Source organism: Leptospira vanthielii serovar Holland str. Waz Holland = ATCC 700522 (assembly GCF_000332455.1).
Classification (GTDB): Bacteria; Spirochaetota; Leptospiria; order Leptospirales; family Leptospiraceae; genus Leptospira_A; species Leptospira_A vanthielii.
Map to the genome: position 1 here is coordinate 1 of NZ_AOGY02000027.1, position 57,671 is coordinate 57,671.

54 protein-coding genes, 2 tRNA genes and 1 pseudogene (1 of these 57 running past the window's edge) are annotated in these 57,671 nt (G+C 39.6%); 27 read left to right on the forward strand and 30 right to left on the reverse strand.

What is annotated here, in order from left to right; translation table 11 throughout:
* Positions 1 to 206: hypothetical protein (locus tag LEP1GSC199_RS21670; protein WP_039926183.1), on the forward strand; the 206-nt coding region annotated here is incomplete at its 5' end.
* 25 nt (positions 207 to 231) lie between these two features.
* On the opposite strand, the pseudogene LEP1GSC199_RS22265 reads toward LEP1GSC199_RS21670, so the two are convergent.
* From LEP1GSC199_RS22265 to LEP1GSC199_RS05510, 4 genes and pseudogenes are all read right to left on the reverse strand, one after another.
* Positions 232 to 1,409: pseudogene (locus tag LEP1GSC199_RS22265) on the reverse strand (IS481 family transposase).
* Between the two features lie 59 nt (positions 1,410 to 1,468).
* The gene (locus tag LEP1GSC199_RS05500; protein WP_232420659.1) at positions 1,469 to 1,777 is read right to left on the reverse strand and encodes a hypothetical protein; all 309 of its coding nucleotides are present in this window, start codon (positions 1,775 to 1,777) and stop codon (positions 1,469 to 1,471) included.
* 49 nt (positions 1,778 to 1,826) lie between these two features.
* Complete coding sequence (locus tag LEP1GSC199_RS05505) at positions 1,827 to 2,825, reverse strand: SPL family radical SAM protein (RefSeq protein ID WP_002978901.1); 999 nt, start codon at positions 2,823 to 2,825, stop codon at positions 1,827 to 1,829.
* Positions 2,818 to 3,684: a hypothetical protein gene (locus LEP1GSC199_RS05510; protein WP_002979031.1), complete on the reverse strand. Its 867-nt coding sequence runs from the start codon at positions 3,682 to 3,684 to the stop codon at positions 2,818 to 2,820. Before LEP1GSC199_RS05510 ends, LEP1GSC199_RS05505 begins: the two co-directional genes overlap by 8 nt.
* Positions 3,685 to 3,693: 9 nt before the next feature.
* Here LEP1GSC199_RS05510 and LEP1GSC199_RS05515 point away from each other — a divergent pair, with 9 nt between their 5' ends.
* From LEP1GSC199_RS05515 to rsgA, 6 genes are all read left to right on the forward strand, one after another.
* The gene (locus tag LEP1GSC199_RS05515; RefSeq protein ID WP_002978881.1) at positions 3,694 to 4,263 is read left to right on the forward strand and encodes a glutathione peroxidase; all 570 of its coding nucleotides are present in this window, start codon (positions 3,694 to 3,696) and stop codon (positions 4,261 to 4,263) included.
* Complete coding sequence (locus LEP1GSC199_RS05520) at positions 4,238 to 5,113, forward strand: ChaN family lipoprotein (protein ID WP_002979017.1); 876 nt, start codon at positions 4,238 to 4,240, stop codon at positions 5,111 to 5,113. Before LEP1GSC199_RS05515 ends, LEP1GSC199_RS05520 begins: the two co-directional genes overlap by 26 nt.
* 15 nt (positions 5,114 to 5,128) lie before the next feature.
* Positions 5,129 to 7,723, forward strand: a complete 2,595-nt coding sequence (locus tag LEP1GSC199_RS05525) for a transglycosylase domain-containing protein (RefSeq protein ID WP_002978845.1) — start codon at positions 5,129 to 5,131, stop codon at positions 7,721 to 7,723.
* On the forward strand, positions 7,724 to 8,692 hold the full coding sequence (locus tag LEP1GSC199_RS05530) for a hypothetical protein (protein ID WP_002979042.1): 969 nt from the start codon (positions 7,724 to 7,726) through the stop codon (positions 8,690 to 8,692).
* Entirely contained in the window at positions 8,692 to 9,165 is a 474-nt protein-coding gene (locus LEP1GSC199_RS05535) for a hypothetical protein (RefSeq protein ID WP_002978958.1), read from the forward strand. Before LEP1GSC199_RS05530 ends, LEP1GSC199_RS05535 begins: the two co-directional genes overlap by 1 nt.
* Before the next feature lie 146 nt (positions 9,166 to 9,311).
* Entirely contained in the window at positions 9,312 to 10,379 is a 1,068-nt protein-coding gene (gene rsgA, locus LEP1GSC199_RS05540; protein ID WP_002979046.1) for a ribosome small subunit-dependent GTPase A, read from the forward strand.
* Positions 10,380 to 11,042: 663 nt separating this feature from the next.
* Here rsgA and LEP1GSC199_RS05555 read toward each other — a convergent pair.
* Together LEP1GSC199_RS05555 and LEP1GSC199_RS05560 are read right to left on the reverse strand one after the other, a co-directional pair.
* Positions 11,043 to 11,124, reverse strand: a tRNA-Tyr gene (locus LEP1GSC199_RS05555).
* A gap of 14 nt (positions 11,125 to 11,138) precedes the next feature.
* Positions 11,139 to 11,210 (reverse strand) — tRNA-Thr (locus tag LEP1GSC199_RS05560).
* Between the two features lie 84 nt (positions 11,211 to 11,294).
* Here LEP1GSC199_RS05560 and LEP1GSC199_RS05565 point away from each other — a divergent pair.
* Genes LEP1GSC199_RS05565 through LEP1GSC199_RS05580 form a run of 4 tightly spaced genes read left to right on the forward strand, consistent with a single transcriptional unit; the run spans position 11,295 to position 14,405 of the window.
* On the forward strand, positions 11,295 to 11,684 hold the full coding sequence (locus LEP1GSC199_RS05565; RefSeq protein ID WP_002978790.1) for a hypothetical protein: 390 nt from the start codon (positions 11,295 to 11,297) through the stop codon (positions 11,682 to 11,684).
* Positions 11,685 to 11,693: 9 nt separating this feature from the next.
* Positions 11,694 to 12,506 (forward strand): transketolase, encoded by an 813-nt coding sequence (locus LEP1GSC199_RS05570; RefSeq protein ID WP_002978807.1) that lies wholly within the window; start codon positions 11,694 to 11,696, stop codon positions 12,504 to 12,506.
* Between the two features lie 48 nt (positions 12,507 to 12,554).
* Complete coding sequence (locus LEP1GSC199_RS05575; protein WP_002979022.1) at positions 12,555 to 13,448, forward strand: transglutaminase-like domain-containing protein; 894 nt, start codon at positions 12,555 to 12,557, stop codon at positions 13,446 to 13,448.
* Positions 13,449 to 13,451: 3 nt separating this feature from the next.
* On the forward strand, positions 13,452 to 14,405 hold the full coding sequence (locus LEP1GSC199_RS05580; RefSeq protein WP_002978903.1) for a polyprenyl synthetase family protein: 954 nt from the start codon (positions 13,452 to 13,454) through the stop codon (positions 14,403 to 14,405).
* On the opposite strand, the gene LEP1GSC199_RS05585 is transcribed toward LEP1GSC199_RS05580, so the two are convergent.
* The gene (locus tag LEP1GSC199_RS05585; protein ID WP_002979027.1) at positions 14,406 to 16,607 is read right to left on the reverse strand and encodes an ATP-binding protein; all 2,202 of its coding nucleotides are present in this window, start codon (positions 16,605 to 16,607) and stop codon (positions 14,406 to 14,408) included. It lies immediately after the preceding gene.
* Positions 16,608 to 16,630: 23 nt separating this feature from the next.
* Positions 16,631 to 17,347: an LIC10920 family plasminogen-binding lipoprotein gene (locus tag LEP1GSC199_RS05590; protein ID WP_002978818.1), complete on the reverse strand. Its 717-nt coding sequence runs from the start codon at positions 17,345 to 17,347 to the stop codon at positions 16,631 to 16,633.
* 88 nt (positions 17,348 to 17,435) lie between these two features.
* Here LEP1GSC199_RS05590 and LEP1GSC199_RS05595 point away from each other — a divergent pair, with 88 nt between their 5' ends.
* Genes LEP1GSC199_RS05595 through LEP1GSC199_RS05610 form a run of 4 tightly spaced genes read left to right on the forward strand, consistent with a single transcriptional unit; the run spans position 17,436 to position 22,366 of the window.
* On the forward strand, positions 17,436 to 19,244 hold the full coding sequence (locus LEP1GSC199_RS05595) for a chloride channel protein (RefSeq protein WP_039926188.1): 1,809 nt from the start codon (positions 17,436 to 17,438) through the stop codon (positions 19,242 to 19,244).
* A gap of 38 nt (positions 19,245 to 19,282) precedes the next feature.
* Positions 19,283 to 19,831, forward strand: a complete 549-nt coding sequence (locus tag LEP1GSC199_RS05600; RefSeq protein ID WP_002978930.1) for an ATP-dependent zinc protease family protein — start codon at positions 19,283 to 19,285, stop codon at positions 19,829 to 19,831.
* Position 19,832: 1 nt separating this feature from the next.
* Complete coding sequence (locus tag LEP1GSC199_RS05605) at positions 19,833 to 21,419, forward strand: 7TM domain-containing protein (RefSeq protein WP_002978784.1); 1,587 nt, start codon at positions 19,833 to 19,835, stop codon at positions 21,417 to 21,419.
* Positions 21,416 to 22,366: an alpha-L-glutamate ligase-like protein gene (locus LEP1GSC199_RS05610; RefSeq protein ID WP_002978842.1), complete on the forward strand. Its 951-nt coding sequence runs from the start codon at positions 21,416 to 21,418 to the stop codon at positions 22,364 to 22,366. The genes LEP1GSC199_RS05605 and LEP1GSC199_RS05610 overlap by 4 nt, the downstream gene beginning before the upstream one ends.
* A 15-nt stretch (positions 22,367 to 22,381) precedes the next feature.
* Here LEP1GSC199_RS05610 and LEP1GSC199_RS05615 read toward each other — a convergent pair whose 3' ends face one another.
* Complete coding sequence (locus LEP1GSC199_RS05615; protein ID WP_002978868.1) at positions 22,382 to 22,894, reverse strand: DUF6580 family putative transport protein; 513 nt, start codon at positions 22,892 to 22,894, stop codon at positions 22,382 to 22,384.
* A gap of 83 nt (positions 22,895 to 22,977) precedes the next feature.
* Here LEP1GSC199_RS05615 and mazG point away from each other — a divergent pair, with 83 nt between their 5' ends.
* Positions 22,978 to 23,901, forward strand: coding sequence for a nucleoside triphosphate pyrophosphohydrolase (mazG, locus tag LEP1GSC199_RS05620; RefSeq protein ID WP_002978860.1), 924 nt, complete (start codon positions 22,978 to 22,980; stop codon positions 23,899 to 23,901).
* Positions 23,902 to 23,908: 7 nt separating this feature from the next.
* Positions 23,909 to 24,328 (forward strand): LIC_13241 domain-containing protein, encoded by a 420-nt coding sequence (locus LEP1GSC199_RS05625; protein ID WP_002978801.1) that lies wholly within the window; start codon positions 23,909 to 23,911, stop codon positions 24,326 to 24,328.
* Here the strand turns inward: LEP1GSC199_RS05625 and lpxD are convergent.
* The 4 genes from lpxD to LEP1GSC199_RS20740 form a co-directional block, all read right to left on the reverse strand.
* Positions 24,325 to 25,383, reverse strand: coding sequence for a UDP-3-O-(3-hydroxymyristoyl)glucosamine N-acyltransferase (gene lpxD / locus LEP1GSC199_RS05630; RefSeq protein ID WP_002979015.1), 1,059 nt, complete (start codon positions 25,381 to 25,383; stop codon positions 24,325 to 24,327). The genes LEP1GSC199_RS05625 and lpxD overlap by 4 nt on opposite strands.
* A gap of 92 nt (positions 25,384 to 25,475) precedes the next feature.
* Positions 25,476 to 25,913 (reverse strand): DoxX family protein, encoded by a 438-nt coding sequence (locus LEP1GSC199_RS05635; protein WP_002978981.1) that lies wholly within the window; start codon positions 25,911 to 25,913, stop codon positions 25,476 to 25,478.
* 79 nt (positions 25,914 to 25,992) lie between these two features.
* Entirely contained in the window at positions 25,993 to 26,634 is a 642-nt protein-coding gene (locus LEP1GSC199_RS05640; RefSeq protein ID WP_002978922.1) for a RibD family protein, read from the reverse strand.
* Complete coding sequence (locus LEP1GSC199_RS20740; RefSeq protein WP_322113120.1) at positions 26,631 to 26,870, reverse strand: (2Fe-2S)-binding protein; 240 nt, start codon at positions 26,868 to 26,870, stop codon at positions 26,631 to 26,633. Before LEP1GSC199_RS20740 ends, LEP1GSC199_RS05640 begins: the two co-directional genes overlap by 4 nt.
* Before the next feature lie 69 nt (positions 26,871 to 26,939).
* Here LEP1GSC199_RS20740 and LEP1GSC199_RS05645 point away from each other — a divergent pair, with 69 nt between their 5' ends.
* Complete coding sequence (locus LEP1GSC199_RS05645) at positions 26,940 to 28,295, forward strand: MFS transporter (RefSeq protein WP_039926209.1); 1,356 nt, start codon at positions 26,940 to 26,942, stop codon at positions 28,293 to 28,295.
* A complete protein-coding gene (locus tag LEP1GSC199_RS05650) occupies positions 28,292 to 28,519 on the forward strand; it encodes a hypothetical protein (RefSeq protein ID WP_002978805.1) in 228 nt (75 codons plus the stop codon). The genes LEP1GSC199_RS05645 and LEP1GSC199_RS05650 overlap by 4 nt, the downstream gene beginning before the upstream one ends.
* 18 nt (positions 28,520 to 28,537) lie before the next feature.
* Here LEP1GSC199_RS05650 and LEP1GSC199_RS05655 read toward each other — a convergent pair whose 3' ends face one another.
* The 4 genes from LEP1GSC199_RS05655 to LEP1GSC199_RS05670 form a co-directional block, all read right to left on the reverse strand.
* Entirely contained in the window at positions 28,538 to 29,347 is an 810-nt protein-coding gene (locus LEP1GSC199_RS05655) for an LIC13212 family protein (protein WP_002978966.1), read from the reverse strand.
* A 69-nt stretch (positions 29,348 to 29,416) separates the two neighbouring features.
* Positions 29,417 to 30,463, reverse strand: a complete 1,047-nt coding sequence (locus LEP1GSC199_RS05660; RefSeq protein ID WP_039926189.1) for an alpha/beta hydrolase — start codon at positions 30,461 to 30,463, stop codon at positions 29,417 to 29,419.
* A complete protein-coding gene (locus LEP1GSC199_RS05665) occupies positions 30,463 to 31,968 on the reverse strand; it encodes a DUF2779 domain-containing protein (RefSeq protein ID WP_039926190.1) in 1,506 nt (501 codons plus the stop codon). Before LEP1GSC199_RS05665 ends, LEP1GSC199_RS05660 begins: the two co-directional genes overlap by 1 nt.
* Positions 31,961 to 32,953: a helix-turn-helix transcriptional regulator gene (locus LEP1GSC199_RS05670; protein ID WP_002978831.1), complete on the reverse strand. Its 993-nt coding sequence runs from the start codon at positions 32,951 to 32,953 to the stop codon at positions 31,961 to 31,963. The genes LEP1GSC199_RS05665 and LEP1GSC199_RS05670 overlap by 8 nt, the downstream gene beginning before the upstream one ends.
* Before the next feature lie 63 nt (positions 32,954 to 33,016).
* Between LEP1GSC199_RS05670 and LEP1GSC199_RS05675 the strand changes: the two genes are divergently transcribed.
* Positions 33,017 to 33,781, forward strand: a complete 765-nt coding sequence (locus LEP1GSC199_RS05675; protein WP_002978927.1) for an LIC13411 family adhesin — start codon at positions 33,017 to 33,019, stop codon at positions 33,779 to 33,781.
* A 2-nt stretch (positions 33,782 to 33,783) separates the two neighbouring features.
* Here LEP1GSC199_RS05675 and LEP1GSC199_RS05680 read toward each other — a convergent pair whose 3' ends face one another.
* From LEP1GSC199_RS05680 to LEP1GSC199_RS05730, 11 genes are all read right to left on the reverse strand, one after another.
* Complete coding sequence (locus LEP1GSC199_RS05680; protein ID WP_002978821.1) at positions 33,784 to 34,146, reverse strand: LIC13410 family lipoprotein; 363 nt, start codon at positions 34,144 to 34,146, stop codon at positions 33,784 to 33,786.
* A 34-nt stretch (positions 34,147 to 34,180) separates the two neighbouring features.
* Positions 34,181 to 35,434, reverse strand: a complete 1,254-nt coding sequence (locus LEP1GSC199_RS05685) for an MFS transporter (RefSeq protein WP_039926192.1) — start codon at positions 35,432 to 35,434, stop codon at positions 34,181 to 34,183.
* A gap of 3 nt (positions 35,435 to 35,437) precedes the next feature.
* The gene (locus LEP1GSC199_RS05690; RefSeq protein ID WP_002978971.1) at positions 35,438 to 36,118 is read right to left on the reverse strand and encodes a biliverdin-producing heme oxygenase; all 681 of its coding nucleotides are present in this window, start codon (positions 36,116 to 36,118) and stop codon (positions 35,438 to 35,440) included.
* Positions 36,119 to 36,198: 80 nt separating this feature from the next.
* The gene (locus LEP1GSC199_RS05695; RefSeq protein ID WP_002978949.1) at positions 36,199 to 37,329 is read right to left on the reverse strand and encodes a hypothetical protein; all 1,131 of its coding nucleotides are present in this window, start codon (positions 37,327 to 37,329) and stop codon (positions 36,199 to 36,201) included.
* Positions 37,326 to 38,102: a GNAT family N-acetyltransferase gene (locus LEP1GSC199_RS05700; protein WP_002971868.1), complete on the reverse strand. Its 777-nt coding sequence runs from the start codon at positions 38,100 to 38,102 to the stop codon at positions 37,326 to 37,328. The genes LEP1GSC199_RS05695 and LEP1GSC199_RS05700 overlap by 4 nt, the downstream gene beginning before the upstream one ends.
* 76 nt (positions 38,103 to 38,178) lie before the next feature.
* On the reverse strand, positions 38,179 to 39,897 hold the full coding sequence (locus LEP1GSC199_RS05705) for a hypothetical protein (protein WP_002978989.1): 1,719 nt from the start codon (positions 39,895 to 39,897) through the stop codon (positions 38,179 to 38,181).
* On the reverse strand, positions 39,884 to 42,703 hold the full coding sequence (polA, locus tag LEP1GSC199_RS05710) for a DNA polymerase I (RefSeq protein ID WP_002978867.1): 2,820 nt from the start codon (positions 42,701 to 42,703) through the stop codon (positions 39,884 to 39,886). The genes LEP1GSC199_RS05705 and polA overlap by 14 nt, the downstream gene beginning before the upstream one ends.
* Positions 42,700 to 43,806, reverse strand: a complete 1,107-nt coding sequence (locus LEP1GSC199_RS05715; RefSeq protein WP_002978932.1) for a glycosyltransferase — start codon at positions 43,804 to 43,806, stop codon at positions 42,700 to 42,702. Before LEP1GSC199_RS05715 ends, polA begins: the two co-directional genes overlap by 4 nt.
* A 1-nt stretch (position 43,807) precedes the next feature.
* A complete protein-coding gene (locus tag LEP1GSC199_RS05720) occupies positions 43,808 to 44,350 on the reverse strand; it encodes an ATP-binding protein (protein WP_002978816.1) in 543 nt (180 codons plus the stop codon).
* 159 nt (positions 44,351 to 44,509) lie between these two features.
* Positions 44,510 to 46,060, reverse strand: a complete 1,551-nt coding sequence (gene gltX, locus LEP1GSC199_RS05725) for a glutamate--tRNA ligase (protein ID WP_002978833.1) — start codon at positions 46,058 to 46,060, stop codon at positions 44,510 to 44,512.
* Complete coding sequence (locus LEP1GSC199_RS05730; protein ID WP_002978974.1) at positions 46,057 to 46,770, reverse strand: hypothetical protein; 714 nt, start codon at positions 46,768 to 46,770, stop codon at positions 46,057 to 46,059. The genes gltX and LEP1GSC199_RS05730 overlap by 4 nt, the downstream gene beginning before the upstream one ends.
* A gap of 239 nt (positions 46,771 to 47,009) precedes the next feature.
* Here LEP1GSC199_RS05730 and LEP1GSC199_RS05735 point away from each other — a divergent pair, with 239 nt between their 5' ends.
* The 7 genes from LEP1GSC199_RS05735 to LEP1GSC199_RS05765 all read left to right on the forward strand — a co-directional run bounded on the left by LEP1GSC199_RS05735 (position 47,010) and on the right by LEP1GSC199_RS05765 (position 56,625).
* A complete protein-coding gene (locus tag LEP1GSC199_RS05735; RefSeq protein ID WP_039926211.1) occupies positions 47,010 to 48,380 on the forward strand; it encodes a DNA gyrase subunit A in 1,371 nt (456 codons plus the stop codon).
* Positions 48,381 to 48,386: 6 nt separating this feature from the next.
* Positions 48,387 to 50,513 (forward strand): toprim domain-containing protein, encoded by a 2,127-nt coding sequence (locus tag LEP1GSC199_RS05740; protein ID WP_002978878.1) that lies wholly within the window; start codon positions 48,387 to 48,389, stop codon positions 50,511 to 50,513.
* Positions 50,514 to 50,660: 147 nt separating this feature from the next.
* Complete coding sequence (locus LEP1GSC199_RS05745) at positions 50,661 to 52,550, forward strand: serine hydrolase domain-containing protein (RefSeq protein ID WP_002978983.1); 1,890 nt, start codon at positions 50,661 to 50,663, stop codon at positions 52,548 to 52,550.
* Positions 52,551 to 52,785: 235 nt separating this feature from the next.
* Positions 52,786 to 53,289 (forward strand): DUF3015 domain-containing protein, encoded by a 504-nt coding sequence (locus LEP1GSC199_RS05750; protein WP_002978887.1) that lies wholly within the window; start codon positions 52,786 to 52,788, stop codon positions 53,287 to 53,289.
* Between the two features lie 16 nt (positions 53,290 to 53,305).
* Positions 53,306 to 53,791, forward strand: a complete 486-nt coding sequence (locus tag LEP1GSC199_RS05755) for a DUF3015 family protein (protein ID WP_002979040.1) — start codon at positions 53,306 to 53,308, stop codon at positions 53,789 to 53,791.
* A gap of 43 nt (positions 53,792 to 53,834) precedes the next feature.
* Positions 53,835 to 55,820 (forward strand): Lnb N-terminal periplasmic domain-containing protein, encoded by a 1,986-nt coding sequence (locus tag LEP1GSC199_RS05760; protein WP_002978797.1) that lies wholly within the window; start codon positions 53,835 to 53,837, stop codon positions 55,818 to 55,820.
* Positions 55,783 to 56,625 carry an alpha/beta hydrolase gene (locus tag LEP1GSC199_RS05765; protein WP_002978999.1) on the forward strand — a complete coding sequence of 281 codons (843 nt, stop codon included), beginning with the start codon at positions 55,783 to 55,785 and terminating at the stop codon, positions 56,623 to 56,625. Before LEP1GSC199_RS05760 ends, LEP1GSC199_RS05765 begins: the two co-directional genes overlap by 38 nt.
* Here LEP1GSC199_RS05765 and LEP1GSC199_RS05770 read toward each other — a convergent pair.
* Complete coding sequence (locus LEP1GSC199_RS05770; protein ID WP_002978889.1) at positions 56,602 to 57,120, reverse strand: hypothetical protein; 519 nt, start codon at positions 57,118 to 57,120, stop codon at positions 56,602 to 56,604. The two genes, LEP1GSC199_RS05765 and LEP1GSC199_RS05770, sit on opposite strands and share 24 nt — an antisense overlap.
* Positions 57,117 to 57,671, reverse strand: the final stretch of a protein-coding gene (locus tag LEP1GSC199_RS05775; protein WP_002978908.1) for a DUF445 family protein. The gene runs 789 nt beyond the window's last position; 555 of the gene's 1,344 nt are visible here — the last part of the coding sequence; its start codon lies beyond the right edge, outside the window; its stop codon occupies positions 57,117 to 57,119. The genes LEP1GSC199_RS05770 and LEP1GSC199_RS05775 overlap by 4 nt, the downstream gene beginning before the upstream one ends.

Genomic DNA, 57,671 nt, shown 5'->3' on the forward strand with positions numbered 1-57,671 from the left:
TTGTCCATTTGATTCCCAAACTAGGGTTAGAATGGAGTTCTAGTCAGAATTTGTTTAATTTATTGAATTTATTTCTGTTAAAACAGACGATAGTTGTAAGGAACTTAACCGATTTTGAAATCTACAATGGAATCTATGCAATTGAATCATTATGTCCCTTTACTCCAGCCCATCTTTGTATGGAAACGCCACGTATAACACTTTAGATCACTCACATGGGTTACACTTTTACTAGTCAATTCTATACAATAGCCTCTGGTATTTCAACACTTTACTCGTATACAAATCCAAAATTCCAAGAATTGCATCCGCAAAGTAAAGACGACAATGCCGATCAGATATCTCTTCAAAGCCAACTACCTCTCCAATGAAAGGATTCCCAAAGAACACTCGATGGGGCCCGTACTGCGCAAAACCACTTTCATGGACTTTATCGGTAACAATATGTGTGGGATAAGCTACCTCTAGAATCTTTTTTGGGAATGTCCTTTTCGAAGATTTATAAACTTTTGCAGGTGTCAGAAAACCCAAAGCTTCATGTGGTCTTACCTTATTAAATTCTTCACGGAATGAATCAAAGGCGGTCTGTTGTGCATCCAAACTAGATCTTGGAGGTAATGCAGTTTCTTCTTTGAGTGTTCTGTGCATTCTCTCATGACGACCGTTCTGAGATGGTTTCCCTGGTTCAATGCGTTCCGGTCGGATCCCTAATTTCAACCACCATATAGAAAGACTAGTTAAGCCGCCAATGGCCTTACTTGCAAAAGGTGATCCATTATCTGATTTGATTGCCTGTGGTAGTCCATATTCTTTAAAAACCCTTTCAAATACCGCTTTTGTTTGCTCTGCATTCGTTTTATTCAGGATTTCACATGCTAGAAGGTAGCGACTATATGCATCTGTAATTGTTAGTGGATCGCAGCGATTGCCATTTCCTACTGTAAAATGGCCTTTAAAATCAACACACCATACATCATTGGGAGCGACTACATTAGGAAAAAGGATAGAGACTGTGGAACTCTTGGTTCTTTTTTTCTTAGGTTGACTAGGCCTTTTTTGCGAAGAATGTTTCCAATTGTAGTTTCACTTGGAATCTGTTTCATGCGATGAAACTTTGCTTTGAGTATGGGACGGAGTTTTTTGGGACCCCAAGATGGATGGTCTTCACGTAAAGATACAATTAGGTGAACGATTTTCTCAGGAGTTTCATTGGACTGAGTGATTCTTTTTCTAGATTTATCTTTGAGTCCGTCGATACCTTCCGACTCATAATTCTTTAGATATTTATAGCCAGTCTTTCTCGATATATTAAAGTCTCGGCAAAGATCGGCAAAACACCACTGACCACTTTTAACAGCTGCTATGAACTTGATTCTTTCTTCTATCACTTTGGTTTCCTTCCAAGGCATCGGATTGTCCTCCGATACACAATGTAGGTGTTACCCATGTGAGTTGTCTCTTTTGTTACCTATCTGACCTCCTCATACCCGAGGGGTTCACCAAACCAATCGATACCTTTCCAATTAGAAGGTACAGTTTGGTAGATGTACTTAGGTTCTCTGCCGAGTTCGGCGTCAATTTGAATTCCCTTCTCCGTTTGGTTCCAATAAAACTCCCATTCCCCATCCAGAGTGATATTTCCATCTTTTGTGAAGTCCCATGAAGATAAATCCAACTTACCTTCCTTAGCGATAGGTTTGTTGCGATTAACTTCCGCACAGCCGGATAACGCAAAGAACATGCTGAATAGGAACAGTAAAATGACTCTTTTCTTCATAGGTAGGCACTAAGGTTAAGGAGTAGTGACAGAAAAGAAAAGGAAAAATTCAGGAATAACTTACTTTTATTTGAGAAGGAGAGAAATGGTTGTTCAGAGACGCCGACATTAGTTCTAAAATTTCTTCTGTTTCTAATTTTGAATAAGAAACTATTTTATCTTTTTTTTCAAAAGCATGAAATAAAATGGAAGAGTCCTTTCTTACTTCTACCATTCTCTTCAGAAAATCAATATTCATTCTAAAACCACCAAAACTAATGTCTGTAATGCCCTCAATCTTTAGTTCTTTCCCTAGTTTGTCGGCTAACGATTGGTAATGGGTTTGCCAGTTGGGGACTCGTAGGATCGGATCAATACAGATACGAACATTCCAGCCATCAGAGACTGCTTGGTTGACGGCTTTCAATCTTGCTTGCAGCGACGGGGTTCCATGTTCAATGGTTTCAATGATGGTTTGAGGGCTCAAAGTCCAGGCTAAAATGACATTGGGGTTGGGAGCAAATTTGGCAATTTGACTGTAGTTAGTTGACTTGGTTCGGATCTCTAAACTCAAGTTTGGCTGCGATTCGGCAAACTTAAGCCATGCTTTCGTTGCAGGGAAAAATGATTCTAAGGCCAACAGATCCGTGTCGTAGGACAAAGCAAGATAGAGAGATTTGTTCTCCTCCAAAAAATCTTTGGTAGAAGAAAAAAAATCTTCCCAATTCACAAATAACACGAGATTTGCGGAGGGAAACATCCCTTGTAAATAACAGTATTCGCAGTCATAAATACAATTGAGTGCTAGCGTATTATAGTAAAAATGTGGATGTGAGAAGTTAGGTGAAAAATCGCTTCCCGGATAAAGAAAGTGGTCTTTTTTTTCAGCCAAAATCAGTTTTGGACTTTCTTTTTGGATTCGAAAGTTTTGAGAATTGCGATTGAAACTATCTTTATAATGTCGAATCGAAATGGGTATTATATTGGGAAATTTAGCTAAAATCTCTTTCGTTCGAAAGTGGTCCTTAATCCCTTCTTCAATATAAATATGAGAAAATGATTTAAACATGAAGGGAATTTCTCCATGTTTCAAAGTAAGTTTTTAAATCGGTTTTGGATTTTAAATTGGCTTTTGTTGGTTCATCAGGAAAGGGAAGTTGCGAATTGGGATTTCGTAATCGAAAAAACCGAACGGATTTTTTTAGATCATGTTTCATTGTTTCTGTTAGGCGGAGATTTCCAATGAAATTTTCAACCTTGGGCCAGTCAATGGTTTCGATTTCGTCAATACGTGCCCAAGGCAATGGAGAAATCCATTCTTCGAATAAAGTTCCCGCAGTTTTTGCCATCATCGCCTCTATATCTTCTGTTTGGCAAAATTTTCCCTCGAGGTGATCTGACACTACTTTTCCTACGGTTATGTTTTCTAAAGGAAAATAAAGGGACGCCGCTTCCAAAAACCCAGAGCCTTCCATATCTACTAGACTGACTCCAGCTAACTCATCTTCCGTGAGAGATAGAAACCGATCTATTTTTTTTTCTTTTGTGATGGGTCTGTCAAATGTTGTGAGATTTGTTTCTTTTGTGAATTGTGAATTTGAAATTCGATCGGGATAAAAATCTCTTTTTGTCGAGGCATCTGTAATTTTGTGAATCCAAAAAAAATCACCTAATGATAGTTCGGATGCATTGGCACCGGCAATTCCCAGATTCCAAACTTTTATTTGTTTTCGTTCTTCTTTCGACAAGGTATGAGCAAATTCGGAAACAGCCAAGGCCATAGAAATTTTGCCTGTGCCAGAAATGATAATAGAATGAGATCCGTTTTGGAAGATTCGAAATTTACCGGAATGGACCAAGGGTTTCGCTTGTAAAAGTTCCAACCATGGTTTGGCCTCGGAAAGAACAGCGAAAAACAATGCAGACATAGTCTAAACATGAAACAGGGGGGTTCCATGCAAAGAAAAGTTTTGTTTGCCATTTTTCTCTTTATGGGTTTTCATATCTATGCTGGAGCAAAAAAGATGTCATTCCATGATTTCAAAACAGTTTCAATCCAAGGGAAAGAAGTTTCCCTTTCCGAATACAAAGGACATCCTGTCCTAGTAGTCAACGTAGCATCTAAATGTGGTTATACGCCACAATATGAAGGACTTGAAAAAATCCATCAGTCTTATAAAGACAAAGGCTTAAAAGTAGTTGGGTTTCCATCCAATGACTTTGGTGGACAAGAACCCGGAACAGAATCGCAAATTGCTGAGTTTTGCAAACTAAACTTTGGGGTCACTTTTGATCTGATGAAAAAAACCAAAGTTCTTGGAAATGATAAAGATCCCGTTTATCAATTTCTAACAGAGAATGCAAAAGAAAAAGGGGATGTGAAGTGGAACTTTGAAAAATTCCTAATCGATAAAGATGGGAAGGTGGTTCATCGGTTTCCTTCTGGAACTAAACCGGAAAGTGCGGAGTTAAAACAAGCGATTGAAAGCCTTTTGTGGTCAGTTTAGATCTTCGATTTTTTTCGTTCCACTGCTGGCCTTTGGAATTTCTGCTGAGGAAGTTACTTTACCCGGACAAATTGTTCGGACTTCCACGGCAGAAACTGTTTCCATCACAGAGATTATAAAAGAATCTTCCAGGTATGATGTCATCGTTTTGGGAGAAGAACATGACAACGGGGATCTTCATCGTTTTTATGAAACTCTGTTTAAAAGTATATCTGAGGTAGAATCCACCTCTTTATCTTTGGAAATGTTGGAACAAGACCAACAAAACATCGTCAACGAATTTTTAAAAGGAACCATTTCAGAGTCACATTTTCTTTCTTCGATAACCCATTGGAAAAATTTTAAATCCGATTATTTACCGTTAGTTGTGATTGCCAAAGAAAAAAAATTCAATGTGGTTGCTGCCAATCCGCCCAGACGTTATGTAAATGTAATTTCAAGAAAAGGTCTGTCCGCCTATCGGGAGTTCTCTGATTTAGCAATTCAGTATCTACCGCCTGCTTATAGTTTGGAAAAGTATCTCACCGAAGATTACAAACAAAGGTTAACGGCTCTTTTTGCGGATGCGCATGGCGGAGGCCACGGACCGACAAACCAATACTTGGTTCTTGGACAAGCCACTTGGGACCAAGGGATGGCCGAGTCCATTTCTCGGGAATTGTACAAATCGGGAAAGAAGGTGGTTCATTTAAACGGCCGATTTCATTCGGACAGGAGTGGTGGTGTTGTCCACAGATTACGAGAAATGGGGCATTCTGTCTTAGTTATCTCTGGATTTGTCAAAGATCGGGAAGTGAGCGCGGAATTTGTGAAAATCGCTGATTTTGTAATTTTAACAAACGGCCGATAAGATTAGGGAGAACCTATGTCGGCACCTTCTCCCAAATACCTTTGTCCCCACTGCCAAAAGGCATCTCGGTTACCAGAACCAATTCCCAGGGAAGGGAAGTTTCAACTAACATGCGCTCACTGTAAAGAAAAGGTAATTCTTAATTTTACGGACTATCGTTTTGAAATTTTACAGGTAGTAGCCAAAGAAACACCGGTTTCTGATACGGCCCAGTCCTTCCAACCTTTTAAAATCCCAACGCCATCAATTGCCAAACCAAGTTCTTTTAAAGAGAGATCGGAACCAAAGTCAAAACCATTTTGGGAACGAAAGGTGGTCTTTGAAAGGGAACGAGAACCTGAAGTTCGGACATTCAAACCCAAACCCTTAAAACAAAGACTGAGCAGTGGAAGAGGAAAGTCTCCATCATTTTCGTATGTGAAACTCGCATTCACTCTCACTTCCGTTTGTTTATTTTTATTTATACTCGGATTTTCTTACTTTGTGGCAGGAGTGCTTACTACAAAAAAAGAAGTGCCTATGTATTTGGAGTCACTTTCCAAAAATATTCCTACAAAAATTCTGGATCGTAATGGACAGATGGTGAGTGAAATTTTTCAAAAACGAACTTCCACCTTACATTTGCAAGACTATCCAGAGGATATGATTTTCATACTTTTGAATATTGAAGATCAAAAGTTTTTCTTTCATGGTGGAATTGATTATACCGCAATCCTTAGGGCATTTTTTAAAAATATTGTGAATTTGAGTTACAAACAAGGTGCGTCGACCATCACCCAACAGTTAGCAAGGATCATATTGGATGATCGTCGCAAAAGTTTGAACCGGAAATGGAGAGAGGCACAACTGGCATTTGCTTTAGAATCAGTGCTGACTAAAGAACAAATATTGGAAACCTATATGAACCATGTCTATTTGGGTCATGGTGCTTTTGGATTTGGGGAAGGCGTTAAATTTTATTTTCAGAAAAATCCTATGGAGTTAAGTAAAGAAGAAATGGTGCTTCTCGCATCCCTTCCCTCTGCTCCCAATAAATACTCTCCATTAAAAAATCCAGAAGGATCCTATACCCGCGTTCGAGCCATATTGCAGATGTTTCGTAATCGCGGAATTTATCCTAATTTAGATCGTGAAAAGTTTGTTAGTTTCTATCATAACCTTTCTACTCGTTCCCCCAACGAAACTGTTTTTGGTTCCAGACAAGACATAGCTCCTTATGTAACAGAACATGTTCGCGGAATTTTATCTTCCTTAGAGGGAGATAAAAATATTTACGAAAGTGGTGGGTATACAGTGGAAACCACTCTCGATCGTGGGGCACAGGAGCTGATTGGTCCGATGGTTCGAGAGTATCTTTCGAAAACTAGGAAGTCTGGAAAAATCCAAAAAAAACGAATCCGATTGAAACCGGAGTCACCTATGGATTTGGCGTTTCGACAAAAAATGGAAGAAGTAACCATCTTAAACGAGATGGTTTGGAATACGGAAAGTTTGGATTCGGAAAAAGATACAAGTGCCGTCCAAGCAGCGATAGTGGGAATCCAACCAAACACCGGCCAGGTGCTATTTATCCATGGGGGTGAGGAATTTAACTCACAAAACCAGTTCAATCGTGCTACACAGATGCGCAGACAAACGGGAAGTTCCATCAAAGCAGTGTTATATGCTTCTGCAATTGATGCTGGTGTGATCCAAGCTGGAACAAGAATTTTAGATGCACCTTTATATTATCGTGGTGGGGGAGGAAAGGAGTGGGCTCCTGAAAATTTGGGTGGAAGTTTTGATGGAGAGATTTCCCTTCGTACAGCCCTTGTGAAATCAAAAAACACTGCAGCAGTCCAAGTCGCAGAACGATTGGGAAGCGCTGGGATTGAACGTTATTTTACGAAGTATTTTTTCCCGAATGATGCTGAAAAAAAAGCACGGTATCGTGGTGATTTGTCGTTGGCACTCGGAACCTTAGAGATCTCACCACTAGAGATGGCCTCTGCCTTTACCGGTTTTGTCAACCAAGGAACCGTGAAACGTCCTTATCTCATCCAAAGGATTACGAATGCAAAGGGAGTGGTTTTATATGAAGCAGGCGGCACAGACGAGTTTAAATTAAAATTACCTCCTGAACGCCAAGTGATTCGCCCCGACACCGCCGAGGTGATGGTGTCTTTACTTAGAGATAGTGGTCGCGCGAGTGGTGTACGAAACGGTGGTTATGTGGGAGATCTGATTGGAAAAACAGGGACCACTAATGATTATAAAGATGCTTGGTTTGTGGGGGCTAGGCCAGATTTAGCTTTGGCAGTATGGATTGGTTACGACAATCCAAAATTTGGAATGGGTGGCAGTGGACTTGGTGGGGCAGTTGCCGCACCACTTTGGGGAGAAATTGTTTCCGCCATCGATAAAAAAAATATAATTCCAAAAATCCAGTTTAGCCAACCTGTGTATGCAAAATCGCATAAAATTTGTTCCTTAACAGGAAAACTAGCATCCCCCACATGTCCTGTGACAAGTGAACTCTACCTTTCTGATCATCCACCAGAAGGAATTTGTACGGAAGATCATAAGTCAGTGCAATCAGAGAACAAAGATTTGATGAAAGGATTGTATTAATTGAAAACAAATCGCAGACAGTTTATTTCTTTTGGTATCATTCTATTTTCGTATGTATTTACCCTTTCTCTTTCTTCCAATTCGTATTATGAAGAAGGGTATGAAATGGAACAATTGAATACTCTCTTTGCCATTCCTTTGTATGAAAAAGCACTCAGTCAAAAACCATCTGGAAAATTACAAAAGGCTGTGGTTTCAAGACTTTTCTTTTTGTATAAAAAACATGGAAAACTTTTGGATGCTTTGTTTTTGGGAGGTAAGTATCCGTCGCTCATTCCATCCAAAGAAAGAAGTTGGATCTGGGCTCACTTAACAGAAATTTATAAGCCGATTTCTGTATCCGAACTTTCCGCCACGTATGTAATAGCATCTAAGGCCACACCAGATAAATTTAGCGAACTTTCGGAACATCTGAAAATATCCAACTCACAAAAGTTATATGAATTTGCTTCCATTATCCTTTTGAAACGCAAACAATACAAAGTGATTTTAGCGATTTATGCAGATAATCCCTCTATGGCCAAAACACCTTTGTTTATTGGGATTTCTGAATTTAAAATCGGAGCCGATTCGGGTAAGGAATTTCTAAAAACTATACTCGGGGAATCGGAAACAGAGCGAACAGACCAAGAAAAATCCGATGTTTTGTATTTGATGGGGGTATATTACCGCCAAACAGCGGAATATGATCTATCAGCTCGGTATTTTCGTATGAGTGGGAGTTTTGGATTCAAACCAAGAGCCGAATTAGAAACGACGAAATCTCTCGTGTCGAAAGGAAATACAAAAGAAATGTGTTCTACATTTAAATTTACTTCTTCTTCCACAGATGAAATCGAAACCCTTTTGTATTTTTACTGCTCTCCGAATGCAAACAATTCCTGGAAACCTTATGAAAGAAGCATTCGTATCTTAGCGGAAAGAGAAGGAAATGAATTTTTAACTTTGTTATTTCCAGGGACAAACTAGTGAAAACTTTATCATATCTTTCGTTTTGTTTTATAAGAATTCCTGTAATCGTTTTTTTATTTTTCACTTATCCCGTGTTCTCTAATTTTTTAGTCACACCAGAACAAACTTTAAGACTGGAACTAGGTGGATCTTCCCGCGACCAAATTCGCTTTTGCAAACAAAAACCCTTGCAAGTGTTTGGACGTAATCCGATAGCACCATCTATCACTTGTCAGTTCCTACCTGAAGCAGAAGTGAGTTTAGACCATTTTTTTGCTGAAGAACTCGCAGACACTGAAGAAACACAATGGGCCTTCTATGATGGCTCGGGCAAACAATTATTCCCTAGCATTTCGTGGGAAGGTCAAGAGACTCTCCATTTGGTATCGGTTGTGCGCTCCAAACGAGGTCAATTTGGAGTCCAATTGCAAAGGAAAAAAGATGGGGCGTACTTTTTCTATCGAACGAAGATGTTGCACTGGGTGATGTAGGTGATAACCGCTTCGCTTCGGGGTTCAAGCGCAAGGATACATCAAGTCGCTAAGAAGTTAGATGAAATCGCATCACAAGTCTAAATTGGAAGACTCGCCCTTGTGACTTGTGATTCTAGATAAAAACCAATTAGTGGAGAATCATCATGCAATTGTCTGATTTAGGATGGAATTCATTTTTTGAACAGAATTTTGAGAAATATAAAACCCAAGGTCTTTCTGCGATGCGTATCATCCGAGAGAACAGAGAAAAATATATAGCTTGTTGTGAACTTGGAGAATTCAGCTGCGAAATTTCAGGAAAATTTCGATTTGATACCGACAGTAAAAGTGAATTTCCAGCAGTAGGTGATTGGGTAGTAACTTCTGTTATTCCAAATGAAATGAAAGCAATCATACACGCTCTTTTACCTAGAAAAAGTGTTTTCAGTCGAAAAGTTGCAGGTCAGATTACTGATGAACAAGTAATTGCAGCTAACATTGACATAGTATTTATTATTACTGGCTTAGATTTAAATTATAATTTACGACGTATCGAACGTTTTTTATCAATCGCTTGGGAAAGTAAAGCCCTACCAGTTATTTTGTTAAATAAAGCAGACCTTTGTCCTGAGGCTGAATTACGTAAAACCGAAGTCGAATCAGTTGCCATCGGAGTGGATGTGTATACACTCAGCGCAACTCAAAATATTGGGATAGATATTTTGAATCAATACATTCAAAGAGGGAAAACCATTGCTTTTCTCGGTTCATCAGGAGTTGGAAAATCTACTATCATTAATTCTCTCCTTGGGATGGAACATCTTAAAATGAACGAAGTAAGTGAATTAGGAAGTCGTGGCCGACATACTACAACTTATCGTGAATTAATCGTACTTCCAAGTGGCGGTATGGTCATTGATACACCTGGAATGCGAGAATTACAAGTTTGGGGTGATGAAGAAGGATTGAAGTATGTTTTTGATGATATTGAGAAATTAAGTTTAAACTGTCGCTACCGCAATTGCAGTCATGAAAACGAACCGGATTGTGCTGTACAAAATGCGATCAGCAATGGTTCTCTTGATCCGAAACGTTTAGAAAGTTTTTTAAAATTGAAAAAAGAGTTTAAATATTTAGAAAACAGACAAACCATGAAAGCAAGCGCAATTGAAAAAGCAAATTGGAAAACAATTAGTAAACTTGCGAAGAACATTAAAAAGAACAAATTGTAAATAGGATTATTGCCCACCACAGCACTTCCGCCATCCTGGCTTCGCTCGCTCGGGCCCGTCGTCGCTCTTTTCCGCATCCATGCGGAAACTTCTCCTTCCACCCTTGTTTGTCTTCGACAACCAACCTCGCCTACGCTTTCTATAAAAGCTTCGCGGGGTCGAAGTCGCTCGGGTTCTATTCGAATCCTTCAGTTTGTTGTTAGTTGAGGATTTAGTTCCTTTGTATCGGAACTTAGTTTGGGCAGGGAAGGAGTTCGCCCACCCTTCACTCCGCCATCCTGGCTTCGTTCGCTCGGGCCCGTCGTCGCTCTTTTCCGCATCGTGCGGAAACTTCTCCTTCCACCCTTGTTTGTCTTCGACAACCAACCGCGCCTACGCTTTCTATAAAAGCTTCGCGGGGTCGAAGTCGAGCTCCTCTATTCGAATCCTTCATTGGTTGTTAGTTGGAGATTTTGTTCCGTTGAATCGAAACTTAGTTTGGGCAGGGAAGGATTTCGCCCACCCTTCACTCCGCCATCCTGGCTTCGTTCGCGCGGGCCCGTCGTCGCTCTTTTCCGCATCGTGCGGAAACTTCTCCCTATGGGTCGAAGTCGAGCTCCTCTATTCGAATCCTTCAATTGGTTGTTAGTTGGAGATTTTGTTCCGTTGAATCGAAACTTAGTTTGGGCAGGGAAGGATTCGAACCTTCGAAGGTAAAACCAGCAGATTTACAGTCTGCCCTCGTTGGCCACTTGAGTACCTACCCGAAGAAGTGCATGAAGCCGCCTGAGGGATTTGAACCTCCGACCGGCTGTTTACAAAACAGCTGCTCTACCACTGAGCTAAGGCGGCATGCATTTCCAATTTTTGTGAAATGCAGTTAAGGTCAAATAAAAATTCTTTGAGCGCAGGTGGATTCTTTCAGAATGACAGGAGATGGCACTGTTTTTGGTCAATTCTCTCATGACGGTCTCCCTTATTGGATTCTATTTGGGTTATTTTTTTCGTAAGACGGACCAAAACCGGCATAGGCTCTTCAATACCATCGGGATTTTGGCAAATTTATCTGCTGCTGTCTATTTACTCGGCATGAAATATTTGTTAGGTGGCATAACGGAACACCAAATTTATCCAACGGCACCGGAAATCATCATTCATACCCATCGTTTTTTTGCAGCCATCGCCCTAATTCTAATGTTGTGTATGGGTTATTTGGGGTGGAAAAGAAAACGGAACCTACACGTAAAATTGCATTACATCTTTTTGCCATTGTACACGATTGTTTATATCTCCGGTCTGTTTTTATTTCAATCAAAACCGCTTTAAGGAATGTTCATGGAAAAAATTGAAGTCGCAAAAAAATTTGCAAAAGATATCCGAATCCAAGTGATCAAAATGGTAACGGCTGCCAACTCCGGTCACCCAGGTGGTCCTCTTGGACTTGCTGATATCTATGCGGCACTCTATACTTCTATTTTAAATCATGATCCAAAAAATCCTGAATGGGCAGAAAGAGACAGGCTCATTCTTTCCAACGGCCACGTTTGTGCGGTTCGTTATGCTTCCATGGGATTATCTGGTTATTTTCCTGTAGAAGATTTACTTACATTTCGAAATATCAATTCGTATCTCCAAGGACACCCTTCCACTCGTTATATGAAGGGACTTGAATCCAGTTCAGGATCTCTTGGGCAAGGTTTGTCGGTATCTGTTGGTTTGGCACTCGGTGCGAAGTTAAAAAAAGAGACATATAAAATTTATACATGTATTTCTGACGGTGAGTGCGGAGAAGGAATGACTTGGGAAGCGGCACAATCTGCGGTACACTTCAAAGCAGATAACCTCATTGCCTTTATGGATCGTAACTACATTCAAATTGATGGTAATACAGAAGAAGTCATGAAGTTAGAACCACTTGATAAAAAATTTGAAATGTTTGGTTGGAATGTGATCAATGCAGACGGACATAATATGGAAGAAATTTTTTCTGCATTTGCTAAAGCAAAACAACATACAGGTGGACCAACGCTGATTGTCTTTAGAACCATTTTAGGGAAAGGTGTTTCTTATATGGAAAACAATCCTAAATGGCACGGAACTCCTCCGAACAAAGAACAAGAAGCGCAAGCACTTGCAGAATTAGGTTAATCTTCTAGATTCGATTGACATTTTTGTTTTTATACAGATAGTTTTTGCATGGGACAAACTTCCTTTCCTGACTTTTATCCGGATGATATCACTCGTTTATTGTATGATTGGGAAGTTGCCCCTCCTGAAAAAAAACGTTTTCTATTAAAACTCATCGCATCTCGCATTCCATGGCAGATCCAATTAGAATCTGCTTTGGAAGAAGTAAAAGATCCTTATCTGCGTGTGCAAGCTCGCAATCTAAAATCGGAAATTACCCGACATAGACTTCGCCATTCCTTTTTCAAACTCACGTTACGTGGGAACACAAATCATTATAAAGATTTAGAAGAGATGGCAGTACAGTTGTCTAGTATTGGTTTTCCTGATCAAAACTATGCTGAAATCAAACATGAGTTGGATCGAATTGCACTTCGTGTATCAGAGTTGTATGATGACCATTCTGGTTATTTAACCGATGAACTAAAAGTCCAAATTCTCTGTCAGGTTTTATTCCAAGAAGAGGGTTTTGTTGGAAATATTCAAAAATATAATGATCCAGGTAATTCTTATTTATTTCAGGTAATCAATAGCAGGTTAGGAATTCCGATTTCTTTATCCGTGGTTTATTTGTTAGTTGGTCAGCGTTTGGGTCTTCCACTCTATGGAACCAATCTTCCACTTCATTTCCTTTTACAATATGAATCGGATGGTTATTTTACCTATATTGATCCATTCCACGGTGGTGTTTTGTTAGATAAATTCACTTGTGAAAAGTTTTTAGAAGCGAACGGATATACCAATTCCCCAAAATATTTTACAAAAGCCTCTACACTTTCCATGATCAAACGTATGTGCAGAAATCTTATCCATATCTACAGGGACAACCAAACCAAAGAAATGGAAAATACAATCAAAGATCACCTGCAGATTTTGGAAAGCCGATCCACGCATGTGGAATAAAGAATGAAATCAAATCTTCGAATCCAATCCATCTTAGCTAAGTTTGATAAAAATTTGGATGGAATTATTAAAGAAGACATTCCTATACTTAAAAAAATCAAAAAACACGTAATCACTTCTGGCGGAAAACGGATTCGGCCCTTTTCTCATTATCTTTTTTGTCAGTTCCTTGATGTAAAAAATAAGAATTGGTTGGATGTAGGAAGTGTTGCGGAACTCATCCACGCCGCAAGTTTACTCCATGATGATGTGGTAGACAATGCACCTATCCGTCGTGGTAAACCCACCATTGGATCTTTGTTCGGAAACAAAACGGCTATCCTTGCCGGCGACTATCTGTTAGCTTGTGGGATCAGTCGGCTCAACTCCCTTGGAAATCCTGAACTTATGGAAATTTTTTCCCAAGTATTAAAGGATCTTTCCGTAAGTGAACTTCTGCAGATGGAATGGGAAAAAAATCCTAAAATTTCCTTAAAAGTATATGATTCCATTATTTACGGAAAAACGGCCTCTCTATTTGGTGTTTGTACAGAATCAAGTGCTATCCTTGCGGGTAAATCCAAAAAAGAAAGAGCCCTCATTCGTGATTTTGGTGTTAGGTTAGGGAAACTTTTCCAAAAGAAAGATGATTGTTTAGACTATTTTGTAGATTCGAATACAAGTGGTAAGGAATTTTTAAAAGATTTTAAAAATGGGTTATTTACTTATCCAGTTCTTGTTCTTCGTAACCAACTGGGACTCTTGGAAAAAAGGAAGTTAGAATCTGTATTCAAAAAAGATGAAAGAAATTCTTCTGATGAATCCTATATCCTTGGTTTGATGGAATCTAAAAAAATCTCTGCAATGATACACAAAGAACTAAGTTCAGAGAAAAACTATCTGCTTGGTTTTTTAAATCAATTTCCAAATAGCTCCGAACGAGAGTTATTTGTAGAACAATTAGATCGACTTACTTAATCATTCTTCTGTGAACGGTTCATTGGGGTCAATGAACTCAACGATAGGTAATTGAATAGAGAAACAAGTTCTTCCTGGCTCTGATTCTATATGTATATTACCTTTGTGTTTTTCTATGATTGATTTTGTAATTCCTAGCCCCATTCCCGTTCCATCTCCGTGGTTTTTTGTGGTAAAAAAAGGTTCAAAGATTTTTTTCTGAATCTCTAATGGAATTCCTGGACCATTGTCTATTACTTTGATCTCGATTAGATTTCCTTGTTTTTCTGTAGTGATCATAAGGTTCCCTTTTTGGTTCATGGCTTCCAATCCATTCAAAATCAAATTTGTCCAAACACGAAGTAAATCTTCTGGCCAACCGAGGATCGTCGCATCTGTCAAAAATGTTTTCTTTAGGGAAACTTTTCCTCGCATTTTATATTGATAAATAGTAAGCACTGTTTCAATATTTTCTAATAGAGTAAATATCCTTCTTTCTTCTACTTTTGTCACACGAGAAAAGTTTTTCAGAGCTAAGATGATTTTCGAAGATCTGTCTACTGCGATCTGAATGATGGATAAATGGAGTTTGAAGTTTTTCTCTTCAAAAATAAGATTAGAAAGTTTTTCCTGCCCTGATTTCAATAGGGCTATTTCTTCATCGTATAACTTGGTAATCCCAACGTCCAAAAACCTTTCCAACATACTTTCCTCGAGTTCTAAGTCATTGTCTTTGCAGATTTTTTTGAGACTTGCCTTTTTGTCTTTTCGTTCCGTGTAACTTGCCACGAGACCAAAGTCGGATTGGTAGGTAAGCATTTGTTTGATGGTTTTAATTTCCGTTGGCTCTAACGATGAATATATATTTTCTTTGGATCCTAAGTTCTTAATTTCATTGTCTTTAGATTCGATTAGGGTTTCTATTGAGGCTTTGATAGCGCTTAGCGGGTTGTTGATTTCATGCGCTACACCTGCTACAAGTTTTCCCAACTCAGACATCTTTTCTGAAAACACCAACTGGTTTTCGGTATGACTGATCTGTAACAATGCCTTTTCTAATTTCTCTTTTTGGGTCTGAATTTCTTTGGTCCGTTCCAAAACCATCGTTTCCAATTCTGCGTTTTCTTTGGTTACAGTTTGTTCTTTTTTTATACGATTCTGAATTTGAAATTTTGAAATCGCAATTGTAAAAATTGTCATCTGGACGGCTGCACCAATTTCATTTGCAGAACTTAAAAATGGAAAAGAAGGTAAATACCCAAGATTGACAGAAATTAATAATGTTGTGCTGATCTGTCTAACCAAAAAAGCATAAAACAAAACGTTTGCATTTTCTCTTTTGTTAATCATACAATAAATTGCATAACCAAAATTTGCCGTTGCTAACATCAGACTATTCGCATATATGAATCGAAAGTATAATTGAAGATCTATAAAAACAATGAAAATAGAAGCTAACAATGAATATGCATAGAAAACTAAATATTTGTCAGTGTTGGGGTATTTTTGTTTTGTTTGAAGGAATTCTCGCAAAAAAAGAATGAGTCCAATAGGACTTAAAGAAACAAGACCAGGAACATATCTATAAAACCAAACACAGTTACTAAAACCATATTCATAAAAGAGACCCGATCTGAGAACGTTTGTAAATAGAACTGAGATTGTGGCAAAGGTTAGTAATAGATAAATTCGTTCTCTTAGGATGATGTATTGAGTCGCAGAAAAAAGACATACTAAAATACAAAGTCCAAAGTAGAAACCTTGCCAAAGAGAAATAGATTTAGTATATTGCAATAAACTGAATTCATCACGGATTCGAAAATTGATTCTGTGAGTGTCTTCGGATCGAATTCGAAATAGGTAGGTTCCTTTTTCCTTCGCAGGAAATACAAATCCACCTGTAAAAGAAACTTCTGGTAGTTTTTTTCTAACCAAACCCGTTTTGATACCAGAGACTTTTTTTCCGTCCTGAAATAACTCGTAATCTAATTCAGGAATCATTCCATTTTCAAAATGCAAGAATCTGGAAGGGCTTTCGTCTAAATCGATTTGGTAATAGTGGCTATCTTTTGTGAATCCAAAATAGAAGAGGGAACTGTGGTCATTAGGATTAAGGTCTGTTAGTTTAGCTTTTGGGTTTGTTCCTAAATGCCAAAGGCCCACACCACCTTCCGCCCAAAGCGAAAGGGGAAGGAAAAAAAGGCAAAAAAAGAATCGATACAATCCTTAAGATCGTTAGTTGGATTTTATTGGGGAACGATATTCGGTGCGTTACATTTTAATGTTCCGCGAATGATAACCGATTTTGCATCTGTATTTGTGTTCTGCACTAAACAAGTTTTATTGTCCGATGTAAAACATTGTGTTGTGGATGTTCCAGAAGTACAATTCACACTATCTAGAGTATTACAAGAGTTAAGTATTGAAGTTGTGGATGTTGTCGAAGTACTATAAGTTCCATTGAGTGTGACTTCTAAGTTAAAGAAGGAGATCTGTTGTGCACTTTGGAGTGCTGTATCAATATTGATCCCTTGATTGAACCATTCCACAGTTCCTTGTGTTCCTTGGACCGTTTTCCCGAAAGCTCCACCCGCAAGGACAAAACCTTGTTGCGGATCGATTTTTCCTTGGATTTGTGTACTATCATAAGTAAAACGTAGGTTGAGAGTTTCTTTTGTTTTAAAAATTAACTGAGAAATAACCGTAAAACGTGTGTTATTGGTATTGCTTGTTGTAGTTCCCGTGGTTCCCGTGGTTCCGGTTGTTCCTGTCCCGGTAGTAGCCGTTGTTGCCGGAGTGGCTTGCCCGCAGCTCGTTGTAACGTCGTTATCCACTTCCCCTAAAAAGTAGAGGGATGCCTCTCCCTCTGGTAGAATCGTTATTTCCGCTTTGTTTTCGTTTTTTAGACCACAAGCAAGGAAAATTGAGGAAAATGCGAAAAGAATAACAATAGATCGAAACATACCATCCAATCGTCACAGGAATTCATTCTTGGGTCAAGAGGATTCAGAATTTCCTTGGGAATTTTAGGCGAAATTACAATCTTGTCCTATGGGGTCAAATTTCGGTCTAAAGGACGTGTTTTCCATCCAGGGACCGCGATCGATTTATGTCTATTCTCTACTCATTGGACTGCTTTCGGGATTTGGGGCTTATGGATTCAACTGGGCCTTAACCTGGACAGAATCCTTTACCTTTGGTAACCTGATGGGTTATGACCCAGGCATTCCTGCGGGCGACTTAAATTTCCATTCCACTGGCTCGGTTGGGCCCATCTCTCCACTTTGGGTAGTTTTTTTACCCGCATTCGGTGGACTGCTTGTTGGCATCATCACTAGTTTCTTTTGTTCAGAAGCCCAAGGTGGTGGGACAGATTCACTCATCTACGCATTCCATTTTAATGAAGGAAAAATTCAGACCAAAGTTCCTTTTTATAAAGCACTCGCCACCATACTTACGTTAGGCTCAGGTGGGTCAGGGGGAAAGGAAGGTCCCACAGCACAAATTGGAGCTGGATTTGGTTCTAGTTTGGCTGGGTTTTTAGGTGCTGGAGCTCGGGCGAGAAGGACATTGATGTTAGCGGGAACGGCAGGTGGACTCGGAGCAATATTTCGTGCTCCCCTGGGTGGTGCCATCACCGCAGTCGAAATGGTATACCAAGAAGACATCGAAAGTGATTCTCTTGTTCCTTGTATTCTTTCTTCTGTGACGGCCTATCTTACTTACACGAGCATTGCGGGGAGTGGTTCTATTTTTTCCGTACAAGTATACAGTTTGAATGACTACAGACATATCCCATTATACATAGTCCTCGGGCTTCTTTGTTATGTTGTGGGATATTTTTTTGTGAAAGTTTATCATCTAGTACAAGATATATTTTCCAAACTTCCCTTGCCAAACTTTCTAAAACCAGCATTTGGTGGACTACTTGTCGGTTGTATTGCCTTGTTATTTCCTGAAGTTTTAGGTTCTGGTTTTGGACTGATCCAAAGAATGATCAATGGTGAAGTTTTAGAATCCACTAGTTTTGGATTTTCGGGTCCTTTTTTCCTATTGGCTGTAGCACTATTTAAAGTGTTTTCCACTTCACTCACGGTTGGTTCAGGAAGTTCTGGAGGATTACTCGGACCGTCCTTTGCCATCGGTGGCATGTTAGGTGCCTTTGTGGGTTCTATGGCACAAGTTTTGTTTCCAGAATTAAATATCATTATCTTTCCCTTTCTCTTGGTAGGTATGGGTTCTTTTTTTGCGGGTGTGGCCAGGGCCCCCATTGCAGGAATGATTATGGTTTGCGATATGATTGGAAGTTATGAACTTCTGCCACCGCTGATGATTGTCTCAGTCATTGCTGTAGTATTGTCGCACCGAACCTCTATCTATCGGAACCAAATCAAAAATAGATTTTTATCTCCTTCCCATCATTGGGATATGAACCAAGACATAATGGACCGAATTCGTATCACGGACCATTTTTCTGAATTTCGTAAGTATGCTATGGTCTCAGAACATCTTTCCCTTACGCAGTTACAATCCAACGCGCCAGGCATCCAAGCCAGTGATTTTATACTGCTGGGAACGGGGGATGAGTATAAGGGCATTGTTTCTTTGCGAAAAAATAGAATCCTTCCAGAATTTGAAGCAGATTTGAAAAATCTCATTACTTGCGGAGAAATTGTACAAGATGTCCCTTCTGTTTGCACAAATGACACTTTAGGTAAGGCCCTTCGCATTCTTTTAGAATATGATGTCGACAAACTTGCAATTGTTGAAGATGGTAAATGTTTGGGTTATTTGAGATACATTGATCTATTCAATGCATATCAAAATGAAGTGAAAAATAAGCAGCGTAAGTCAGCATGAGAATCGTCGGTCAATTTAGGAAATATCTACAAGCCCCAATGGGACTATTTTTTCGATGTTTCCTATACATTCTCGTATTTGGTCAGATTTTTTTATTTCTCAACTGTTTTGGCTCCAAACAAGTTATAGAGAAAAAACCAGATTCGCATATCAAACCGATTGTCATTCCTCCCCAATATTTGAAACCAATTGTAGGTCGCGTAGAGTGGGTTGAATTTCCCAATTGGAAACTGAAACTTCGTGCTCGTGTAGATACCGGAGCTAAATCCTGTTCCATCCACGCTATCAATATTGAGAGAGTCACTGAAAATGGAGAAGTGTATGTTTTGTTTGATACCTTCGTGGACGAAAAACCAGTTCGTTTAAAAAGTAAGTTTGTCAAAGAAGCAAAGGTAACCAATACTTCGGGTGTATCTGAAACTAGAATTATCATTAGTGAAGTGATGAAGATGGGAAAATATAAGGAGGAAGTTATCATTAACCTGAATGATAGAACCAATCTTACCTATCCCATACTTATTGGTCGAAACTATCTAATGGGTAAGTTTTTAGTAGATGTTTCGTTGTCGCATGCGTTAGGGGATTAGTTTGGACCGTAAAACTTTAATCACCGTATCTATACTTATTATTTTGCCTATCGTTTCGATTCTCTATAAGTTAAAAATTGCTGAACTGTCCTTACTTCCTATGGAGGTAGATGATACTGTTAACTTACAAGTAGTCATCCTTCCAAAAGAAAATGTGGCTGTCTCCGAAGTGACCTTTCCTATACCGAAACAATTCATCCAATCTCGAGTTCTTAAATCCAATACCAAAATGGAAGATTTAGAATTTCGCCTGCAAAAAAAACAATATGGGCATTTGGGAATTTGGGAAGGAGAGGACTGGAATTCTTCGATTGGTTACTATGCAAAGATAAAAATCCTGCCATACACACATACCAATCCAGAGCCAGAAATCGTTACTGAAAATAGAAAACAACCAACCAAAGAGCCATATTATCTTTCTTTGAAGAATTTTTCTCAGGAAGAAATTCGTTTAGCAAAAAAGTTATTTGAACAAATCCATCCTTACGACAAAGACAATGTTGCCTCCGCCAAACAAATATATTATTTTATTTCAGAGGAAGTTTTAAATACGACCAAAGAGATCTCACTCGCAGATACAATACGTTTGAATAATGGAAGTGCCTATACACAGGCCATGTTATTTTCTTTACTCTGCCGTCTGAAGGGAATTCAAGTTAGAACCGTTGCCGGTTTTGATTTGTCCAAACAAAACACAAAGGACAATAAGGTTAAACTCAGTTTTTGGAACGAGATCCGTATTCATGGAAAATGGTATTTTGTATCTACGTACAAAAATATATTTGCTCATAACGTAAATGGATATTTGCCTCTTTGGAAATCGGTTGAGGAGAAACGTTCTCTTGGGGAGGAACCGGCTACTTTCCGTTATACGGCCTATATCACAAAATCCAATGTAAATCGTTATAATTTCAAAGAGTATAGCGAAGAAGTGGCTTCGAGTAATAGTTTTTTAAGATATTATTCTTTGTATAGTTTGCCTACACCATTACAGAATTTGTTTCGTTTGGTAATCCTTATTCCAATCGGGGCCTTGGTTTTGTCTGTGGCCAGGAATATGATTGGAATTCCTACCTTTGGCATTTTTACCCCGATTTTACTTGCTATGTTTTTTTATGAAACGAATCTCCTATTTGGGATTAGTTTTTTTCTTTTAATGATTGGGCTTGGTTTTTTTGAAAGGTATGCTTTGGACAAATACTATTTACTGGCAGTTCCTAGACTTTCCATCCTACTCACTATCACCGTTATTACGTTAATTTTATTTTCTGTTTTAAACGAAGAGATTTCTTTTTTTAATCAGATGAGTGTAACTCTTTTTCCGATTGTCATTACCACGATTTTTATTGAACGATTTTCGATTATGATCATTGAAGAAGGGGTTATGCATTCCTTTGTGACTTTAGCGGGAACATTACTGATAGCCCTTATCAGTTATATGATATTCTTTTTTGGATCCTTACAAATCCTCTTTTTTACACATCCAGAACTACTGTTTGTGGTGATTGCCATTCAAATCCTTCTTGGCCAATACAAAGGTTACCGTGTATCGGAGCTTTTTCGGTTTAAGGAAATATTTAAGTCGTGATTTCTCTTTTCAAAAAATTTGAAGAAGAAGGAGTCCTTGGAATCAATCGCCGGATTGGTGAATACATTTTACCTTACAATCCAAGAGAATACTATCCGTTAGTCGATGATAAATGGAAAACAGCAGAACTCGCAAGGCAATTCCATGTGCCTATGCCCTACCATTATGGAGTTGTAGATACTTTTGGTGGGATTCGTAATACTCGGGAACTCATCCAAGGCCGACCGGGTTTTGTTGTGAAACCAGCAAACGGTGGAATGGGAAATGGGATCCTTGTGATAACACGCGAGTCGGAAGTTGCCAATGGTTCTATCCAATACCATAAGGCAGATGAGAAAACTCTTTCGGAAAAAGAACTGCAACATCATATCTCAGGAATTTTATCCGGACTTTATTCTTTAGATGGAAATTCCGATTCTTGTGTTTTACAAGAACGATTGGAATGCCACTCTTTCTTTCGTGAGATATCCTTTCGTGGGATTCCAGACATTCGTGTGATTGTATTTTTAGGATATCCAGTGATGGCAATGTTACGTTTGCCTACAAAGGAATCGGGGGGAAGAGCTAACCTCCACCAAGGGGCACTCGGTGTGGGAGTTGATCTTCACACGGGAGAGCTCACTTACGCGATTTGTAATGATAAAATTATTCAGACTCATCCAGACACAAAACAGGCATTAAGTGGAAGGATCCTACCTCATTGGGAAACCATTTTAGAAATGGCCTCTCGGTGTTACGATATGTCCGGACTTGGGTATTTGGGTGTGGACATAGTACTCGATGAAACAAGAGGGCCACTACTACTCGAAATGAATGCAAGGCCAGGGTTAGGGATACAAATTGCCAATCGGATGGGGTTACGAGATCGTTTGCAATTAGTGGAGAGGATAATGGATTCGGCAGATGGTCCTAAAGACCGAGTCCACCGAATGTTTCAAGAATTGTAAAAAGAAAGTTAAGTTTTAAGAGTTTTGTTTTGTTGTAACAAATACGGTTCTATTGAGAAAAGCCATAGATCCAAAAAGGATTCCTGAATACACTAAGTCTCCCGCAATCGAGTTTTGGAAAAAAGGAATGGCGAGTGTAAAACAAGTCACAAGGCCAGAAACGTCCAAAGTATACATTCCACTCGTCACCCAAACCGCAAGGTTTGTGAGAATAAAGAACACAACCGATCCGGCCACGGTAAATCCAAAGGATTTTGTAAGCGAAGATCCAATTTGTTTGCCAAAAAGGACAGCTGCGATCATAAATCCATACACTACTGGCATTAGGTCATGAAACCCAATGAAAAAATCAGAAACAAACATCGCCAAAATAGGAATCAAAAGAGCAAGTCGTCTGTCTGTCAAATAGGCACCCGAAAACAAAGAAACAGCCAAAATAGGCGTAAAATTCGGTGGGTGTGGTAGGATACGGCTGATGACAGTAGCGATCACCATGAGGATGGCAACGGAGACACGGGATTGGAACATAGGGATAGACTCGTAAAGGGGGGGGCCTTTCGCAAGATAAAATTTCCGTTTGCTTCCCGCAAGGTTCGGGAAAAATACAATCAGTGAACCCTCCTAATTTTGATTCTCCTTTGGAAAACCTACTGGCACTTACCGCAGACCTCCGTAGCCCCGGAGGATGCCCTTGGGACAAAGAGCAAACCCACCTTTCTGTCATTCCTCATTTACTGGAAGAAACCTACGAAGTGGTGGATACCATTGAACGAGGTGACGACAACCACCTAAAAGAAGAACTCGGGGACTTACTTTTCCAAATCACTTTCCATAGCCAACTTGCTAAAGAACGCGGTGCTTTTGCGTTTCAGGATGTGGCAAACGATGTGTTCCAAAAATTAGTCTTTCGCCACCCCCACGTTTATGGAAATACAGACGGAATCCATTCCGGTGAACAGGTCCTTACCCAATGGGACCAGTTAAAACAAAAAGAAAAAGAATCCAAAGGGAAAATAAATTCCGACAAAAGTATCCTCGCAGGAATTCCGAAGGCACTCCCCGCCATCCAAAGATCCGAAAAAATTCAAAGCAAAGTCACCAAACAAGGGTTTGATTGGCCCACCGTTGCCGGAGTTTTTGAAAAGTTTCAGGAAGAAATTAAGGAATTGGATGTGGAATTACAATCCAAAGGATCTTTAAATTCTAAAAAACTAACCTACGATGAAAGGGTGGAAGATGAGTTAGGTGATCTCTTCTTTTTATTAGTCAATTTATCCCGTAAACTTTCCGTTGATCCTGAAACTTGTTTACGGCGAGCCAATGAAAAGTTTGAAACTAGGTTTCGCATCCTAGAAGACTTGGTAACACAAACAGGAAAAACATTGAAGGATCATTCCTTGGAAGAACTGGATGTGTTTTGGGACAAAGCGAAGTTACATTTAAAAGGAACCTCGGCAAACACGTCTCCGCAAACCCCGAACTCCAAAAACACCGCAACGGAAAACTCCACCACAGACGACAAAGGAAAAATCTAAACTAACGATGCATTCTCTTGATTTAAACGATTTACCATTTTTACAAGAAGAGTCTTTGCGAGTCTTTCGTTGGTTACTTGCCGAATATCCAGAGATGGAGAAGGCAAAGAGTCCGGCTCAGGAAAAGCTAACAAAACTTACCACAGAACAAACGGAATCTCTCTCATTCCCCATTCGTTGGAATATTGAAAAGAACGGACAGATATTAGAATGGGTGGTTTCGGATATGGGGTCCGTTACTCTTCGGTTAGGTGGTTCGGAGGGGAACCGAAGAAACCCGGCTCCTATTTTTTATTTGAGTCTTAGGAAATCAGATAGGGGTGAGTTTCACTGGACCGATCCAGAAGGAAATCCTGTCCCCTTTCCCGATCCGTCCATTCACAAAGACATCCAAAACCGAATCCAATTGTATATAGATTCGATTTAAGTTTCCTTAGTTTCGATCCCTACTTTTTTTTCAATGTTTTCAATTCGTTTGAGCCATTTGTTTAGGTTCACAATGTTTTTGATATTCACACGATACTTTTGAAACTCTGGGAAGGTAAGCCCCAAATCCCATCCCACATAAACATCTTTTGTTTTGGGAGAAGTGCGCAGGCTTGATCCACCAGCAATGATGGTTCCTTCGATCAATGTGATATGGTCACTAATGGCACAAGCACCACCGATGATTACGTGGTTTCCAAGAGTGACACTTCCAGCAAGACCAGATTGGCCTGCAATGATGACATGGTCTCCCACCTTACAGTTGTGAGCAATATGAACCATATTATCAAATTTACATCCATTCCCAATGGTTGTATCAGTAAGAGCCCCGCGGTCAATGGTACAGTTACTTCCTACTTCAACATCGTCACCAATGACAACCCGACCCACTTGCGGGATTTTGTTGTGTTTTCCTTCAGCAAATACAAATCCAAACCCATCGCCACCGAAACTAGAATTCCCGAATACGATGAAACGTTTGCCAACAATGGTATCATCAAAGAACACACAGTTTTTTCCAATCCTTGAACCATCACCAATATGAACTCGGTCGCCAATTTTCACTCCATCTTCAATGATGCAGTCTTTTCCAACGGTAGAATCTTTGCCGATGGTTACAAAATGTCCGATGTCTGTGTTGGATCCAACTTTCGCTGTGGGATCGATGACAATATGTGTGCTATGTTTTCCTGTGGGTTGTTTCTCAGGAAAGAAGTGGCGAATGATTTTCGCTGTCGCTAGTTCTACTTTAGGAACTATGATTAAAGCTTTTTCTGTGAGTGAGTCTACAACATCTGAAGATACAACGAGTATGGGAGCTTTAGAAGCTTTTGCTTCATTTACAAATGTTTTTGCTGCTACAAAAGAGATTTCATTTGCAGTCGCTAATGAAAGTGAGGTGAGTCCAGTAAAAGAAACAGAAACGATACTATTTGTATTCTGAAATTTTGCTTCTGGTAGTAGTAACTGGAGAGTAGATAGGTTGATTTGGTTCATCTCCGATTCCTTATCGATGGTTTAAGACAAGGAATCAGAGAGGTCAAAGTTTGGCTAACACTATTAGATAGTATTAGTCATGATTTTACTAATTATCCTTCGATTTTATGTGCGATGATATCATCTAAAGAGAACGAACCCGCGCCTTTGATGATTAATGGAAGTGCAATGCCAACAGCAAGGATGTGATATTCGTAACCATAACCATTATTGTTAACAAAAAAACCATTTGGTAAGTGTACAAGCACTGCTGCCACAACCATAGTTACAGCTATTCCAAACGCTGCAAGGCGTGTGAAGAGTCCAAGGATAAGACCAATCGCTCCGAAAAATTCTGCAACGATTGCAAGAATTCCAAAGATGTAAGGGATCCCTAAACTAGAGAAAAAACCCATAGTTCCTTCGAATCCGTATCCACCGAAAACTCCGAGAACTTTTTGTGCTCCGTGTGGGAAAATTGCGATGCCAAGTACTACACGAAGGATAGTGAGTGTAATATCTTTGTTTGTTGCTATTAATTTGTAAAACATAGAACCTCTTATTGCTGAATAGTTTAATATCAAACTATTTGATGCTAATGGAACCCGTCAATCCTAATTTTAAAAAAAATTAGCCTTTTTCATAAACGAGGAAAATTTCATTTCCCTTGGCAAAATGGTCTTTTAGGGTCCAACTGTTTTTGTCAAAACCGGGAAGTTCCGAATTACGGTCGGCAAGTCCGGCAAGTCCGGTTTTTCCAATGATAAAAGGAACTACGGTGATGTAGATTCTGTCCACAAGGTCCGCTTCCAAAAAGGAAAAATTGAGTTTGGGCCCACCTTCCAAAATCACATTTTTGTATCCTTTTCGTTTGAGGATTCCCGTGACTTTTTTGGGATCGATGTCGTCAGAATCCAGAGCAAAGATTTCGGCTTTGTTCTCCAGGCTCGTTTTGATTTCTTTTAGATTCGATTTTGTACAGATAATTAAAGGGATATGGTCGGATTCTTCAAAGACATGTTTGTCTGGAGGAAGGGTTCCTTTGCGAACCAAAATGACTGGCCTTGGGTTGAGTGCATTGGGTACGGCTCGAATTTTGACGATAGGATTGTCGTTTAATATAGAGTTTTTTCCAATAAGGATGGCGTCGGATTGCGAACGATACACATCCATCTGGGTTTTGTCTTCGCTGGATGTGAGGCCATACCAACGACCGTCCGGTCGAACGACCTTCCCGTCCAAGGTCATAGCCATATTGATCGATAATTTCATGAAATTTTCCTCCGTGAGAGATTCTGCAATTCGCGCTGGAGGATGTGGTACACCTGCATGGAGCAGGTGCCGCAGCCGGTAGAGGCCCTTGTGGTTTCTCTGATTTGTTCCATTGTCACGGCGCCCGCATGGATGGCACGGACTAATTCATCTTCAGTCACCATTCGACATAAACAGACCCGTTTGGGTCTCATGAGGGAATTTAAATCGAAAGGATCCATACCTGAACTATTCATTTGACAGATTTAGGAAAGGGAGGGAAACTCTTTAATTACTTTCAACCAAGGAAAATTCAAACACCCTCTATGTCCCAAGACAGAACCCCGGAAGCCAAAAAGAAAAAAAACCGTGAAATTTTTGGATGGTGTATGTTCGATTTTGCGAACTCCTCCTACACCACCGTCATCATCAGTGTTGTTTATTGTGAGATATTTACAAGACTCGTTGTTCCAGCAGATATGACCTCGGACAATCCGTACCGAATGGGAAACTCCCTTTGGGCTTGGGCACTTGCGGCATCGTATTTGTTCGTTGTTGCCACAGGTCCCATCTTTGGTGCCATTACGGACTATAGTTCTAAGAAAAAACTCTTTCTTTTCCTTAGTTATGTGGGTTGCGTAGTCGCTACTTTTCTACTCTACTACGTGGAACCAGGAATGGTTTGGCTTGGGATGGTTCTTGTTGCCCTTTCCAATTTTTTCTTTGCCTCGGGCGAGAACTTTGCTTCCAGCTTTTTACCCTTTCTTGGTTCCAAAGAGGACTTAGGTAAAATTTCTGGTTATGCTTGGGGAATTGGTTACTTCGGTGGAATTGGTTCTGTTGCTCTTGCGACAACTCTTGGTGATTATACTTTAGATAATTTTCAGAACTTGAAGTTAGTGGGACCTTACACTGCCATTTTCTTTATGGTTGCGGCCATTCCGACATTCCTTTTCCTAAGAGAACCACATTTACCACTCGGTGTGTCTCATCATGTAAACTATTTTAAGATTGGAAAAGACCGTGTGGTGCAAACTTTAAAAGATGCAAGCCACTTCAAAGACTTAATGATCTATTTAGTTTCGTTGTTCTTTACTATGGCGGCTCTTGCCATCGTGATTTCTTTTGCTTTCATTTATGGATCACAAGAAATTCATATTGAGGCCGAACACAAACAAGCCATGTTTATCTTTATTCAAATTTTTGCGGCGGTAGGTGCCCTTGCCTTCGGAGTCATCCAAGATAGCATTGGTGCTAAAAGAACATTTAACCTCACACTTGTTCTGTGGCTTGTGACTTGTGCGTTGATTTATTTTGTACACGACCTCACAAACTTTGCCAATGCCACTCTTGGTAAAACTTGGACAGTCCAATGGGTTTTTGTGTTTATTTCTTCTCTTGCGGGAATGGGACTTGGTTCCACTCAGTCTGCTTCGAGAGCCCTTGTGGGTATCTTTAGTCCTGAGTCCAAATCGGGAGAGTTCTTTGGAATGTGGGGTCTTTCTGGTAAAATTGCAGCAGCTGCGGGACTATTTTTATTCGGTTACATCCAAACACTCGTAACTCTTAGAAATGCCTTCCTTGTGGTTGCTTTCTTTTGTTTTCTATCACTACTCATTAACTTGTTCGTAAATGAAGAAAGGGGAGTAGAGGCGGCAAACCGTTTTCAAGAAAAATCATGATAGTTGAAGATGAGGACGATTTTGAATTACACCAAAGCCAAAGAAATTTGGCTTTGGCTACCATTGATGAGCTTATGTTAACAAAGATGGATCTATTGGATGCAGAAAAAAAAGTGCCTCGTTTTATCAATAATGCACTTTCGTATTTAAAGAGAAAGTATGTGACAGAGGAGCAAACGATTTCGCAACTCCTCATCAGTCGGAGGGAAAAACAACAAAATTAAAAAGTGAGGTTCGTTTTGTTAGTTTGTATTGTAGTCCAAAATTTTTGTGATCATTTGTTTTTGATCTAGTTCAATATTACGTAGTTTGAATGCTGTTTGTTTCGAGATTTTACGTAACATCTTTTTGTAAGATCTCATGATATGTTTTTGTTTATCATAAGGAAGTGGATCTTTTTCATCATTCAAAACCATAGTAATGTCTGGTTCTGCTGGTTGTACTGGATCATTTGGCCAAATGGTATCGGAAGTAAGGGATCTATAGTATTCCAATCGAATATCTGAATTTGTATCTAACTTAGCTTCTCCCTTTTCGTCTTTGTCTGGGCTCTCTGATTTTGGAGAAGGGTTCACAAGTCTTCTCATTTCTTTTACGTGGATGGTTCCATCCGCATTCACACGGCGAAAAGTTAGGATGATTTTTTCTAGGTCGCTAAAGTCTTCTTTTGGATAAATATAGGCAATCCCATCGTATAAAAACACTGTCGGATAATCAATGTAAGACTGTCCTTGCGGGAGTTTGATTTCCAAGTAAGGTTTACCATCTTTATCTTTTTTATACAGTTCTTTGTGTTCATCAGGTGTATGTGCTAAGTATTGTGCTGCTGTTTTATCCACTCCCAAATCTTGGAGTTTTTTCATTTTACGCAAGTTCCCGATGATGTTTGCGTGGAGGGTGTCGATTTCGTTATCACCAAACCCGTTTTTTCTTTGAAGATCGATTTGTTTTCGGGTCTCGCGTTCCTTCAAGGTAGCAGATGCCGGTTTTTCAGCGTATAGGGCCGAAATTCCAAGTAGGAAGGAAAGAGCGATGGAGAATCGTAGAATCATGACGTACCTCAGAGATTTCTGTCTTTTATAGTATCGAATCCTTCCTTGTCGATTCTTGAATGGACTTACTCAGATTTTTATTTGTGAAAAAAATCGTGTGAAAGATTGGAAAAGGTCCATTTCCGCTTCTTTGGCTTTTGGAATGAGTCCTGTCAGTTGGATGTATCCATGGACAAGGGAAGGGAAATGACGTTCTTCCACCTTCACACCGGCAGATTGTAGGAGTTTTGCGTAGGTTTCCCCTTCTTCACGTAAGGGGTCAAAACCAGCAATTCCTATGTACGTGGGAGGAAGTCCTTTTAGTTCTTTGGAGTCAGCGAGAACCGGTGAGTTGTTGTGGAGGAACCTATCTTTTTGGTTCGGAAGGTAGTTTTGGATGAACCACCGCATGAGAGAACGTGTGAGGACATAACGTTCCCCAAAGAGTTCGTAAGTTTCCGATTCCTTTGAAGTATCTAACATGGGATAGAGAAGGGCTTGGAATATGGGAACGGGAACTTTGTCTTTTTTGGCTCTCAGACAAAGAGAAGTGGCAAGTAAGGCGCCTGCACTATCTCCACAAACAGCGATCGCATTTGGGGATCCTCCAAAGAGGTAGGCGGTGTTACGAACATACTGGTAAGCAAGCCATACATCATCATGGGCAGCAGGAAATGGATGTTCTGGTGCCAAACGATAATCCACAGCAATGACGATGCTCTTTGTGTAATGAGACATTTTACGACAGAAGTTATCGTGAGTATCCAAGTTGCCAATAGTGAGTCCTCCACCATGAAAGAAAAGGATGGTGGGAAGGTTTCTTTTTTGTGGATTTGCGTTGTAGACTCGGATAGGAATGAAAGAAGCGCTGGGAGTGGGAATGAGTTTGTCTTCGATGTGTGGGATCGGAAATTCCGGTTCATCGAAGATCCGCATTTGATCGCGGTAGTGCCGGCGTGCCTTTTCAGGACTCATTTGTTCCATTTTGGGAAGAAACCGCGCGATGTTACATGCCAATGCGCAATGCGGATCCAAAGCGCTAGTTTCCGGTTGGTTATTTTTCCGAACCAAAGTGGAAATCCAATGTTCTGGTAACGAAAAGACAAGTTGTGCGACTGATTTTTTGATACCTAACATTAAATAACCGATAATCGTTCTAATAACATTCTATAGATTAAAAACAAACCGTAACTATCTAATTTGCAGTAAGCTTTCAAATCCTCCAGAACACGTTTTTTTTCTTCGGCTGTCACCTGCTTTTTTATTAATCTTAAATATTGGTAGTTTGCATCTTGTCCTTCACGAATGGAAAGTCCTCCGTGACTTTCTGTGCTAAAACAAGGCAGTATTTCTTTCAGTGATGCTTTGCCATTTTGGCCGGGATGGTAGATCCAAAGTTTCTTAAAAGGCATCGCCAGGTCGATAAACAGCGATTTGACTCTCTCCCAAAACTCTAAAAACTCAGGAAAGGCTGCGGCTGTCTCTTGGATGATCAGTTTTTCAAAGAAATCACTGAAGGAGAAGATGGTAATCCCTTCCGGTAGGTCTTTTTGTAATTGGGCCAAAACAGGGAAACGGGGATCTGTTCCCAGGTCTTCATGTAAATAAGTTTTGTGAGTCAAGGTATCATTCTCTGTGTCCCAAATATGTAAGGAATAGAGATAGGGAATGTGTTGGAATGGCCTGGTATTCGGGTAGAGGGGGATGTAGGGATTGATGGACTCAAAATCTAAAAATGCTACAGTTTTTGTAACATTCGTTAGGTAATTTTCAAAAGTATTTCGATCAAAGTAAGTTTTTCCTGTTAGATGAGCCTGTTTTTGAATCTTTTGAATGGGTGTAAGTTCCGAATCGGGAACGGTTTCATACGAATGATAACCCAAGGCAAACCACTGTTTGGCTAGTTCGGAACTGTCTCGGAAGTCAAAGATTTCTTTGGCATTTTCTTTCCCTTCCGCACAATGGCTAGGGGACAAACAGGTTTTCAGAGATCGGCAACTGCGTTTGGAATCCAAGAAGGAAAACCGTACAGTTTGTTCGTTTGTTCTTTCTACTTCCTCTTGGAACTGCTTCCATTCTTCTTCACGAGTTCCCGCCTCCGATTCCATTCGGGGAGTTATGTCTTCTGTCAGTAAGTAGTCCTCTGGAGTGATTGAGTCCCCAGGGAAAAGATATTTGGTTTGGATGCGAATGAGTTTGTAGCCGACGATATTCAGTGACATTCCTTCCGCCACTTGTTTGTGAAAGTAAAAGGAACGGAGAATGTCTTGTTTGATAGAACCGATGGGACGAAAGTCCCAAAGAATCCAACCGTCCCTTTCCGGATCGTATTCTAAATACTCTACGGTCGAAACAAAATGTTTGTAACGAAGGTGAGCATGGAAGATGGACTTCTTTTCTAAAATCCATTCTTTCGTTTTTAGAAAACTTTCTTCTCTATCCATAGTTTTGTCTATGGTAGCTGAAGTTGGGAACTGGTTTCTACAAAGTTGGAGAAAATCTCCCCATTCCAAATAACCGCCGTAAGATGAAGAAGAGGGTTTGGGGACTATGCCTTCTTTTACTAAATGGAAAGCATTGTTACATCTTAGGTACTGTAAAAACTGAGACTTGGTAACGGGTGTAACCGGTTGATCAAACAAATTGATACAAGTCTTCCCAATGTTTTGTATAGGATTGGAAGTTTTTTTTCCAACCTTCGGAAGTTGAGACAAGAGCTTCAGGAGAGAGGACAAAAAATTGGAAGAGGGCATTTTGGTTTGTAGTTCTCACTCGGTATTCGTCGCCCACTTTTTCAAAACTCGCACCTTCCAAATATAATTTCCAACGGTCTTCAAAATCAGGATGAATTTGGAAAGGAATTTCGACTTCTGGATGTTTTGTAAGAAGCAGTGGATGAAAATTTAGATCTTGGTTTGTAATTTTAAGATTGGATTGGAATTCTTCTTTGGATTCTTTTTTGACAATGATTTTGGGAAGGATAAACCGACGTAAGGATTTTTTCCCACGGTCATAAGCAAGTAGATAGAAGTCAGTTGTATTTTTGCGAACGAGTCTGTAGGGTTCGATGGTTCTTTCTTTTACGTCATATCCGTATTGGATGGTGAGGGCCCTTTTGTCTTTGATGGCTTGGAGGATTTTTTCTGTATGGGAAGAGTCGAGAATTTCTTCCGATATAGATTCTTCCATCGGTTGTTTTGCAAATTTGGGAATGAGATCCAAATGATAAGAAAAAAGTTTTTGAGAAAGGCTCAATCCTTCCTGAGTGGGTTCAGTGGAAAACAAAACACGAGATAGATATTCTAACTCTTCTTTGGTGAACTTAAGAGTACGATCTATAGATTCTTTCTCTAAATAATAAGGGAAAAAATCTTCAGATTGGTAACCAAACTGAGCTACTTTTATATTGAATCCAAGGCTTTTGAGTTGGTTCAGGTCGCGGTAGAGTTTTTTGCGATCTGATTCCGTGTCCTCATTTTTATAGAACCTGGGCATTATGTTACGAAACTTTTGGAAACTAATCCCTCTCGGTTCACGGAGGAGATTGAAAAGTAGTGCAAAGAGACGAACCTCCGTCTCATTCATTTTTTTCACTTCAATCATGGGGAAGTCTTCAAAAGAAGTCATATCTTCCCAAATTGTTTGTTTTTTTGATTCCGAAAAGTAGAAAATGAAAAAAACTGGAAAAGAATGCGATTCATCGGACTCCTTCTTAGTCTCTCCCTATTTCTACAATGTGCAACTTATTGGAAAAATCGTAAAAATGATTTCCAGGATATTGTGACTGTTGGTGCCGAAACACCCATGTACGGAGCAGCAGTTAAAGTGGGTCCACTTCCTATTGGAGTTCTTTTCCAAGGTGGGGAATCCGAGATGGGGAAAAAAGATTTGGGTCGAGGGATTGGACTTAGGGGAGGCCAGTTCGGAAGCTACCACTCCCAACAGCTCGTCTTTGGTATATTAGGCGGTGAGAGTTTCCATTCGGGCCTTCCCACAATGGACGCCAAAGGAAATTGGCTCGTGGATAAAAAGGGAATCCCTCTTACCAAAGAGGAAAGGGCCAATGTAAAAAGTTATAAGATGCGGTATTATTCTTATTGGTATGATCCAGTGAAAGATCGTAAAAAAAGAAAAAAAGAACATTTTCGTCGTGAGTTAACTTACGATTTGGTGGCGGCAACAGGACAAAAAGAATTTTTAGTGTATCTTCCTCAAGAAGACCAAAAACCATTCGGGTATCCCCCTGGTTTTTCTTGGAATGTCGAATTGGCTGCTGGTATTTATGGAGGTGCGAGACTTGGATTCAATGTGGCAGAAGTTTTGGATTTTTTGTTGGGATTCACCACCGTTGATTTGTTAGATGATGACGTGGAAGGAAAAGTCAAACCAAGTTTCCCTGGTTTTCCTTTTCCCGCGCCAACCGATACGGAAACAGAGTCTCCATCAGAGGAATGATTCTATAGTTTGAAGTCTTTGGCTGTGATTTTGTTTTTTGGATCAAATGTGAGTTTCAAAAACTTTTCTACTACATCTGGTTTTTCTTTCAAAGTGTAGTATTGTTCTGGAACATCACGATCTTCTGCAAAATACCATACCATAACGGTTCCGCTAGGATCAGATGTTTTTTCAGTAGATTTTCCAAGAACAGCTTCTGTTTTTACCAAACCATCCCCGACTTTAATCATATCGATTTCCAATTTACGAAGTGCTGTGTGTGGATGGACTTTAGTGCTTCCTGCTTGTACTTTGTTTCCAGAGGAACAGGAAACTAAGAATAGAACCGAAGCCAATGTGCTGAGTATCAAAAGTTTTTTGATCATATACCCTTACCTTAAGATGGACTAAACAAAGATTCTACAGGATGGGATCAGGGTTGGCAAGTGATATCTTTTCTCTTTCTTCATCGATTCTGCCCATTTTTCCCAAAATCTTTTTGAAAAATGGAATGGTTAAAAACACAAGGCCGATCTCCAAAAATCCAAAAAAGAAAGAGAGGGCAGAAAAACTATAAGTCGGTGGCAAAATTGATTCAAAGACCATTTGCATCTGTACAGAGACAACAGGCCCTAACATAAATCCAAGCGAACCCACACCGGTAAAGGCTGACATGGTCGTTGCCGTAAGGCCAGGTTTTGACATTTTACTGGCAAGCATCATGGAAGGAACAAACATCACACCTGCACCAATCCCGCAAATGAGTAAAAAAGTAAATAGATACCAAAACTCATTTGTAGTTCCCGAAAGCCCTAAAAAGATTCCATAAATGGTCGATCCTACTAGCACTAAAGGCAAAACGCCTGTTTTGCGAGAGAGGAGGGCTGATGGATAAGAAAGTAAACTCATAGGAAAGAGGACCAGTCCTAAAAACACGCCGAGCATACCTGGATGAAATGCCAAAGTTTCCCGTAAATGGATATTGAAAGAAGAAATAATAAACCCAACAGTAAAACGATCGATGAAGTTGAATAAAAATGGAACAAACAAAAATGGATTTTCGAAGATGGCGACTTTTAAGTCACTTAACTTAAAGTCTTTGATTCTATGAATACCTTTGTCCTTTAACATAAGCAAACTCATCAAACCAACAAAGATTAGAATTCCTGAACCGACGTAAAATGGCAGAAGTGGATTTTTTCTTCCGAGAATTCCGAGTGGCATTCCGAAGGCACCACCAAGGGATAAAAACATCCCTGTGATTCCCATAAGAATTCCTTTACCATAGTAACGTTTGTTCTCTGGATCATTTTCACGATCGGCTGCCGAGCTAAGTAGGAGTCCAATGATGAAGATATGAGCTGCTCCCTCAAGGAACCTTAAAGAAAGAAAGAGTCCCATATCGGTGACAATCGTGAGTAGATAAAAAAGTCCTGCGTCCAAAAAACAGAAAAAACTAATGAAGTACTTTCTGTTTTTAAAACGGTCAGATATGATTCCCGCAATCGGAGCGAAAAGAAAGGATCCTAACATGGGGATACTCGTGAAATAAGCTACATCCCAGTTGGATCCAAGTAAACGATCCTTAACTACATCCTTTACTACCGGTACAATCATTGTTACCGGTAACATTGATAAAAAAACTAAAGTTACTAAAGTATACGGGAATCCCAAAAATTAACCTGCTGGCAGTAGAGTCTGATAACGATCCATTCCAATATTTTCTTTTAAATCGGAATCGAGTTCAATGAACAAAAACTTATTCAAATCAAAAGTGGCTTTTGCCTCTTCCAATAGTTCTGCTTTTTGTGAATCGTTCAAAGGGAGGGTATCCAGGTTTTGGCGATAGATTCCTTTGAATGCCATAAGATCTTCGATTTCAGGAAATTCATAAAATGCAGTTCCTTCATTCCCTTCCAATTGGAAAGTTTTTGCTACTACTTTTTTGATGGACTGCCCACCAGAAAGATCTCCCAAGTAACGGACGTAAGCCTGTGCGACTAGAAGTTCTGGTTTGGTTTCTGCTATCTTTTTGATATGGTCAATATACGACTGTGTAGCTTTAGATACGACACCACGGAGTTTTGTATTAAATTTCTTTTGAAAACTAGTGATATCTTCTTTCAGAGCTTCCTCACGGAACAAAGTAGGAAAATAAAGTTTGGAAAGGATCGGGTTGTCTTTGTTCTGGCGGTAGAGTTCTTCCATCACTCGGTATACAGCAAGTAGGCTTTCTAATTGGTAAGTATAGGTTTGGGCATCAAGGCCCCCTCTAAAAATTGCCCGGAGATAAGGGACCTTTTCGGTTTCTTGGTGTTTTTCAGCGGTTCCTTCTCGTAACATCATTGCTATGGACATAATGGCTCCTCGTTTCTTTATATGAGAATCAATCTCATATATGACACTACCCTGACAATCGCCAGACCTGTCAAAGAAAATTATAGGGAATCTTCCTGGGTGGGAGAATTCCAAAATTCGAGGGGGGTGTTTGCCCTTTGTTCTGGATAGAGAAAGTAAGAGAGAAAAAAAACCAGAATGGAAACCAGAATTCCAATGGTCGCAAGAACCACGTCCTTGCCCACTTTGCGGAAGGTGTCGAGGTAAGGAAGGTCCTTGTAAGTGATGACGTTCAAAATGATCTCCCTACCGGCAAGGAGGCCGAGAAAGGCCCAGGTAGTGGACATGGGGACATTACTTATGTACTGGAAAAAAAATAACAAACTACCATACACCAAATCAACGATGGTGGCGGCCTTGGCCCACTGGATGTCCGACTTTTCAGAGACCACTCTTTGGATGGTTCCCCCATTTGTGCGGATGATGATAAGGAGTGCTACAATCAGAATGAATACTGCTGTTAAGAATTCAATCAGTCCCAACTGGCGGGGTAAAAAGACTGCGATATTGGCTGTGTCTTGGAGTAACCATGCCACCCATAAATACATAGTGGAAAGCCATTGTAACTGGGACCACCTTCTTTCCGTTACTGGGTCTGGAGTGTGGACTTCATGGTATTCGTGGGGATCTACTTTTACAAGAATCGCCCAAACCACAATGGCCACAAGAAAGGCAAGGCCATATCCAAAGAAGGATTTGGTTAACATTTGATCAATGCTTTTTCCACCAAACAATCCTAAGACGAGAAAGGTTGTGGAAACGGGAGCTCTTAGTCTTGTGATGACTACAAGTAATACGGGAGCGAGTAGTTGGAGTAGGTTGAATTCTTTAGTTTCGGGAATGGAATCTAGTCTATGGAAGTGGATTTCACCACCATGCAAAAACCAAGCAAACAAATGAACTAAAAATAAAAGGCCACCGAAGACGAGAATCTTTTGGAGCCAGTGGACCGATTTTTTACTCTCGATAAAGGTTCCGATGGTTTGGACTGCATCGTTTCCGGCCACAGAGAACGATGCAATCGCAAAGGAAAACCATCCTAGATAATACCGAGGAAACCCCAGGAAATAACCGGCACAGATTGTAAAAACCAAAAACAGGGCAAAAACAAAGAATCGAACTTGGTCTTTTTTTGTTGGGTGCTGGTAATCTATTTCCTGGTTAGGGCTCATGCATTCATATAGTGTTTCGCATATCTCTCGGTAATTTCCTTGCGGTCGAAAAGAATAAACACGTCTGTAGTACCAAAAACAGAATCCAGTGCAGGAATTCCACAGATTTTAGCACCCACTCGAAGGTATCCTTTCAAAAGTGGAGGGATATTTTTGGAGATCGTCTTAGGATCTTCTACGTGAAAATTAGCATCAAATCCCGGAAGGACAAAGTCAGGATTTGGATACACACGAAATTCTTCAGGAGCAATCGCTTCTTTCGCTTTTAAAAATCCGTAAGATTGTGAAGCAACTCCTGCATCAGTTGAGTGAATGGATCCGCAACCCATCAAATAACGAACATTATGTTTGTTCATGAATTCAGCAAGGCCTTGCCAGAGGAGTGAAATCACCGAACCATCTCGGTATTCAGGGTGGACACAAGAACGTCCTACTTCTGCAATTTCATCTGGTAGGTTATAAATAGATGTGATATCAAATTCGTTTTCACTGTAAAAACCAATTCCGTTTTTTGCATTTTGACGTGTTAAAATACGGTAGGTTCCTACAATTTTTTTGTCATCTGTAGATTTATCGATAACAATTAGGTGATGGCAGTACAAATCGTACTCATCTCGGTCTTTACGAGTTGCAGAAGATTGTGGCAGACCTTCTCCCATTTCTAAGTTAAACACTTCATAACGGAGTGCAAGTGCTCTTTCAATTTCCAATTGGTTTTCAGCTAAACGAACTTCTAAGATTCGTTCTGTTTTGTTGATTGTATTTGGTTTCATCGGATTCTATCCTCTTGTTTATCTTGCCTATAAGGTAAAATGGATCGGTTACGACAATGTGACAATAAGGTGAAAATCAGTTTGCTTCGTCGGTTGTTGTCACATTACAAATTGGTGACAGAGATTGTGATGTTAGACTCCGATACAAAGAATATTCAATCGAAATATTTTTCTGATCCTCAGTTGGAAGCACTGCTAAATATCCATTAAACGAACATGGTTCTAGACCCGAAACGGAAGTAGTAAAAGCCGGATGATACTTTTGATTGAAAACTAAAGTCTCCCCTTTTTTTAAAAAATCAAATTCAACGTGATCTGGTTTCCATGTTTTTGGAACATACTCTTGTTTGGTGGAGAGAAGGTAGAATTCGCCTTTATAATCTTTATCGCCTATCGTTTGATTCGTAAAATAGAAAGTTATATTTTCATAAATATCATTCGTCGATAGGTTTGCCTTTAGTGCAGGCAACATTTTGGAATCGGAACCATAATTGGGAACGGTCGGAACAGTGATTGGATAGTGATTTTGATTTTGGATAGAAACCTTAGGCAAAGGAAGAATAAAAATTTCAGAAAGAAACTTGGTATTCATTCTCCTTGTGTCTTGCGCATGAAGCAGCAAACAGAGTATAGTTACTATACCGAATCCTTTATGAAATTTTTTAGGAACCAGATTCCCAAGGTTTTGAAATCCTACCGCCAAACACCAAATATATAAAAATACAGCACTAAGACTCCATCTAGGATACACTCGTTCTAAGGAATAAATTGGTAGGTGTTCCAAGATTGCTGCGGGTGAGTAGGTGGAAGTATTTCCGGCCATCAGCCATAACACAAGTACTAGGAGAAATAGAACAGAAACCATCTTTTTCTTATTCAGGAGGAGCAGAGGGGAAAGTAGGAGGGGAACTTGGCCTAGATAATTTCCATACTCCCAATACCGGTATTGCATTTGGGATAGAGATTGGGCAAGTAATGGATGTTGAGAGGATCCAAAAAAAATAGGATAGTAGTCTTTCCAATCTAACGAAAATTGGTCTGCGACAAAATACCTACCCGCGGAATGGATGAATTGGTACATGGGGAACCATTTGACGGCGAGAATTCCTAAAACAAAGAGTGAGAGTTTTGCCAATCGCCAGATCGAGTTTCTGGGTGAATCGGAAAGATACACTTCTCTGATTCCCAAAAAGAAAACAAGGAATGCTGTTTGGGAAAGGGGGTAAATACTTCCTTCGGATAACAAAATATAGGTGATGGTGACAATTAAAATGGCAACGGCCCCATTTTGTTTTTTAGTAAAACTAAGAATGTAAAATACAAGAGCCGGTAAAAATAGTCCAGGGATTTGGTTTAAGTGGCCGGCATAGAATTTTTGAAATACAAATCCAGAAAATTGAAATATCAATGTGAAAAGTATAGAAGCCAAAACATTTGATTTTGTATAAATCCGAAAGGAGTGGAAATTGAGAATTCCAGATAAGATAAAGTAAAATAGAAAACTAATCTTTAGTGCGGTGAGTGTGGGAAAAAAAAGAACAAACAGATGGGTGAAACTTGCCATTTTGCTCGTTGGGTTTTCCCAGACAGGAAACCCAGCTCCATAATACGGATTCCATAATGGGAAGATGGTACCAAATTCTAAGAAGGATTTTCTTAAGAATTCGACATGGAAACTATACATATCCCAGTCGAATCGACCATAGAGGTTATCGTTTAAGAATAAATCCTTCGTATTCCAAAGGTAAAATAGAAAAAAGAGAAGGAGTAAGGCAAAAGGCCTAATGCGCTTCATCCCAGTTACCGCCAAACTTCCCTTGGGCGACAATGGGAACTTTTAGTTTCATTGCAGATTCCATTTCCTCTTTGGCCATTTGGTAGAATTCTTTTTTTTCTTTTGGATCTACTTCAAATACTAACTCATCATGGACTTGGAGGATGAGTTTGGAACGAAATGATTCTTTTTTGATTTTGTTTTGGATCTGAATCATCGCGAGTTTGATCATATCCGCAGAAGTTCCTTGGATGGGAGAATTGATGGCGACACGTTTGGCAGCTTCACTGGCCATTTTATGTTTGGAGTGAATGTCTGGAAGGTAACGCCGACGACCAAGTAGTGTTTCTACATAGCCGTGTTCTTTACAAAACTCAACAATTTCTTCCATATAGGTTCCCACACCTGTGTATGTGGCAAAATATTTTTCAATGAATTCTTTTGCTTCTTTACGACTAATCCTTAAGTTGTTGGAAAGTCCAAAGGAAGTGACCCCATAAATCACAGAAAAGTTAACCACCTTCGCTTTATTTCGCATATCGGGAGTTACTTGGTCTTCTGGAATTCCAAAAAGGCCGGCTGCGGTTCGTTTGTGGATATCGGCTCCTGATTTGTAAGCATCCATCATTTGAGGATCATTGGCAAAGTGGGCCATAATTCGGAGCTCAATTTGGCTATAGTCTAGAGATAGGATTTCAAATCCTTTTTTTGCAATGAATCCTTTTCTGAGTAACCTTCCCTCTTCATCTTTGATGGGGATGTTTTGTAAGTTGGGGTTAGTGGAGGACAACCGACCTGTGGCCGCAATGGTTTGGTTGTAACTTGTATGGATTCGACCGGTTTTGGGATTAATAAGTGTGGGTAAAGTGTCCGTATATGTGGATTTGAGTTTGGAAAATTTTCGGATCTCTAACAAATGATCGATGATGGGGTGTGTGCCCTGAAGAGATTCCAATACAGAATGGTCTGTGGAGTATCCAGTTTTTGTCTTTTTATCCGAGGGAAGTCTTAAGTCTTCAAATAAAACAGTTTGTAGTTCTTTCGTTGAGTTGATGTTAAATGGTCTTCCCGCAAAAAAATGGATATTTTTTTCCTGTTCTTTGATTTTTGCCTCGAAGATTTTAGAAAGAGATTCGAAGTATCCTGGTTCGACCGCGATCCCTTCAAATTCCATATCGGCGAGTGTGAGTAACACAGGCATTTCAATCTCAAAAAAAAGTTTTTTATGAATGCCTTCCTCCATTTTTGGAGAAAGTACATTATGAAGTTGTAAGGTAATATCTGCGTCTTCGCAGGCATATTCGGAGACTTTTTCGGGGTCAATGTCGTATAGGTTTTGTTTTTTTTTGCCTGTGCCAACTAACTCTTCATAAGTGATGGTTTTGTAATCCAAATAATCGACGGCCATATCGTCCATATTATGACGACGTTCTCCAGGATTTAAAAGATAAGAGGCAAGCATTGTATCAAAGTAAATACCTTCAAGTTCCAAACCGTAATTACGAAGTACTAACAGATCGTATTTGATGTTTTGTCCAATTTTTTTCCACTTAGGGTCAGTTAACATTGGTTTCAAAACAGCAAGTCCTTCTTCTGGTGTTGGGAGGAGGTGGCTATAAATAGATTCTGGATGAGAGAAGGCGATATAATAACCAACACCGGGTTCCTGGGAAAAAGAAACCCCTAACAACTCAGCAAGCATGGGATCAGAAGATGTGGTTTCTGTATCCACAGAGATGGGTTTCTTCGGATCTAATTTTGCGACTATCTTTTTAAGATCATCTAAAGTCTGGATTCGTTTATAACTCTTTTTCTCTACCGCAGAACCTTTGTTTGGTTTAGAGTCTGTTTCTGCAGTCGCTGATCCTTCTGTAGTTTTTTTTCCTTTTTTCCCCGTAGTCGGTTCGGGGCTTACTTCTTTGTTATCCCCATCGCTAACAATCGGGATTCCCGCTTGTTTGGCAAGGTCGCGGTGTAGGACATTATACCCTTCGTCTTTGAAGTATTGCACCTTAGCCGGTTCATGATAGTTGGGTACCTTTAAATCAGATTTTTTAATATCTAGTTTGAGGTTTGTCACTATGGTTGCGAGTTTTCTGGATAAAAATGCATTTTCTTTATCAGCGGCTAGTTTATCAATGAGGGATTTGTTTTTAACTTGGTCTAGTTTTTTGTAAATGGTTTCTAGGTTTCCAAATTCTTGGATGAGTTTGGCTGCTCCTTTTTCTCCCACACCTTTGACACCGGGAATGTTGTCGGAGGCATCACCGAGAAGCGCCATATAGTCGGTAACTTGTTCTTTGGTGATTCCAATATTTTTTTCTACCCACTCAGGGTCGATCTTTTCAAATTCGGAAACACCACGTTTCCCACGTAACATGTGTATGTTTTTGTCAAGAACTTGGTATAAGTCTTTGTCACTGGATAAAATAACGATCTCTTCAAAATCTTTTGCAAATTTTTTACACAAAGATCCAATGATATCATCGGCTTCAATTCCATCCAATTTGTACATGGGGAATTCCAAAGCCTTTAACATTTCATAGATTTTGTGAATTTGAGGTTTTAGATCCTCAGGCATTGGTTTTCTATGGGCTTTGTAGTCCTCATACAAATCATTTCTTTCTAGTCTTGTGCCCGGGTCGAATGTGAAAGCAATATGAGATACTTTTTCATCTTGCAGGAGTTTGAATAACATCCTCCAAAATCCGAAGATAGCACCACTCGGAAGTCCTGTTTTGGAGTTGGTGAGGTTGGATGCAGCGAAGGCAAAATAAGCTCGGAAAGCCAAGGCATGGCCATCAATGATCAGTAGTCTTCCACTCATGTTCCTTCTCCGTACAAAGTATCTCCTAAAAAGGAATAATAGATTAGTTTTGTTTTTTCAACTGTTTTGGTAACAGAAAATCGTTTGACTGAAGTTTTGTTGAAAATTCCGAACTTGGTTCGTAATTCTTCGGAGCCAACGAGTTTATCTAGGCCTAAGGCAATGTTCTCTGCATCTCCCACCGAACAAACGTAAGCCCCTTCATTATGATCCAACATTTCTCCAATCCCACCACCATTTGTGGCAACAATCGGAAGGCCTGAGGCCATAGCATCTAAAACAGAAGTCCCAAGTCCTTCTTCTTTGGAAGTGAGTGTGAAGATATTAAATAAAGAAAGTAGAGCAGGGATATCTTTGCGATAACCAGTAAAAATCACTTTGTCGGTGATTCCCAATTGTTCGGCCTGGTTTTTGAGTTTGGTTTCCAGTTTTCCATCACCTATGATCATTAGGCGGAAGTCAACGTTAGTTCTCATCTTTGCTATTGCGTTGAGTAATGTTTCTTGGTCTTTGTGGTCCACAAGGGCTGCCACATTTCCGATCACAATGCATTTTTTGGGAATATGAAATTCTTCTCTTAAGTATTCATGAGGGACGGATTTCGAAAATCTTTTTAAATCAATTCCCGAATAAACTGTGATGATTCTTTCTGGAGCAATTTTACTTTCCATCATCACTTCTTTGATCTTTTGGGAAACCGGCAAATAATAGTCGTTTGCTGGATGTTGGTACTTCCATCTAGAAAAAAAACTGGATTTTGGTTTGAAGTCCACTCTACGAGATACAATGAGAGGGATGTTTAAGTGGTTTCGTTTGGCAAGTAGGGCGAGCGTATGTGCATGGGCCGTATGTGTATGAATTAATTTTACATTTTTGGAAATACAGAGAGAGCGAATATTCTTATATGCCTTTCTATCCCATTCCCCGCGCATTTCGATGGGAACAAATTCATATCCATTTTCTTTGCATTTGGTTTCTAAAGGAGAGCCAGGTTGGCCTACAATGATTTGTGAGATTTTGAAAGTAGCTAGTCCTTGGACTAAATAATAAAGCTGTTGTTCTCCACCGCGCCATTCGCGGGAAGTATTGATATGAAGGATCAAATTATAAGTGTTTGGAACGGTCGTATTCGAGAGCGATGATGGAGCCCATAACTTTGAACCCCGCCGGAGCTTCGTCTACCATTCCTTCTCCGTGAAACATTACTTTAACGGAGTCCATCATGGCATTGATAATTTTCAATCCTTTTCCCATGTTCTTATGTTTTTGGCCTGAACCATTATAAGGAAGGGTGTCCGGTTTTTTACTTTGGTGGTTTTTGATGTGGTCGAGAAAGGTACTAAAACATTGTGATTGGTTTGATCTAAGCAGGTCTTTGTCTGTGTCGGGAAGGGAACCTTCTTCCGAAAGGCCCGATCCATAATCCAAAATATAAAGAGTGAATTTTGAGGAATCGATTCGCCAACGACAGATGATGGTTTCGTCACAGTGACAAGAAACATTGGCACTCACCGCATTGGTAAGCGCCTCGTCGGCTGCCAGTTCAATGTGCATGATATTGTCTGCGCTAAACCCATTGTCTTCTAGGGTGCGTTTGAGCTCGGTTCGGAAATGTCTGACAGAGGACATATCGGGTGGTAGGAACATCGCATACGATCCTACAGACGGGCATAACAAATAAGGTAAAACTTCAGATGGTGCTGTCAATGTCCGCCTTGTCCCCCCGCTTCTGTTTATATTACACGAAAGAGAGGGAGAAAAAAAGTCAAAAATCCTTTAAATGGGAACAGTAAGGGAAAAAAATTCCTAAACCGTGATTCCCAAGGCCAAAGCGAGCTGTTCCATCCGTTTGACAAGTTTCTCTTGGCCAAGAAGGCTAAAGAGGATGGGCAGTTCTAACCCGTGGGATTTCCCCGTAGTGATGGCTCGAATTGGCATAAAGAGGGTTCTTCCCTTTTCTCCAGTCGTTTCTCCCGCCTTTGTCATGGCTTCCTTGTATTCATCGGGAGTCACTAAGGCATGGGCTTTGACATATTGATAAAAAGCAGAAACCACAGCTTTGCCGTTTCCTTCTAAAACCAGTTGTTTGGCCTCATCATTTTCAAATTGGAGATTTTCTAAAAAGAATTCTTCGATATAGGGCGGGGCTTGGATGAGGCGATCCAAATACACACGAACGGAATCCAAAATGGAAAGGAGTTGTGGATTGGTTCCTGACTTAAAGGTTTCTGGGATTTGGCAATCTTTGAGAAATGGTTCGAGTTCCTTTCCTAAAGTTTCAATGTTTACATCGCGAATGTATTTATTCGACATCCAATTGAGTTTTGATTTAGGATTTAAATATTCTGCAAGTCCAAGAAGGGATAACTTATTAAAATCAACAGTTTCCTTTTCTTCTTCTTTTAGTTTTTTAAATACATCAAAGGTCGCAGGGGATTTGGAGCAGCGTTCCACATCAAAGACGGAACAAAGTTCTTCGTCACTCATGTATTCTTTCCCATCGGGAGAAGTCCAACCGAGTAGGGCCATATAATTTCGCATGGTATCACTGGAATAACCGAGATCACGAAATGCAAGAACCGATGTGGCACCCGCACGTTTGGATAGTTTTTTCCCATCGGTTCCAACGATTTCGCTAGCATGAGCAAAACGAGGGAGAGGAAAACCAAAGGCTTCAAAGATCAATATTTGGCGCGGTGTGTTGGAGAGATGTCCCACTCCCCGAATCACGTGTGTGATTTTCATAAGAGCATCATCGATCACCACAGCATAGTTATACGAAGGAAATCCATCCGATTTGACTATGATAAAGTCACCAATGAGTTTGGATTCAAACTTTACCTTTCCTTGGATCATATCGTCTACGATCACAATTTTATGCGGAGTTTTGAACCTTACCGTGAAAGGAATTTTATTCTCAATTTGGGATTGGATTTCGGCATCTGTTAAATCCGAACATTTTCCATCATAAATATAAGGAATTCCCATCGCATCGGCTTGTTTTTTTTTGCCGTCCAGTTCCTCTGCGGAACAAAAACAACGATAAGCTTTTTTATCAGCAATCAGTTTGTCTGTGTATTCTTTATAGATAGGAATTCTTTCGGACTGAGTGTACGGGCCGTTCGGACCACCCACTCCAGGACCTTCGTCCCATTCCATTCCGAGCCATTTTAAAGATTCCAAGATGATTTTGAAAGAGGCTTCGGTGGACCGGTCTTGGTCCGTGTCTTCGATACGAAGTAAAAACTTTCCTTTTTTGGCTTTTGCGTATAAATAATTGAATAGGGCGGTTCTTGCTCCTCCTACGTGGAGAAATCCCGATGGGGATGGGGCAAAGCGAGTTCGAACTTCTGTCATTTCATTTCCTCTTTGAGTAAAAAATCTCCGATCCGCTTGTAACCAAAAGGTTCTTTTGTTTTGGAACTGAGTCCATTGGTATACGGCGGAACAAAGAATAATTGTGTATTATTATCTTTATAGATAAGTTTGAAAAAAAGTTTATCAGATTCTGTTTCGTTCCATTCATAACGAAGTTGTAAATAGTCGTAATGATTCGAAACATTTTCCGATTGGATAGTATTGTTTGTTTGTTTGGTAAAAACAGTGGAAGAGGAAAAAAATTCCATACTTCCCAAACTATGTGACCAACGGTTATCACCACCAAGTGTGGAACGAATTCCTTCTTCGATGAGTTGTCCTGTATCTCCACCTAATTCAAAAATGTCGAACTCTTCGATTTGAGTTTTGTTTTCTATTGTAATTGTTTTGTTTTCCAATAACGCAGAGAGAGTGGATCCTTTGGTTTCTGAAGCGTAGGATTCGGTATAAACAAAAAGAATTCGTTTTTCGGATTCTTCTTTTTTAAATTTTCCAACTTTTCTGTTCCAAATGATTTTATAAGATTCAAAAGGTTCGTTTCCGAATTCAGCTTTTACGTTTGATAAAAAATGATTGTCGTAAGCAAGGAAACTGAGCTCAATTTTCTCTGCATATCCGGTAGATTTTCCAGGTTCCCATTCAATGAATCGGAAGTGAGAAGACCCTTCTTTGAAAAAGGATGGGTTCATTTTCCGAGGAGATTTAATATATAAAACAGAAGCGGGAATTTCTGAAATTGGATCTCTAATGATGAGTGATTTCAGGTTCTGGCAGTTGGATCCAGAAAAAAAAATCAAGATACAAAAAAGCCAATAGAATCGGGAGTATTCTTGAGTTTCTGGGGACATAGATCAGTGTGTATCGCCAGTCTAAAAAGGGAAAACCGCTTGACAAGTCAATTCACCCCATCCCTGTGTCATTTGGAACCATGAAGAACGAAGAACAGTATCCTAAACGCCCCTTTGAAGACCAAGTGAATGATGACCAAAGGAAATACTCTCGCTACGTATGCGATTCGAGAGCCATTCCGCAAGAAATTGATGGTCTAAAACCTGTTCAACGAAGGATTCTTTGGGCGATGTGGAACTCGGATGCAAGAAACCGTCACACCAAAACTGTAAAAGTTGCCGGTCTTGCCATGGGATACCACCCACATGGAGATCGTTCCATCCAAGACGCACTTTCTCAAATGGCGCAAGACTTTGCTTTTGCGAATAACTATCCTTTAGTTCATGGAGAAGGAACGTTCGGTGACGTTTTAGATCCGAATGCAATTGCCTCTCCTCGGTATACAGAAGTAAAACTTTCTGACTTTGCAAAGGATTTAGGATTTTTTGAAAGTCTACCAGACATTGATTATGTAAAAAACTACGATGAAACAGAAGACGAACCCATTCACTTTGTGGGGAAAGTTCCAGTAGTTCTCTTAAATAATATCCAAGGGATCGCAACGGGATTTCGTTGTTTCATTCCTGCACACAAACTGAGTGATGTAATCGATTCCCAAGTAACCTATCTAAAAACAGGGAAACCAAAAAAGGTCACACCGTGGTACAAAGGGTACGGTGGAGAAGTGAAGTTGTCCAAAAATGACAACGGAAATACAGTGATGTCCACTACTTTTGGTTTCAAAAAAGATGATGGGAAGTTGTTTCTTGTCGACTCACCCATGAACTGGAACCGCGAAAAAGTAGTTAATTATTTAGATGATCTGATTGAAAGAAAAGACAACTGGCTAAAAGACTATGTGGATCATTCCAGCCAAACCTTTAAAATTGAACTCATTGCCAAAAAAGGTGAAGAACCTTCTGAAAAAGAAATCAAAGAACTTTTTACAAAAGAAAACAATGAAGTGCTTACTATCAACGTAATCACTCATGAAGGAAAACTTCGTAACTTTGTCCCAGAAGAAATTATCAAACGGTTTTGCGATTTTAGAAAAACCCACCTCATTCGTCGTTTCAAACGATTGGCAGGACTAGAAAAAGAAAAGATTGATCGTAACTCGGAACTCATTCGATTCATTAAAGAAAGATGGAACGAAAAAGTAACAGGAATTAAATCCAAAAAAGAATTTGAAGATAAATTGAAGGCCGCTAAGTTCATTTACTTCGAATGGTTGAGTTCCATTCCTGTATACCGAATGACTTTGGAAGAAGTTCGCAAATGTGAAGATGCCATTGTAGAAGCAAAAACCAAATACACAGAATATACAACTCTGCAAAAAGATGATAAAAAACTCACCGGTTTTATGACCGATGAACTTGATGAACTGAAGAAAAAATGGGATCCGAAATAATCAATTATGGCTCAAAAAACTGAAAAAACCTCAGGAAATTCGCGAAATTTTAAGAAATTATCGAATGTAGAACACGTTCGGATGCGGACAGGAATGTGGCTTGGCCAAAACTCTTTGTCCACATTCGAACAACATTTTTTTACCAAAGATAGTGCCGGTACGTACGACATTGTGCACGAAGAACTTTCTGACATCCCCGCCAAACTGAAATGTTTGGACGAAGCTTGTATGAACTGTGTGGATGAATATAGAAAGAACTTAAACGACAAATCCATCCCTGAAAAAGACAAGATGAACAAACTCATCATCCAATTGTCTACGGATCGCAAACGGGTTACCATCCAAGACAATGGCCGCGGGATTCCTGCTGACAATGCGGAAGGTGTGTACCTCCATTTGATGTATGGAGAAAATTTTGATGATAAAGCCAAAGAAGACCATGTCGCAGGACAAAATGGTGTGGGGATCTCTCTGGTTCGTATGGTCTCTTCATTCTTTCGTGTGAAGACCATCAATGGTGGCAAAGCCTACAAAAAAATGTTTAGCATCCATGATGATGTAAAAAAGGTCGTCCGTAGTTTTAAATTATCCAAAGAAGATACAGAACGTGTGTTTTTATACTTCGATGAACATGGAACTTTTGCCGACTGTCCACTTTTATCCGCAGACCAAATCAAACAACTAAAAGCACCTTGTGACAAAACAGGGATGAGTGCTGTTGTAGAAGCGGCCAAAAAAGAAGATCACGGAACGACTGTTGAGTTCGAACTTAATTCTGCTTACTTTAACAACCTAGACACATCTTTTAACATCAATTTGGTGAAACAATACTTACAAGACATAGCCATGTCTAACCCTGGTTTGGAAGTGGTGTTCATCCACAAAACAGGAAAGGAAAAATATAAATTTAAAAAAGGTTTTGATGAAATTTTTAGTAACTCCGAAATGGTTTACTACAAATTAGATTATACTGATAAAACCTCTGCTTCCCAAATCAATATGGACACTTACGTAGTTGTAGGCCAAAACAAAACCCTCACTTGGGTAAACTCGATTTTTTGTCCACAAGGTGGGTCGGCCATTGAGTATTTGGAAAACAGGTTATGTGATGAGGTTCGTAAAAAATCGCAAATTGTGAGTTTAGAAAAGAAACTCAATACACAATGTACACGTAACGATGTAAGAAGTTGTTTCCACATGTATGTAAACCTTCGTATCCTAAATCCCCGTTTTAAATCCCAAGATAAGTCCTATCTCATCAACGATTTGAATGATGATATCCGAAAGTCGGTCGACAAACATTTGGACAAACTTTTAAAGAAAACCGGCCTCATCGAAGAAATTAAGATGGTGATGGAGCGCAGAACTCAGCTAAAACAGCTCGAGGATGCGCAGAAAGGCCTCCGTAAGGCCTCTCGGAACAACATCCCTAAGCTTATGCCTCCGACGGGCAAACCAAACGATCCAGGCCGAATTCTATTTGTGGCGGAAGGGGACTCTGCGATTGCGGGTTTACGTCCGGCAAGAAATCCAAAACTACATGGTCTTTTCCCTTTACGTGGAAAACCTTTGAACTGTAAGGGAATGTCTCTCGCAAAAGCTCTTCAAAACGAAGAGATGAAAAACATCGTTGCGATCGTAGGCCTTCCCCTCGACCAAAAAGTAAAGTCCATTGATGAATTACATTATGATCGCATCAGTATCATCACCGATGCGGATTTTGATGGTTATGCGATCCGTTCTCTTATGTTGTCTTTTTTCTATGAGTATTGGCCGGAACTTTTTGATTTAGGTTTTATCAATATCTCAGCGGCACCACTTTACGAAGTGGATGTGAAGTGGAAGGATGCAAAAAAAGAAACGGTTTTCTGTATTGATGACTCCGACTACGATAAGTTAGTTGCACGTGTCAACAAACAAGGAGCTGAGATCACTCGTAAAAAACGAAATAAGGGACTGGGAGAAACTGGTAAAGAAGCCATGAAGTATGCGGTGGATCATTGTATGACAACCATTACTGTGGGAAACAAAAAGACTGCCAAAAACACCCAAGACCTTTGGTTTCACAAAGATTATGCAGAAAAACGCCGCGAAGCGATTTCTGAATACTCAATGAGCGTCATCCAAGACTAAACTCTTTATAAGTTGTTGGCCTTCGGTGTTAGTTGCCGAAAGCCATTGACTCTTTTATTTGTAGCGATCACTCCTCATTCCATAGGTTTCGTGAGTTCTTTGTTTTATGGGCTTGCGGTAGATTTATGATTCTATTTTTTAAGGGGAATGAAACCTAGATCCCCCAAAAAAACTAAGTCTTCAATTCAGCCTAAAACTAGAGAAAAGGAAGATTCCCTTCTTCCTTTTCAAACAATGCCTTTATTTTTTCCTCTCCCGCCTTATTCGAATCCTAAAACAAAATCTTTTTTCCTTATTTTAAATATTCTAATTTTACTCCAATGTTCTTCTGTGCAAGAAAAACCGAAAGAGGTTTATCATAACAACGCTACTACCACAGAAACAGCGGTTCAATCCAAAATAGAAAAATTACAAAACTCAGGAATCCAATCTTTATCTTATATGTATTTGTTAGGTGATGGGCAGATGCAGTTTGGGAAACTGGGTGGAGATAAAAAAGGCCCGATCCAAAGGTTTAAAATCGGAAGTATCACCAAACTTTTTACAGGAATCGCCCTTTTACAATTGCAAGATAAAGGAAAACTGAAATTAGATGACCCTGTTTCTAAATATCTTCCTGAAATCAAAGAGATACAAAAAACGAAACCAAACCTCCGAGAGATCACAATCCGTGATATTCTGACTCATAGGTCGGGCCTTCCTTCTGATTTGGCTTCTGGTTTTTTTCTTTCCCCTGAGGCGAGTGATACGGACGTTTTGGCTTCGTTTCGCGCACTTCCTAAACAACTTAGTAGAATAGAAAGAAAGGAACCGAACAAAGCACATTCCTATTCCAATTTTGGTTTTGGACTTTTGGGAACGGTGATTGAACGTGTCTCTGGTTTGGGAATTGAAGACTACTTTCAAAAAGAAATTTTTTCCAAAGCAGGAATGAAACATTCCACCTTACTTGAGTTTCATGAAGGATCGGAACTAGTTCCGGGTTACCAAGGAATTTTTTGGAAATCAAAAACCAGTCGTCCCCTGATTCGTGACCTAACAGCAGGTTCTCTATCCACTACCGGGGAAGATATGGGACTCTTTATGAAATCTTTTTTTTTGAGTAAAAAAGGTAAGGGGCTAGTATCAAAAGAAAGTTTCGCTGAGTTCCATCGCATACAAACCGGCCCCAGTTCTAATTTCCAAATGAAACTAGGACTTCCTGTTTTACTTCAAGAAATGGTGGGTGATGGAAAAAAGGTTTGGCTCTCTGGGCATTCGGGTTCCTTACCACCTTACTTTGCCGATTTAGTATACGATCCAGAAACGGAAACTGCTAGTTTCCTTGCGGGTAATACTTTGGGTTTGGCAACGGCAACCATTATGTCAACTAACAAAGAAATAATGGATGTCATATATGAATACAAAACAGGATCTGTAATGGAATTCCCTCCTCTGTTGGAACGAAAAAACCAAAACAAGTTAGATGGTTTTGAAGGTCTCTACGTTTCTCCTTTTGGGGTTCACGAATTGAAGGAAGGCAAAACGCCGCAATTGGGGCTTTTTGGTTTCGATTTTGATTTGGTCGAACGAGACAATCGATTTGGAACCAGCTTACGTTTGTTTTTTGGTCTTCTTCCCATTAAAGACAAAACATTAGATTCCTTACGTGTAGAATTTGAGACATGGGAAGGAGAAAAGATTTTTACTTTGTATTCGACGGAGGCCTCCAAGGGTAGTTGGGGATTTGGTGTATATTTCCAACCGGACAATCAGTTACCAGACGAAACCTACTTCACCACCTACCAAACAAAGGATCCATACTCTCTTATCCCGCGTGTAGAATTAAAAAAAGAAAAACTTGGTTTTCCTGTCGCAATCGTTACCTACTCGCTAGGGGGGATGGAAAATGCGGTCACCTTACCTTGCAAAATGGAATCGTCTAAAACCTTGCGTATTTTGGGATATGGCAGGAATTTAGGAGAGAAAATCGAACTAAAAACAGCGGATGGCAAACCTAGAATGGTTTATTCGGGAATTGAGTTTTTAGGGAATTAGGATTACGGTTTCAATTTCTGAATCAAATTCAGAGAGAATTCCATTCAAATGGGAACGAAGACAGCGAATGGCATCCACTCCCAAGCCAAAATTTAATTTGATTCTAATTGGTTACAGGTTTCCCAGTTTCCTAGGAAAGAAATTATGAACACTGTCAAAAAAGTTTTGACTAATCAAAAAGATCGAATAGAGTTCGTCCGAATTTGATTCGAAAGTTTCAAAAGGAGAACTCGAAATGGGAAAAAGAATTACTTCAATCCTATTTTTGTCTGCTGCCTTTGTAGCTGTCACAATGACATCTACATCCGTGGAAGCAAAAAAATATGGTATGGCTGGCTGCGGTTTAGGGTCACTGGTTTTTTCAACCAATGACATCACTCAAATTTTTGCTGCAACGACAAACGGTATTTACGGAAACCAAACTTTTGGTATTACATCTGGAACTTCCAATTGTACAGCTGACGGTGTTGTAAAACAAGATAAAGTACAAGAATTGTTCATCACTATGAACTATGATTCTCTTGGCCAAGAAATGGCTTCTGGGAAAGGGGAAAAGTTAGAGTCTCTTGGAAACCTACTTGGTTGTTCAAGCGATTCTTTATCAAGATTTGGCCAAGTAACGAAAGAAAACTATGCTAAACTTTTAACTTCTGATTCAACTCCTGCAAGTGTACTTTCAGCAGTTAAATCAGAAGTTAAAAGCGATAAAATCCTCGCTAAGTCTTGTTCACAAATCTAAGGAGATATGAAATAAAATGAAAAAGTTAACACTCATATCCACAATCGGAATCTCCATGGTTCTCCTAGCTTCGCAAATGTCTGCTGCACCTAAATACGGTATGGCGGGATGTGGTCTCGGAACTCTCGTAATGCCTGCTGGTAACCAAATTTTTGTTGCTACAACAAACGGAACTTCAGGAAGCCAAACTTTTGGTATCACTACTGGAACATCTAACTGTAAAGCAGACGGTGTTGCTCAAAAAGAACATGCACGTGAAATTTATGTGCATATGAACTTTGACAGTTTGGAACAAGAAATGGCAGCTGGGAGAGGGGAAAAACTTTCCAACCTAGCAACTCTTTTCGAGTGCAAATCTGGTGTTCGTTTTAATGAAGTAGTAAAAGAAAACTACTCAAGAATCTTTACTGAAGAATCTAAAGCAAACCCAAGTTTGATGTTGTCCAACCTTCACGAAACTTTGGAAAAAGACCAAACAGTAAAAAATTACTGTAAAATCTAACCCTTTGTAAAAAATCAGAGTATCCTATCGTTTGGATACTCTGGTGTTTCCACTGTACTTACTTACCCTTCTTTTTATAATCTTTACCACTTCGCTTGGGGCGATAGAACCTCCTGGCAATATCAATATACTCGAACTAGATTTTTTAACGGCCAGGAAACAAGGACAAGAGATTCCCAAATCCTCCAAGTCCCAGCAGTACCTCCAGGAACTCATTACTGAGGTGAAAGAAAAACATTTAGCTGAGGAAACACATTGGTATCGGCTTTTGCGTTTTAAAAAAACTAGATGGGGAAATTGGGAGAGCGAAGTAGATAACAAACGTTACTTTCTTTCAGAAGACGGAAAACACAATCCGGAAAAAGAATTAATCGCAACACTTCACAGTTTTTTTTCTGAAGAACCAATCCCTGAAGGTTTACAACACCCACAATGTGCTTATCCAGAGCGTTACGATTGGCTAAAAGATAAGCTAAAGTTTGATCAAACGAGGCTAACTGAAGTTCGGTGTGAAAGGTTTGATGCATGGAAAGAGGCTTTAAATCCAGATTCTCTTTCAGTAGTTTTTTCTTCTTATTATATGCAAGCCCCTGCCTCTATGTTTGGTCATACGCTCCTCAAACTAAACAACAAGGTAAATGAAAATGCCGAGTTGTTAGATTATGGAGTGAATTATGCAGCAACGCCAGGGGAGATGGATCCATTTTCCTATGCATATCGGGGTTTAACTGGTGGGTATCCGGGTAGCTTCGCCATTTTTCCTTACTATTTGAAGGTAAACGAATACAACGATATGGAAAGTCGTGACCTTTGGGAATACAAACTAAAGTTAAAACCTGAGGAAAGGGAAAGGTTTTTGCGTCATCTTTGGGAAATGGGACGGGCGGATTTTGATTATTTTTTTATTAATGAGAATTGTTCCTATCATTTGATGGAGATTTTAGAAGTTGCGATGCTTGAGTTAGATATTAGCAAAAAAACAGGTTGGATCGTCGCACCTGGAGATACCATTAAACTTTACTTAGCTGAAGATGAACTTGTGATTTCTAGAAAATATCGGCCATCTCTCTATTCCAAAATCAAATACAAAATTTATGATATGTCCGAAGAGGAAAGAGTTACGTATTGGGAAATGATTCGGTTTGAAAAAGCCTTTCTTCCTGAACCGAAAGAGAATTTTCGTATGTCACTTGTGACTGATGCTGTTTTGGATACATATCGATATCGTTATGCAGCCAAAAGTGCGGTTCCAAAACAACATAAAGAGTATTATGATAAACTGTTAATTTTTCGAAGTAAACAAAATGACGAATACACTGCGAATGAACGGGTTCCATTGTCCACACCCCCTGAGTCCTCACATCCAGTGAGTCGAGTCGCCACTTCCTTTGGTGTTTCTTCTCTCGGGAATTTTGCCGAGTTTCAATATAGGATTGCTTACCATGATTTACTGAATGTGAGTAAGGGACATGCACCTAATTCAGAGTTAGCATTTTTTGATACCACAGTGCGTGCCTACGACAATAAAAAACCTGAACTTACTTCAATGAGTGCAGTGAAGGTTACTTCCTTAAATCCCTATAATTCCATTTCAAAAGATTTTTCTTATTTTTTTGACACAGGAATCCAAACAGCCGTTTATCGAAACAATGATGAAACCTTGCGAAAACAAGTTGGTAACTTCGATTTAAGATTTGGGTATTCTTTTTCAAATGAATTTGGGAAAAATCCGATGAGTATGGGAGTGCTCAGTGTACTTGCCGGTGTTAAGGTTCAGAATGGAAGGATGTTTGAAAATGGAGTCCGCTATGGAGGAAACGTAAGTTTACTTTATCAAAAAGAGTGGGGTGCCTGGAAAATTTATACCGGAACTACGGCTCAAAATTATCAATTAAGTCATAATCTAAATACCTATTATGCAACGTTTAAAATTAGGTACGCATTTTCGAATACACATGAGTTACGATTAGAAATCAACGGGGAAAGGTTTTATGAAGAAGCACTTATATCATATCATTATCTGTTTTAGTTTAGTTTTTCTGAATTGTTCTTCGTTGTATTATCATCCAACAAAGGAAACTTATTTTACTCCAAAACAAATGGGTTTTTCTTATGACTCGACATTCCTTACTACTAAGGATGGAGTGAAGTTGAATGTTTGGAGAATTTACTCTAAAAAGTTTGAAACTCCGAAAGCGGTCATCTTGCAATTTCATGGGAACGGCCAGAACATGAGTGCTCATTTTTTATCCCTTGTTTGGCTTGTGAATCATGGTTATGAACTGATCGTATTTGACTATAGAGGTTATGGGGATTCGGAAGGAGAGCCAGATCCAGATGACATATTGGAAGATAGCAAACTTGCCTTAGACTTCGCTTTGCAAGAGGCCAGAGATAAAGGAACGAAGTTGATAGTGTACGGTCAAAGTTTGGGTGGAGCCATTGCTATGCAGACTCTTTCTGATTGGAAAGATAAAAATGAAGTGGTTTTATTTTGTATTGATGGTTCGTTTCCATCTTATCGAGAAGTTGCAAAACAAACAATGAACTATGTGCTGTTCCCCCCAGTAGGAAATCTATTTTCTTGGCTTTTTCATGATCGCACTAGCCCTCGTGATTCGATTGCCAAACTTTCTCCCATCCCACTACTTATCATTCATGGAACCGAAGATACAGTTGTTTTTTTTGAGAATGGAAAACAGATTTTTGGCTTGGCTGGCGAACCAAAGGTTTTTTGGGAAATTCGTGGTGGAGGGCATGTGGACTGGATGAACCTAGGCCGGTCCAAGTTTGCAAAAGATTTTTTAGTTTTACTCAATAGGCATTTGTACTGATAAAAACTGGTGTTCCACAAAAACAGGAACAGAAAGGACTTCTGACAAAGTAGACTCTCTATCGATTTCGAGAAAGGTTAGTTCACTCCTGCTAATCTTTGTTTCACTGAAAATTTTTAGTTCTATGTATTTCTCTTCTCCTTTTTTAATTTGAAATACTTTGGTGGCGTCTGGTTTCCCAACCACATCCAATCGATAGGTTCCTTCTTGTAATCGAAGATAACCGAGTGAGGCATTTTGAAGTTCTATTTTATAAATAGGGTTTGGTTGGATCCGAGAAGAGAATTTATCTGGATAACGTGATAACAAACATTCGTAGTTCCAAAGGGAAAGTGCCGGATGTTCAGGTCGAATCAAGTACAAAAGCCCTGTATTATTTTCCTTTGAAACCAATTTAACAAAACTTTTTTTTTCCGCACATTGCATCGTGAATCCAAGTAGGATGTTAAAAAAAATAAAAATGGTAAAATAGGAGATTTTGTATTCGGAGTTCATGGTGTTTCTTGTGATTCCATTGGGAAACGTTTCTGATTCCTAAAATGGGCAATGTAGGTAATGAGAACTAGGGCACCCACAGGAACAGCAAAGTAGATATGGACTTGGATGAGTCCAGCAATCATTCCTAAAATTCCACCTAAGAATTGTATGACGACAAGGTTCCCGCCGGTATTATCCAAAATCATTTTTTCTAAATCATCGGTGTCAAGAGCCATCACTCGTTCTTCGACAAGTGCAGTTACATTGATATTGTGGACAAATTTTTCAATATTGGTTTTGAGATAAACTTTTCCTTCTTCGCTATTCATAAATTCGAGGAGTCTTTTTTTGACCCAATCCACGGCGCGAAAAAAGTTTTTTTCAATTTCTTCCCAGTTATTTGGATCATCTAAATAGGCTTGTAGGCGTTCAATTCCAGAAGGCAGTAGGTTTTGTCTTGCATAGTCCCCACTGGCTTCCAACCAATTAGAAATTTTTCCAGTAATGAATTCTTGTGTTTCTTTGGAGTTCAATCGTTCTTGGAGACCGGCCATCATTTCATCCAACAT

Coding starts and splice junctions, on each gene's coding strand:
- lpxD (WP_002979015.1), bottom strand. CDS start 25,383: ATGAACCAAATCAACCTATCTACTCTCCAGTTACTACTACCAGAAGCA.
- LEP1GSC199_RS05690 (WP_002978971.1), bottom strand. CDS start 36,118: ATGTCCATAGCAATGATGTTACGAGAAGGAACCGCTGAAAAACACCAA.
- LEP1GSC199_RS05615 (WP_002978868.1), bottom strand. CDS start 22,894: ATGTTCCAATCCCGTGTCTCCGTTGCCATCCTCATGGTGATCGCTACT.
- LEP1GSC199_RS05575 (WP_002979022.1), top strand. CDS start 12,555: ATGGGACAAACTTCCTTTCCTGACTTTTATCCGGATGATATCACTCGT.
- LEP1GSC199_RS05515 (WP_002978881.1), top strand. CDS start 3,694: ATGAAACAGGGGGGTTCCATGCAAAGAAAAGTTTTGTTTGCCATTTTT.
- LEP1GSC199_RS05570 (WP_002978807.1), top strand. CDS start 11,694: ATGGAAAAAATTGAAGTCGCAAAAAAATTTGCAAAAGATATCCGAATC.
- polA (WP_002978867.1), bottom strand. CDS start 42,703: ATGAGTGGAAGACTACTGATCATTGATGGCCATGCCTTGGCTTTCCGA.
- LEP1GSC199_RS05510 (WP_002979031.1), bottom strand. CDS start 3,684: ATGTCTGCATTGTTTTTCGCTGTTCTTTCCGAGGCCAAACCATGGTTG.
- LEP1GSC199_RS05755 (WP_002979040.1), top strand. CDS start 53,306: ATGAAAAAGTTAACACTCATATCCACAATCGGAATCTCCATGGTTCTC.
- LEP1GSC199_RS05705 (WP_002978989.1), bottom strand. CDS start 39,897: ATGAAGCGCATTAGGCCTTTTGCCTTACTCCTTCTCTTTTTTCTATTT.
- gltX (WP_002978833.1), bottom strand. CDS start 46,060: ATGACAGAAGTTCGAACTCGCTTTGCCCCATCCCCATCGGGATTTCTC.
- LEP1GSC199_RS05700 (WP_002971868.1), bottom strand. CDS start 38,102: ATGAAACCAAATACAATCAACAAAACAGAACGAATCTTAGAAGTTCGT.
- LEP1GSC199_RS05595 (WP_039926188.1), top strand. CDS start 17,436: ATGGGGTCAAATTTCGGTCTAAAGGACGTGTTTTCCATCCAGGGACCG.
- LEP1GSC199_RS05640 (WP_002978922.1), bottom strand. CDS start 26,634: ATGAAATTATCGATCAATATGGCTATGACCTTGGACGGGAAGGTCGTT.
- LEP1GSC199_RS05505 (WP_002978901.1), bottom strand. CDS start 2,825: ATGTTTAAATCATTTTCTCATATTTATATTGAAGAAGGGATTAAGGAC.
- LEP1GSC199_RS05765 (WP_002978999.1), top strand. CDS start 55,783: ATGAAGAAGCACTTATATCATATCATTATCTGTTTTAGTTTAGTTTTT.
- LEP1GSC199_RS05500 (WP_232420659.1), bottom strand. CDS start 1,777: ATGAAGAAAAGAGTCATTTTACTGTTCCTATTCAGCATGTTCTTTGCG.
- LEP1GSC199_RS05580 (WP_002978903.1), top strand. CDS start 13,452: ATGAAATCAAATCTTCGAATCCAATCCATCTTAGCTAAGTTTGATAAA.
- LEP1GSC199_RS05660 (WP_039926189.1), bottom strand. CDS start 30,463: ATGTTAGGTATCAAAAAATCAGTCGCACAACTTGTCTTTTCGTTACCA.
- LEP1GSC199_RS05645 (WP_039926209.1), top strand. CDS start 26,940: ATGTCCCAAGACAGAACCCCGGAAGCCAAAAAGAAAAAAAACCGTGAA.
- LEP1GSC199_RS05600 (WP_002978930.1), top strand. CDS start 19,283: ATGGGACTATTTTTTCGATGTTTCCTATACATTCTCGTATTTGGTCAG.
- LEP1GSC199_RS05730 (WP_002978974.1), bottom strand. CDS start 46,770: ATGAACCCATCCTTTTTCAAAGAAGGGTCTTCTCACTTCCGATTCATT.
- LEP1GSC199_RS05720 (WP_002978816.1), bottom strand. CDS start 44,350: ATGTTCCTACCACCCGATATGTCCTCTGTCAGACATTTCCGAACCGAG.
- rsgA (WP_002979046.1), top strand. CDS start 9,312: ATGCAATTGTCTGATTTAGGATGGAATTCATTTTTTGAACAGAATTTT.
- LEP1GSC199_RS05770 (WP_002978889.1), bottom strand. CDS start 57,120: ATGAACTCCGAATACAAAATCTCCTATTTTACCATTTTTATTTTTTTT.
- LEP1GSC199_RS05625 (WP_002978801.1), top strand. CDS start 23,909: ATGCATTCTCTTGATTTAAACGATTTACCATTTTTACAAGAAGAGTCT.
- LEP1GSC199_RS05750 (WP_002978887.1), top strand. CDS start 52,786: ATGGGAAAAAGAATTACTTCAATCCTATTTTTGTCTGCTGCCTTTGTA.
- LEP1GSC199_RS20740 (WP_322113120.1), bottom strand. CDS start 26,870: ATGAATAGTTCAGGTATGGATCCTTTCGATTTAAATTCCCTCATGAGA.
- LEP1GSC199_RS05745 (WP_002978983.1), top strand. CDS start 50,661: ATGAAACCTAGATCCCCCAAAAAAACTAAGTCTTCAATTCAGCCTAAA.
- LEP1GSC199_RS05695 (WP_002978949.1), bottom strand. CDS start 37,329: ATGAGCCCTAACCAGGAAATAGATTACCAGCACCCAACAAAAAAAGAC.
- LEP1GSC199_RS05670 (WP_002978831.1), bottom strand. CDS start 32,953: ATGACTTCTTTTGAAGACTTCCCCATGATTGAAGTGAAAAAAATGAAT.
- LEP1GSC199_RS05655 (WP_002978966.1), bottom strand. CDS start 29,347: ATGATTCTACGATTCTCCATCGCTCTTTCCTTCCTACTTGGAATTTCG.
- LEP1GSC199_RS05680 (WP_002978821.1), bottom strand. CDS start 34,146: ATGATCAAAAAACTTTTGATACTCAGCACATTGGCTTCGGTTCTATTC.
- LEP1GSC199_RS05735 (WP_039926211.1), top strand. CDS start 47,010: ATGAAGAACGAAGAACAGTATCCTAAACGCCCCTTTGAAGACCAAGTG.
- LEP1GSC199_RS05675 (WP_002978927.1), top strand. CDS start 33,017: ATGCGATTCATCGGACTCCTTCTTAGTCTCTCCCTATTTCTACAATGT.
- LEP1GSC199_RS05650 (WP_002978805.1), top strand. CDS start 28,292: ATGATAGTTGAAGATGAGGACGATTTTGAATTACACCAAAGCCAAAGA.
- LEP1GSC199_RS05590 (WP_002978818.1), bottom strand. CDS start 17,347: ATGTTTCGATCTATTGTTATTCTTTTCGCATTTTCCTCAATTTTCCTT.
- LEP1GSC199_RS05635 (WP_002978981.1), bottom strand. CDS start 25,913: ATGTTTTACAAATTAATAGCAACAAACAAAGATATTACACTCACTATC.
- LEP1GSC199_RS05525 (WP_002978845.1), top strand. CDS start 5,129: ATGTCGGCACCTTCTCCCAAATACCTTTGTCCCCACTGCCAAAAGGCA.
- LEP1GSC199_RS05740 (WP_002978878.1), top strand. CDS start 48,387: ATGGCTCAAAAAACTGAAAAAACCTCAGGAAATTCGCGAAATTTTAAG.
- LEP1GSC199_RS05565 (WP_002978790.1), top strand. CDS start 11,295: ATGGCACTGTTTTTGGTCAATTCTCTCATGACGGTCTCCCTTATTGGA.